The sequence below is a fragment of the Marinobacter xestospongiae genome, assembly GCF_023156385.1.
GTDB lineage: Bacteria > Pseudomonadota > Gammaproteobacteria > Pseudomonadales > Oleiphilaceae > Marinobacter > Marinobacter xestospongiae.
On sequence record NZ_JAKZAK010000032.1, the window covers coordinates 1 to 54584 of the forward strand.

Annotated in this window: 66 protein-coding genes and 1 pseudogene (1 of these 67 running past the window's edge); 45 read left to right on the forward strand and 22 right to left on the reverse strand. The window is 60.1% G+C overall.

What is annotated here, in order from left to right; genetic code table 11:
* Positions 1-505 precede the first annotated feature (505 nt).
* Positions 506-634 (forward strand): annotated as a pseudogene (locus MLD24_RS21760) (IS30 family transposase); the annotation flags it as partial.
* Between the two features lie 184 nt (positions 635-818).
* Here MLD24_RS21760 and MLD24_RS19140 read toward each other — a convergent pair.
* Complete coding sequence (locus MLD24_RS19140) at positions 819-1259, reverse strand: hypothetical protein (protein WP_227175500.1); 441 nt, start codon at positions 1257-1259, stop codon at positions 819-821.
* Between the two features lie 164 nt (positions 1260-1423).
* Here MLD24_RS19140 and MLD24_RS19145 point away from each other — a divergent pair, with 164 nt between their 5' ends.
* The gene (locus MLD24_RS19145; RefSeq protein WP_344815420.1) at positions 1424-2581 is read left to right on the forward strand and encodes a methyltransferase; all 1158 of its coding nucleotides are present in this window, start codon (positions 1424-1426) and stop codon (positions 2579-2581) included.
* Here the strand turns inward: MLD24_RS19145 and MLD24_RS19150 are convergent.
* The gene (locus tag MLD24_RS19150) at positions 2560-3174 is read right to left on the reverse strand and encodes a riboflavin synthase subunit alpha (protein ID WP_248168673.1); all 615 of its coding nucleotides are present in this window, start codon (positions 3172-3174) and stop codon (positions 2560-2562) included. The genes MLD24_RS19145 and MLD24_RS19150 overlap by 22 nt on opposite strands.
* A 168-nt stretch (positions 3175-3342) precedes the next feature.
* Here MLD24_RS19150 and MLD24_RS19155 point away from each other — a divergent pair, with 168 nt between their 5' ends.
* From MLD24_RS19155 to MLD24_RS19175, 5 genes are all read left to right on the forward strand, one after another.
* Entirely contained in the window at positions 3343-4278 is a 936-nt protein-coding gene (locus MLD24_RS19155) for a hypothetical protein (RefSeq protein ID WP_248168674.1), read from the forward strand.
* Between the two features lie 87 nt (positions 4279-4365).
* On the forward strand, positions 4366-5037 hold the full coding sequence (locus MLD24_RS19160) for a TetR/AcrR family transcriptional regulator (RefSeq protein WP_227175503.1): 672 nt from the start codon (positions 4366-4368) through the stop codon (positions 5035-5037).
* Positions 5038-5135: 98 nt separating this feature from the next.
* The gene (locus MLD24_RS19165) at positions 5136-5627 is read left to right on the forward strand and encodes a L,D-transpeptidase (RefSeq protein WP_248168675.1); all 492 of its coding nucleotides are present in this window, start codon (positions 5136-5138) and stop codon (positions 5625-5627) included.
* A gap of 54 nt (positions 5628-5681) precedes the next feature.
* Complete coding sequence (locus tag MLD24_RS19170; RefSeq protein WP_248168676.1) at positions 5682-6866, forward strand: mechanosensitive ion channel family protein; 1185 nt, start codon at positions 5682-5684, stop codon at positions 6864-6866.
* Complete coding sequence (locus tag MLD24_RS19175) at positions 6863-7651, forward strand: S-methyl-5'-thioinosine phosphorylase (protein ID WP_416381902.1); 789 nt, start codon at positions 6863-6865, stop codon at positions 7649-7651. The genes MLD24_RS19170 and MLD24_RS19175 overlap by 4 nt, the downstream gene beginning before the upstream one ends.
* On the opposite strand, the gene MLD24_RS19180 is transcribed toward MLD24_RS19175, so the two are convergent.
* Positions 7632-8387, reverse strand: coding sequence for a CsiV family protein (locus MLD24_RS19180; protein WP_227175506.1), 756 nt, complete (start codon positions 8385-8387; stop codon positions 7632-7634). The two genes, MLD24_RS19175 and MLD24_RS19180, sit on opposite strands and share 20 nt — an antisense overlap.
* 90 nt (positions 8388-8477) lie before the next feature.
* Positions 8478-11996 carry a transcription-repair coupling factor gene (mfd, locus tag MLD24_RS19185; RefSeq protein ID WP_248168677.1) on the reverse strand — a complete coding sequence of 1173 codons (3519 nt, stop codon included), beginning with the start codon at positions 11994-11996 and terminating at the stop codon, positions 8478-8480.
* Between the two features lie 161 nt (positions 11997-12157).
* On the opposite strand from mfd, the gene MLD24_RS19190 reads away from it, so the two are divergent.
* The 10 genes from MLD24_RS19190 (at position 12158) to sthA (ending at position 22651) form a co-directional block, all read left to right on the forward strand.
* Positions 12158-13627 carry a glyceraldehyde-3-phosphate dehydrogenase gene (locus MLD24_RS19190; RefSeq protein WP_227175508.1) on the forward strand — a complete coding sequence of 490 codons (1470 nt, stop codon included), beginning with the start codon at positions 12158-12160 and terminating at the stop codon, positions 13625-13627.
* Between the two features lie 362 nt (positions 13628-13989).
* A complete protein-coding gene (locus MLD24_RS19195) occupies positions 13990-15336 on the forward strand; it encodes a Na(+)-translocating NADH-quinone reductase subunit A (protein WP_248168678.1) in 1347 nt (448 codons plus the stop codon).
* A gap of 6 nt (positions 15337-15342) precedes the next feature.
* Positions 15343-16548, forward strand: coding sequence for an NADH:ubiquinone reductase (Na(+)-transporting) subunit B (locus MLD24_RS19200; protein WP_248168679.1), 1206 nt, complete (start codon positions 15343-15345; stop codon positions 16546-16548).
* On the forward strand, positions 16541-17344 hold the full coding sequence (locus tag MLD24_RS19205; protein WP_248168680.1) for a Na(+)-translocating NADH-quinone reductase subunit C: 804 nt from the start codon (positions 16541-16543) through the stop codon (positions 17342-17344). The genes MLD24_RS19200 and MLD24_RS19205 overlap by 8 nt, the downstream gene beginning before the upstream one ends.
* 2 nt (positions 17345-17346) lie before the next feature.
* Positions 17347-18012, forward strand: a complete 666-nt coding sequence (locus MLD24_RS19210; protein WP_227175512.1) for an NADH:ubiquinone reductase (Na(+)-transporting) subunit D — start codon at positions 17347-17349, stop codon at positions 18010-18012.
* The gene (nqrE, locus tag MLD24_RS19215; protein ID WP_227175513.1) at positions 18012-18620 is read left to right on the forward strand and encodes an NADH:ubiquinone reductase (Na(+)-transporting) subunit E; all 609 of its coding nucleotides are present in this window, start codon (positions 18012-18014) and stop codon (positions 18618-18620) included. Before MLD24_RS19210 ends, nqrE begins: the two co-directional genes overlap by 1 nt.
* A gap of 33 nt (positions 18621-18653) precedes the next feature.
* Complete coding sequence (gene nqrF / locus MLD24_RS19220) at positions 18654-19880, forward strand: NADH:ubiquinone reductase (Na(+)-transporting) subunit F (RefSeq protein ID WP_227175514.1); 1227 nt, start codon at positions 18654-18656, stop codon at positions 19878-19880.
* A gap of 9 nt (positions 19881-19889) precedes the next feature.
* Complete coding sequence (locus MLD24_RS19225; RefSeq protein ID WP_248168681.1) at positions 19890-20939, forward strand: FAD:protein FMN transferase; 1050 nt, start codon at positions 19890-19892, stop codon at positions 20937-20939.
* Between the two features lie 34 nt (positions 20940-20973).
* Complete coding sequence (gene nqrM, locus MLD24_RS19230; protein WP_227175516.1) at positions 20974-21222, forward strand: (Na+)-NQR maturation NqrM; 249 nt, start codon at positions 20974-20976, stop codon at positions 21220-21222.
* A gap of 37 nt (positions 21223-21259) precedes the next feature.
* Complete coding sequence (sthA, locus tag MLD24_RS19235; RefSeq protein WP_227175517.1) at positions 21260-22651, forward strand: Si-specific NAD(P)(+) transhydrogenase; 1392 nt, start codon at positions 21260-21262, stop codon at positions 22649-22651.
* A 97-nt stretch (positions 22652-22748) separates the two neighbouring features.
* Here the strand turns inward: sthA and MLD24_RS19240 are convergent, their stop codons facing one another.
* The 5 genes from MLD24_RS19240 to dusA form a co-directional block, all read right to left on the reverse strand.
* Positions 22749-23549 (reverse strand): glycerophosphodiester phosphodiesterase, encoded by an 801-nt coding sequence (locus MLD24_RS19240; RefSeq protein WP_248168682.1) that lies wholly within the window; start codon positions 23547-23549, stop codon positions 22749-22751.
* A gap of 15 nt (positions 23550-23564) precedes the next feature.
* On the reverse strand, positions 23565-24686 hold the full coding sequence (locus tag MLD24_RS19245) for a 3-deoxy-7-phosphoheptulonate synthase (RefSeq protein ID WP_248168683.1): 1122 nt from the start codon (positions 24684-24686) through the stop codon (positions 23565-23567).
* A gap of 66 nt (positions 24687-24752) precedes the next feature.
* Entirely contained in the window at positions 24753-25217 is a 465-nt protein-coding gene (locus tag MLD24_RS19250) for a tellurite resistance TerB family protein (protein WP_248168684.1), read from the reverse strand.
* Positions 25218-25253: 36 nt separating this feature from the next.
* Complete coding sequence (tal, locus tag MLD24_RS19255) at positions 25254-26219, reverse strand: transaldolase (RefSeq protein WP_248168685.1); 966 nt, start codon at positions 26217-26219, stop codon at positions 25254-25256.
* A gap of 153 nt (positions 26220-26372) precedes the next feature.
* Positions 26373-27335 (reverse strand): tRNA dihydrouridine(20/20a) synthase DusA, encoded by a 963-nt coding sequence (dusA, locus tag MLD24_RS19260; RefSeq protein WP_248168686.1) that lies wholly within the window; start codon positions 27333-27335, stop codon positions 26373-26375.
* 288 nt (positions 27336-27623) lie between these two features.
* On the opposite strand from dusA, the gene MLD24_RS19265 reads away from it, so the two are divergent.
* The gene (locus MLD24_RS19265; protein WP_248168687.1) at positions 27624-28568 is read left to right on the forward strand and encodes a site-specific integrase; all 945 of its coding nucleotides are present in this window, start codon (positions 27624-27626) and stop codon (positions 28566-28568) included.
* 54 nt (positions 28569-28622) lie between these two features.
* Positions 28623-29735: a three-Cys-motif partner protein TcmP gene (tcmP, locus tag MLD24_RS19270; RefSeq protein ID WP_248168688.1), complete on the forward strand. Its 1113-nt coding sequence runs from the start codon at positions 28623-28625 to the stop codon at positions 29733-29735.
* Here the strand turns inward: tcmP and MLD24_RS19275 are convergent.
* Positions 29716-30459, reverse strand: coding sequence for a DUF5131 family protein (locus MLD24_RS19275; protein WP_248168689.1), 744 nt, complete (start codon positions 30457-30459; stop codon positions 29716-29718). The genes tcmP and MLD24_RS19275 overlap by 20 nt on opposite strands.
* A 215-nt stretch (positions 30460-30674) precedes the next feature.
* Between MLD24_RS19275 and MLD24_RS19280 the strand changes: the two genes are divergently transcribed.
* On the forward strand, positions 30675-30881 hold the full coding sequence (locus tag MLD24_RS19280; protein ID WP_248168690.1) for a hypothetical protein: 207 nt from the start codon (positions 30675-30677) through the stop codon (positions 30879-30881).
* Positions 30882-31315: 434 nt separating this feature from the next.
* Here the strand turns inward: MLD24_RS19280 and MLD24_RS19285 are convergent, their stop codons facing one another.
* From MLD24_RS19285 to MLD24_RS19335, 11 genes are all read right to left on the reverse strand, one after another.
* The gene (locus MLD24_RS19285; protein WP_248168691.1) at positions 31316-31591 is read right to left on the reverse strand and encodes a hypothetical protein; all 276 of its coding nucleotides are present in this window, start codon (positions 31589-31591) and stop codon (positions 31316-31318) included.
* Positions 31592-31595: 4 nt separating this feature from the next.
* Positions 31596-31811, reverse strand: coding sequence for a hypothetical protein (locus MLD24_RS19290; protein ID WP_248168692.1), 216 nt, complete (start codon positions 31809-31811; stop codon positions 31596-31598).
* Complete coding sequence (locus MLD24_RS19295) at positions 31808-32182, reverse strand: hypothetical protein (RefSeq protein WP_248168693.1); 375 nt, start codon at positions 32180-32182, stop codon at positions 31808-31810. Before MLD24_RS19295 ends, MLD24_RS19290 begins: the two co-directional genes overlap by 4 nt.
* A 78-nt stretch (positions 32183-32260) precedes the next feature.
* A complete protein-coding gene (locus MLD24_RS19300; protein ID WP_248168694.1) occupies positions 32261-33106 on the reverse strand; it encodes a DUF2303 family protein in 846 nt (281 codons plus the stop codon).
* A 6-nt stretch (positions 33107-33112) separates the two neighbouring features.
* Positions 33113-33493, reverse strand: coding sequence for a hypothetical protein (locus MLD24_RS19305; RefSeq protein ID WP_248168695.1), 381 nt, complete (start codon positions 33491-33493; stop codon positions 33113-33115).
* Positions 33494-33525: 32 nt separating this feature from the next.
* Positions 33526-33918, reverse strand: a complete 393-nt coding sequence (locus MLD24_RS19310; protein WP_248168696.1) for a DUF7673 family protein — start codon at positions 33916-33918, stop codon at positions 33526-33528.
* Between the two features lie 10 nt (positions 33919-33928).
* The gene (locus tag MLD24_RS19315; RefSeq protein WP_248168697.1) at positions 33929-34123 is read right to left on the reverse strand and encodes a hypothetical protein; all 195 of its coding nucleotides are present in this window, start codon (positions 34121-34123) and stop codon (positions 33929-33931) included.
* A gap of 17 nt (positions 34124-34140) precedes the next feature.
* Positions 34141-34404, reverse strand: a complete 264-nt coding sequence (locus MLD24_RS19320; RefSeq protein ID WP_248168698.1) for a pyocin activator PrtN family protein — start codon at positions 34402-34404, stop codon at positions 34141-34143.
* Positions 34401-34679, reverse strand: coding sequence for a phage antirepressor KilAC domain-containing protein (locus MLD24_RS19325; RefSeq protein ID WP_248168699.1), 279 nt, complete (start codon positions 34677-34679; stop codon positions 34401-34403). Before MLD24_RS19325 ends, MLD24_RS19320 begins: the two co-directional genes overlap by 4 nt.
* Positions 34676-35104, reverse strand: coding sequence for a helix-turn-helix domain-containing protein (locus tag MLD24_RS19330; protein WP_248168700.1), 429 nt, complete (start codon positions 35102-35104; stop codon positions 34676-34678). Before MLD24_RS19330 ends, MLD24_RS19325 begins: the two co-directional genes overlap by 4 nt.
* Positions 35105-35282: 178 nt before the next feature.
* Complete coding sequence (locus tag MLD24_RS19335) at positions 35283-35696, reverse strand: helix-turn-helix domain-containing protein (RefSeq protein ID WP_248168701.1); 414 nt, start codon at positions 35694-35696, stop codon at positions 35283-35285.
* A gap of 96 nt (positions 35697-35792) precedes the next feature.
* On the opposite strand from MLD24_RS19335, the gene MLD24_RS21765 reads away from it, so the two are divergent.
* From MLD24_RS21765 to MLD24_RS19440, 22 genes are all read left to right on the forward strand, one after another.
* Positions 35793-36029 carry a transcriptional regulator gene (locus MLD24_RS21765; RefSeq protein WP_425562292.1) on the forward strand — a complete coding sequence of 79 codons (237 nt, stop codon included), beginning with the start codon at positions 35793-35795 and terminating at the stop codon, positions 36027-36029.
* A 25-nt stretch (positions 36030-36054) separates the two neighbouring features.
* Entirely contained in the window at positions 36055-37008 is a 954-nt protein-coding gene (locus tag MLD24_RS19340; protein ID WP_248168702.1) for a hypothetical protein, read from the forward strand.
* Complete coding sequence (locus tag MLD24_RS19345) at positions 36956-37402, forward strand: hypothetical protein (protein WP_248168703.1); 447 nt, start codon at positions 36956-36958, stop codon at positions 37400-37402. The genes MLD24_RS19340 and MLD24_RS19345 overlap by 53 nt, the downstream gene beginning before the upstream one ends.
* Positions 37392-37745: an antiterminator Q family protein gene (locus tag MLD24_RS19350; RefSeq protein ID WP_248168704.1), complete on the forward strand. Its 354-nt coding sequence runs from the start codon at positions 37392-37394 to the stop codon at positions 37743-37745. The genes MLD24_RS19345 and MLD24_RS19350 overlap by 11 nt, the downstream gene beginning before the upstream one ends.
* Before the next feature lie 137 nt (positions 37746-37882).
* The gene (locus tag MLD24_RS19355) at positions 37883-38305 is read left to right on the forward strand and encodes a glycoside hydrolase family protein (protein ID WP_248168705.1); all 423 of its coding nucleotides are present in this window, start codon (positions 37883-37885) and stop codon (positions 38303-38305) included.
* An 11-nt stretch (positions 38306-38316) separates the two neighbouring features.
* Positions 38317-38574 (forward strand): hypothetical protein, encoded by a 258-nt coding sequence (locus MLD24_RS19360; protein WP_248168706.1) that lies wholly within the window; start codon positions 38317-38319, stop codon positions 38572-38574.
* 2 nt (positions 38575-38576) lie between these two features.
* The gene (locus MLD24_RS19365) at positions 38577-38795 is read left to right on the forward strand and encodes a hypothetical protein (protein ID WP_248168707.1); all 219 of its coding nucleotides are present in this window, start codon (positions 38577-38579) and stop codon (positions 38793-38795) included.
* Entirely contained in the window at positions 38792-39184 is a 393-nt protein-coding gene (locus MLD24_RS19370) for a hypothetical protein (protein WP_248168708.1), read from the forward strand. The genes MLD24_RS19365 and MLD24_RS19370 overlap by 4 nt, the downstream gene beginning before the upstream one ends.
* A 93-nt stretch (positions 39185-39277) precedes the next feature.
* Positions 39278-39673, forward strand: coding sequence for an HNH endonuclease (locus tag MLD24_RS19375; protein WP_248168709.1), 396 nt, complete (start codon positions 39278-39280; stop codon positions 39671-39673).
* Positions 39674-39797: 124 nt separating this feature from the next.
* Complete coding sequence (locus MLD24_RS19380) at positions 39798-40220, forward strand: P27 family phage terminase small subunit (protein WP_248168710.1); 423 nt, start codon at positions 39798-39800, stop codon at positions 40218-40220.
* Positions 40221-40222: 2 nt separating this feature from the next.
* Positions 40223-41911, forward strand: a complete 1689-nt coding sequence (locus MLD24_RS19385; RefSeq protein WP_248168711.1) for a terminase large subunit — start codon at positions 40223-40225, stop codon at positions 41909-41911.
* Complete coding sequence (locus MLD24_RS19390; protein WP_248168712.1) at positions 41905-42099, forward strand: hypothetical protein; 195 nt, start codon at positions 41905-41907, stop codon at positions 42097-42099. Before MLD24_RS19385 ends, MLD24_RS19390 begins: the two co-directional genes overlap by 7 nt.
* On the forward strand, positions 42099-43364 hold the full coding sequence (locus MLD24_RS19395) for a phage portal protein (protein ID WP_248168713.1): 1266 nt from the start codon (positions 42099-42101) through the stop codon (positions 43362-43364). The genes MLD24_RS19390 and MLD24_RS19395 overlap by 1 nt, the downstream gene beginning before the upstream one ends.
* Positions 43361-44281 (forward strand): S49 family peptidase, encoded by a 921-nt coding sequence (locus MLD24_RS19400; RefSeq protein WP_248168714.1) that lies wholly within the window; start codon positions 43361-43363, stop codon positions 44279-44281. Before MLD24_RS19395 ends, MLD24_RS19400 begins: the two co-directional genes overlap by 4 nt.
* Before the next feature lie 50 nt (positions 44282-44331).
* Positions 44332-45648 (forward strand): phage major capsid protein, encoded by a 1317-nt coding sequence (locus MLD24_RS19405; RefSeq protein WP_248168715.1) that lies wholly within the window; start codon positions 44332-44334, stop codon positions 45646-45648.
* A 67-nt stretch (positions 45649-45715) separates the two neighbouring features.
* Positions 45716-45934, forward strand: coding sequence for a hypothetical protein (locus MLD24_RS19410; protein ID WP_248168716.1), 219 nt, complete (start codon positions 45716-45718; stop codon positions 45932-45934).
* Positions 45935-45961: 27 nt separating this feature from the next.
* Positions 45962-46501, forward strand: a complete 540-nt coding sequence (locus MLD24_RS19415; protein WP_248168717.1) for a head-tail connector protein — start codon at positions 45962-45964, stop codon at positions 46499-46501.
* A gap of 1 nt (position 46502) precedes the next feature.
* On the forward strand, positions 46503-47054 hold the full coding sequence (locus MLD24_RS19420; protein WP_248168718.1) for a phage head completion protein: 552 nt from the start codon (positions 46503-46505) through the stop codon (positions 47052-47054).
* Positions 47054-47608: a hypothetical protein gene (locus tag MLD24_RS19425; RefSeq protein WP_248168719.1), complete on the forward strand. Its 555-nt coding sequence runs from the start codon at positions 47054-47056 to the stop codon at positions 47606-47608. The genes MLD24_RS19420 and MLD24_RS19425 overlap by 1 nt, the downstream gene beginning before the upstream one ends.
* Positions 47605-48060, forward strand: a complete 456-nt coding sequence (locus tag MLD24_RS19430) for a hypothetical protein (protein WP_248168720.1) — start codon at positions 47605-47607, stop codon at positions 48058-48060. Before MLD24_RS19425 ends, MLD24_RS19430 begins: the two co-directional genes overlap by 4 nt.
* Positions 48060-48815 carry a phage tail tube protein gene (locus tag MLD24_RS19435; protein ID WP_248168721.1) on the forward strand — a complete coding sequence of 252 codons (756 nt, stop codon included), beginning with the start codon at positions 48060-48062 and terminating at the stop codon, positions 48813-48815. The genes MLD24_RS19430 and MLD24_RS19435 overlap by 1 nt, the downstream gene beginning before the upstream one ends.
* Positions 48816-48879: 64 nt before the next feature.
* Positions 48880-49032 (forward strand): DUF7210 family protein, encoded by a 153-nt coding sequence (locus MLD24_RS19440; RefSeq protein ID WP_248168722.1) that lies wholly within the window; start codon positions 48880-48882, stop codon positions 49030-49032.
* Between the two features lie 44 nt (positions 49033-49076).
* Here MLD24_RS19440 and MLD24_RS19445 read toward each other — a convergent pair whose 3' ends face one another.
* Entirely contained in the window at positions 49077-49295 is a 219-nt protein-coding gene (locus tag MLD24_RS19445; RefSeq protein ID WP_248168723.1) for a hypothetical protein, read from the reverse strand.
* A 137-nt stretch (positions 49296-49432) separates the two neighbouring features.
* Here MLD24_RS19445 and MLD24_RS19450 point away from each other — a divergent pair, with 137 nt between their 5' ends.
* The 3 genes in view from MLD24_RS19450 to MLD24_RS19460 are tightly spaced (at most 3 nt apart) and all read left to right on the forward strand, a layout consistent with a single transcriptional unit that may run on beyond the window.
* Entirely contained in the window at positions 49433-52966 is a 3534-nt protein-coding gene (locus tag MLD24_RS19450; RefSeq protein WP_248168724.1) for a hypothetical protein, read from the forward strand.
* On the forward strand, positions 52963-53361 hold the full coding sequence (locus MLD24_RS19455) for a hypothetical protein (RefSeq protein ID WP_248168725.1): 399 nt from the start codon (positions 52963-52965) through the stop codon (positions 53359-53361). Before MLD24_RS19450 ends, MLD24_RS19455 begins: the two co-directional genes overlap by 4 nt.
* 3 nt (positions 53362-53364) lie before the next feature.
* Positions 53365-54584, forward strand: partial view of a hypothetical protein gene (locus MLD24_RS19460; protein ID WP_248168726.1) — the start only. The gene runs 2110 nt beyond the window's last position; 1220 of the gene's 3330 nt are visible here — the first part of the coding sequence; it begins with the start codon at positions 53365-53367; the stop codon falls past the right edge of the window.

The window sequence follows — 54584 nt, forward strand, 5'->3', positions numbered from 1 at the left end:
CAGTTGTCGGTATCCCATCACTGCTTCACTTTGGTCGGTAAAGCGAATGAGGGTACCGGCAGCGACCCTCCTTCCTCCACCTCGTTATCTCAAAGTGCTGCGGTTATTGTCTGACATCAGGTCTCAAAGTGCTGCGGTTATTGTCTGACATCAGGTTGACCCGAAAACGCTGGAGTCCGGAGCAGATCGCCGGCCTGATGGCACGCTTGGAGCAGCTCCGGGGCAGTCGCCAGTGGATCTACGACTTGATCCGTCGGGGCCGCGACAAAGGCGGCGAGCTCTGGACTTACGGGTGCCACTCCAGAATGTGTCGCGTCTGACGAGATCTGGCAAACGCCCGGGCTTGGGCAAGATTTCGAGCCGAAAAGGTATAGAATGTCGACTTGCCGATATTGAGCAACGACTGAGCGTCGGCCACTGGGAAGGAGGCACCGTGCTGCATGGTCACAAGCAGTCCGGCATCGTAACGCTGGTGGAGAGTCGCAGCGGATACCTGCTGGTTGACCTGCTGCGACACTATTACCCGAAAGGAACCAACTTCGCCAAAGTCAGCCAGCAGGCTCTGAACCGGGTGGTCGATGAGCTCAATAATCGTCCCAGAAAACGACTGGGATACCGCACACCGGCGGAGGTGTTCTGGGGTGAGTATTCCGGGGCGCTAGGAACGAGCGGTACTGCACTTGCTGTTTGCCTTCAGGGTTTGCGTTTTCCGCCCGAGGTGCTGTGCTGCGGTTTTTCGGTGGATGTCGAGGGCAAAAAAAAGCCCCTGGGGTGAGGGGCAAGGAGAGGTATGCGTCCTTTCGGATCACAACCTGAAATCATTCGGTGTCGCTGGCGTCGTCCTGACGGGTCAGTTGACGGGACAGCTGTCTGATCTGTTCCATGGCGGTGCGGGCGCGGGCTTCGGTCTCACTGCGAACGGCCTGCAGCTTGGGGCGGATGTCCGTATCGTAAGCGGCCTCGGCCTTGCTGGTCGCGAATGCGGTCATCATGTTGGCGTCCCACCAGAGCTTCTTGCGCAGGTCGTAGGTGGCGACATCGAGCCGGCGAGTGAAGACCCGAAGTGACGGATTGCGCTCGCGAATCTGTTGCAGGGTCTCCTGCAGCGATGCGGGTTCTGCACTGTCGGCGCCGAGCTCAACCAGAACCTTCTTCAATTCTCCAGATGCCCAGTCCAGCTGCGGTCGCAGTTGCTGTTCCAGTCGTTCACGGGTGGCCTGAACGCTTTCCAGGCTCTGTTTGATGGATTCCTGAATCATGTCGCTGTCTCTGTTGATGAATGGGGGGATTGGGGCAGCCCTGTTGCTGTAGGCCGGTCTGCGCCGTGCTACTGACGTCCCGCCAGGATCATGATTAGCACTCTAGGGTTAATTTCTAGAATAATCAGCCTAGAATGGCGCCCTGACCGAATACCTGAGAGCAGATGCCCAATATGACAACCGACGTGCTGATGACGCCGCAACGATCACTGACCCTCTGTCGCCCCGGTGGTGGCCCTGGTTTACGGGCCTGGGATGCCGCGGATGAGCTGCTGTTGCAAGTGGCGGATGAACGGCTCCGGACTGGCCAGCGTGTGGCCATTGTCGATGACGGTTTTGGCGCGCTGACCCTGGGGCTGGCGGACGCTGCGCCGGAGGTTGTCGCCGACAGCGCGGTGCTTCCCCACGCTCTGGCCCGCAACGCTGCCGCCAATGGGCTGGCGTCACCGGCGGTCGCCAACTGGCAGGCACCGCCCCCGGGGCCGTTTGATGTGGTGATCCTGCGGATTCCCCGGCAACTCGACTATCTGGAGTACCTGTTGCGCTGGTGCAATGAGGTGCTGGATGAAGACGGCCTTTTGCTTGCAGGGGGCATGATCAAGCATCTGCCAGACCGCAGTGTGGATGTGTTCAACCGGCTGGTGACCACTGAGGCGGTTTTGCCAGCGCGCAAAAAGGCCCGAGTGGTGGTTTGCCGGCGGGGCACTTCAGTGTTGGCTGGGTGGGACGGCTTGCTTCGCGGATTTGAGCTGCCGGATGCGGGACTGCCGGTGAAGGGGCTGCCTGCGGTGTTTTCGCGGGAGCGGCTGGACATCGGTGCGCGCCAGTTGCTGCCCTGGGCCGCGCAGGCGGCGAATTCGCTGGCGCCGGGCGCCCGGGTGCTGGATCTGGCTTGCGGCAATGGGGTCCAGGGGCTGACTGTGTTGAGCCATAGGGACGATGTGTCGGTGCTGTTTGCGGATGTTTCCAGTCAGGCGGTTGCCAGTGCCGAGATCAACGTACAGCAGGCCTTGCCGGCGGCGCAGGCGTCATTCGTGTGCCAGGACGGCACAGACGCAAGCGGTGAATTCGATCTGGTGCTGCTCAATCCGCCTTTCCATGACGGTGGCGCCGTGGGGGATCACATTGCGCTGAAGCTGTTTGCTCAGGCCAGTCGCGCTTTGCGACCGGGCGGTCAGTTGCTGATGGTGGGCAACCGGCATCTGGGGTACCACCGCTCCTTACGGAAGTCTTTCCGTCAGGTCCGCCAGTTGGCGGCGGACCCGAAGTTTGTGGTTCTGGCGGCGGCAGAGCCAGTGTCTCAGCGGGGCGGGCGATCGTAGCCCAGACGTGCCAGGGTATCGACAATGGTCTGGGTCTGACTGTCGATCTCGATGTTGACCCGGTCGCCTTCCTGCAGATCCTTGAACGTGGTGGCCCGCAGGGTTTCAGGGATCAGGTGGACGTTGAAGTGGTCCTCACCAACCTCGCCGACGGTCAGGCTGGCGCCATTGATGGCGATGAAGCCCTTGGCAAAGATGTAACGCATCCACTCGGGCCGGACCCGGAAGGTCAGGGACTGGTTGTTGTCGCTGCGGATGATGGCGATGCAGTCGGCGGTGGTGTGGATGTGGCCGGAAACCAGGTGGCCGCCAATCTCATCGCCAATGCGGGCGGCACGCTCAAAGTTCACGGCGTCGCCGCCAGTGCGGTCGTCCAGCGTGGTCCGCTCCAGGGTCTCCTGCATGGCGTCGAAGGTCAGGCAGTCGTCTGCCTGCCGGGTTACGGTGAGGCAGGTGCCATCAATCGCTACCGATGCGCCGATCTCAACCTTCTGGACCTGCGCTTGCGGAAAGCGAATGGTGAAGGTTTTCAGGCCTGGCTGGCAGTCAATGCGCTCAATGCTGGCGATACCCTGGACAATTCCTGTAAACATGGAGATCTCGCTCTGAGGTTGGAGGGGGAGAAGGATAGCGGCGCAGTCCGATCGTGCCAAGGCCCGGGGCTGACCTCAAGTTGCATCGCCGGGGGTCGTTACGTAGTAAAGGGTCTTTCATTAGAGGCTCCTGCAGAGGCTGCGTCAACATACAACAACGGATAGGGCATGGCGGAGACAGACGAACGAACACAGCAGGGTACGGGCGCGGAGGCGGCACCGGTGTTGCGGCCCGGGCGACCGGCAGACCCGGAGGGCCGGCCCCCGGCCCGGCCGGCCTCAGGAGGCACCGAGCCTGCGGACGATGGTGCGTCGGATGGTTCCGCCAAAGAGGGAGGCAGTCCCGGCGCTGGTGGAAACCGAGCGGAGGCAAACCAGGCTGAGGGAAACAAGGACGCTCTGCCGCCACCGGAGGCAGCACCGGCAAGCTCTCAGCCGGCACTCGGCAGCCCGGAGGCCACCGCGAGCCAGCAGCGCAAGCGCCGATTGCTGCTGCGCCAGTGCGACCGGGTGTTGTTGCTGGATTTCAACCTGCTGGCCATGCCGGACTGGCCGGACAACTACACCGTGGCGGCCGCCCGCCGCCGTCGGGATCTGTGGTTGTTCTGCACCACGGTCGCAGCGCTGGTGTTCCTGAGCGGGATGACCGGGTTTGTGCCGGCCTGGCTGGCGGGGGGCGGTTTTGGTGCCTTCGTGATTATCCTGCTGTCTGGCATTCCGGCGATTCGTCGGCTTTACTCCGGCCAGGACTCCCACCTCGAACTGGTGATGCGCCGCCACCGGTTGCTCAAGGATGCCCGCAAGCACATCGAGCATCTGGAAGGGGAGACCGGCCTGGCCTGGCAGTGTGCGCAAATGGTCGAATTCAATCCTGCGCTCAATTCCGTAAGATTCCGCCGCCTGGTGGAGTTGTCAGAGCATCGTCACCTCAGTCGTCACGTTACCCGGCGGGAGCATATCCGGCTCTACCTGATCTTCATGCTGGAGTCCGAGAAGGCCTACAGCAGTCTCCAGCAGGCGTTTCTTGATGACAACCAGCAAGCCATCGATGAGGGCTGGGCGTCGGTGGCCGCAACCCCGGAGCCGCGGGAGGAACCGGAGTAAGCGCAAGCCGCAATGGCGAAAACTTGACAACCTCAGGTCTCAAACGTATGTTTCAAACAGATGTTTGCTTGAGAAACTGAGAGTCCCATGGCGCAGTCCGACACCGTTGACCGAATCCTTGACGCGGCCGAAGAGCTTTTTGCCGATCGCGGCTTTTCCGAAACTTCCCTGCGGATGATAACCAGCAAGGCCAAGGTCAATCTGGCGGCCGTGAACTATCATTTCGGTTCCAAGAATGCACTGATCCAGTCTGTGTTCGCCCGTTTTCTGACGCCGTTCTCGCAAACCCTGGAGTCGGCGTTTGATGACCTCGAGGCCCGCTGTGGTGACACCCCGCCCACACTCGAGCAAACCCTCTGGGCACTAACAGAAAGTGCCGTGCGGATGCCTCAGCGCAACGAGAAAGGCATTTCCATCTTCATGCGGTTGCTGGGCCTGGCGTATACCCAATCCCAGGGTCACCTGCGCAAGTTCCTCGAAGCGGAGTACAGCCAGCCGTTTGGTCGCTTCATGACCCTGCTGAAAAACGCGACGCCACAGCTGACGGCCGTCGAGCGCTACTGGCGAATCCAGTTCATGCTGGGAGCAACCGCATTCACCATGTCCAGCAGCGATGCCCTGCGGGATATCCTGCAGAACAAGCTTGGGGTGGAAACCACGGTGCAGGAGATTGCCGGTCACCTGGTGCCGTTCCTCGCCGCCGGGATGCAGGCCGGTGGTTCGACACCGTCAGCAATTACCAAACCCTCAGTTGCCTGACCCTGCCGGGCTCGGTTAGTCTCGGGATTTCAATCACCTGAATCCCTGTCACCGGTCGCCACAGACACCGTGTCGATCGTTGCGCGAGCGCCGAGTCCATGCCTGCCCAAAGTCAGTCCCGCATTATCATCGATCTTCAGCAGCAGCAACTGACGCTGCTGGCTGCGCCTGGCGGTGACCGCCGGTTCCCGGTATCCACCGCCCTCAACGGTGCGGGGGAGCGGGACGGCTCTGGCTGTACTCCGCGAGGTGAGCACTACATCCGCGCCCGTATTGGTCAGGGTATGCCGGAGAACAGCGTGTTTATCGCCCGTCGCCCGACCGGTGAAATCTACAGCGCCGACCTTGCCGACCGTCATCCCCGCCGGGACTGGATTCTCACCCGTATTCTCTGGCTCTGCGGCCGGGAGTGGGGGCGCAATCGTGGTCCGGGGGTCGATACTTTCCGGCGCTTCATATACATTCACGGCACCCCCGACAGTGAGCCCATGGGGGTGCCGTTGTCCCACGGCTGCGTGCGCATGCGCAACGCAGATCTGATGGAACTGTTTGATCTTGTGGCGGCGGGCACGGCCGTTACCATTCGCTAGCGCGTCACCGACCGTTCTGACGCGTAGCCGGCCAGACATTCAAGCGAGGAGAGCATGGAAGAAGACGTACCTGGAATGCTGATTGGCACCCTGGACAGCATCAAGCTGTTGCCGGAATCCTGGCGGGTCATCCTGGCAGTGTTCGCCATGGTGATGGTGACCGCGGTCGTGGCCTACATTGCCAGCAAGGTTATCCTGTTCATGGAGCGGCGGGTCCAGGCGTCCCGCAACCTCTGGGACGATGCCTTCCTGCACGCTGTACGCAAGCCGATGGTGGCGTTCATTTGGTTGTTGGGGGTGTACTGGGCGGCTGAGGCGGCGTACCGCTACTCCAAGGCGGAGATCTTTACCGCCAACGACAGCATGTTGCGCCTTGGTTTTATCTGGCTGCTGGTGTGGACGCTGCTCGGGGTGATCAAGCAGGGCGAGGTGATGCTGTCGTCGCCGGGCAAGGTCAAGCGCCCGATGGATTACACCACGGTCACCGCGATCAGTAAGCTGATGCGGGCGGTGATCATCATCACGGCGGTGCTGATTGTGATGCAGTCCCTGGGCTACAGCATTTCCGGGGTACTGGCCTTCGGTGGTGTGGGTGGTATTGCCATCGGTTTTGCCGCCAAGGATCTGCTGGCCAACTTCTTTGGTGGCTTCATCATTCAGCTCGACCGGCCGTTCAAGGTGGGGGACTGGATTCGTTCTCCGGACCGCGACATTGAGGGAACGGTTGAGAAGATCGGCTGGCGCCTCACCACCATCCGCACCTTTGATCAGCGCCCGCTCTATGTTCCCAATGCGGCCTTCACCACCATTGCGGTGGAGAATCCGTCGCGGATGCTGAACCGACGCATCTCGGAGACCCTGGGTATCCGTTATGTGGACGTCAAACAGATGGTGCCGATTGTGGCGGACATCCGGGCCATGCTCGAGTCCCATGACGAGATTGACGACAACCGCACCCTGATTGTCAATTTCCTGACCTTCAACGCGTCGTCATTGGATATCATGATCTACACCTTCACCAAAACCACCGAGTGGGTGAAATACCATCAGGTAAAACAGGACGTGCTGCTGAAGATCAGTGATATTGTTGAGGCTCACGGTGCCGAGATCGCCTTCCCGACCCGAACCCTGCATCTGCCGGACGGTATCGAGCTGTCCTCCGGCACCTCCGGCGGCGGTGAGGGCGACAACGAGGCGGTCGCGGCCGTTAGCAGCCAGTCTGCCAGGGGAGAAGCATGATGACAGAAGCAGGCAGCGGACAGATTCCCGTCGGCATCATAGGCGGGACTGGCCTGACCGAGTTGGATGGGCTGGAGATTGTTGGCGAGCAGCGAATGGATACACCCTGGGGAGCGCCCTCAGACGTACTGGTGCATGGCCGTTACGGTCATCAGCCGGTGGTGTTCCTGGCCCGCCATGGCAACCCGCACCGGATTCCGCCACATCAGGTGAACTACCGCGCCAATCTCTGGGCGCTGCGGGAAGCCGGGGTCGAAACCGTGGTGGCGGTGAATGCCGTTGGCGGTATCCACGCCGACATGGGGCCGGCGCAGGTGGTGATTCCGGACCAGTTGATCGACTACACCTGGGGGCGCCCCAGCACCTATTTTGAGGGTGAGCTGGAGCAGACCACCCACATCGATTTCACCTACCCCTACACGGCGGAAGTGCGACAAAGCCTGGTTCGGGCGGCCCGTGATCGAGGGGTGGCCTGCAGCGATTTTGGAACCTACGCCGCGACTCAGGGGCCACGTCTGGAGACCGCGGCGGAGATCGTCAGGCTGGAGCGGGATGGTTGCCACCTGGTTGGCATGACCGGCATGCCGGAAGCGGTGCTGGCGGCTGAGTTGAAAATGAATTACGGCTGTCTGGCGCTGGTGGTGAACTGGGCGGCCGGCAAGGCCGACCACATCATCACCATGGAAGAGATCGAGGCGGCCATCGAAGAGGGGATGGCCGACATCAAACAGATTCTGGCGGGCTCGATGGAGGCGCTCGGCGCCCTTAGCTCCCAATCCTCCTGAACAGCACCAGCACGCCGATGGTGGGGGAATCCAGAAAGTGGATTTCCTCACTGCGCATGCGGCGGGTTTCCCGAATCCAAGTCAGCAGCTCCGCCTGCGGCTCCCGGGCTACCGGTGCCAGGGGCGTTTGGCTGTCTGCCGCCGGGTCAGCCGAGGCGTCGGATGAGCCCGCTGCTGATTCCGTTGCCCCCGGTTCCGCCACTGCCGTCTGGTTCTTTAGCTCAATGGCGGTCTGCTCGCCGGCCGCTGTCGGTTGCCAGTGATTCAGTGCCACTTCCACATGCAGGTAGCGTTGCCGTTCAATGGTGATGGTGCCTTCCACTTCCCGGTGCCCGGCGCCTGGTAACCAGTCTCCGATGGCCACCTGCATCGGCTCGCTGCGGTAATTGGGCGGAAACGACTGGTACCACGCCGCTTTCGCCAGGATACGGAAGCGGCCGCTGTTCTCCAGCCGCTGAGCGGAGCGGGCCAACGTAATCTGGTTCTCTCCGACCAGGCGCAGGTCTGACAGCCGTTGGCCGTTGGCGTCTTCCACCCACAATGCCTTCGGTGCGGCTTCGCCGGGTTCGGTCAGCCGGCCGGCCATCTGTTCGACCACCGATTCCGGGTCGACCAGTCGCTCTACCAGCACCAGTTCGGCGCGGTAGGTGTAGGACGCCTGGGCCGCCGGAGCGACGGCAAGCGCTGCCGCTAACAGGGGCAGGGCGCGAAGGTGCTTCTGAAAAAGGGTTCGCAACGGGAGTCTCCCTTACTGTGTAATGTCCCTATTTTGGGTAATCCTGGCTGTTCCGGTTTAAGGCCAGCAGGGCCGATGGCAGAGGCCGGGTCAGGGGCTCAGCTGACCCAGCATGTCGGAAATGCCGGTGAGTTTACCATCGGTTGACGCGTCCTTCAGCCGGAACGCAAAGCTGCTCGCGCCTTCAAGTCGGTACTGGTCCGGCGCCTGCTGCACTTTCTTCACCAGTACCAGCGGATCGACCGGCGTGCTGGCACCGAACTCAAGTCGCACCCATTCCTTGCCAGCGTCTACCTTGACGATCCCCAGGGCTTCCGCCTGGATGCGCAGTTCCGACTGTCGCATCAGATTTTTGGCAGGTTCCGGCAGCAGGCCAAAGCGATCAATCATTTCCACCTGCAGGTCCTTCAGTGCGTCCCGGTTGCTGACGCTGGCGATGCGCTTGTATAGCATCAGGCGGTTGTGCACGTCCGGCAGGTAGTCGTCGGGAATCAGTGCCGGGATGCGCAGGTTCATCTCGGTGCCGTGGCTCAGGGGCAGGTCCGCGTTCGGGGTCCGACCTTCCTTGATGGCGTCTACCGCCTCGTCCAGAAGCTGCATGTAGAGCGTAAAGCCGATGCTCTCGATCTGGCCGCTCTGTTCTTCCCCGAGCAGTTCGCCGGCGCCGCGGATCTCCAGGTCGTGGGTTGCGAGCATGAAACCGGCCCCCAGATCCTGGGCTTCGGAGATGGCCTCCAGCCGCTTGCGGGCGTCACTGGTGATGCTCTTCGGCGGCGGCGTCAGCAGGTACGCGTAGGCCTGGTGGTGGGAGCGTCCGACCCGGCCCCGGAGCTGGTGAAGCTGGGCCAGGCCAAACTTGTCGGCACGCTCAATGATGATGGTGTTGGCACTGGGGATGTCGATGCCGGTTTCAATGATGGTGGTGCACACCAGGACGTTGAAACGCTTGTGGTAGAAATCCGACATGATCTGTTCCAGCTCACGTTCCCGCATCTGGCCGTGAGCAATGCCCACCCGGGCCTCGGGAATCAGCCGGCGCAGGTCTTCGGCCACCTTCTCAATGGTGTTGACCTCGTTGTGGAGGACGTACACCTGGCCGCCCCGCAGGATCTCCCGCAGGATCGCCTCTTTGACCATGGCATCGTCCCGCTGGCGGACGAAGGTCTTCACCGACAGGCGACGGGCCGGCGGGGTGGCAATGATGGACAGGTCCCGAAGGTGGCCCATTGCCATGTTGAGGGTGCGGGGTATGGGGGTGGCGGTGAGGTTTAGCATGTCCACCTCGGCGCGCAGGGATTTCAGTCGCTCTTTCTGTTGCACGCCAAAGCGGTGTTCTTCATCAATGATCACCAGCCCCAGATTCTTGAACTGGATGTCGCCCTGCAGCAGCTTGTGGGTGCCGATGACGATATCTGCGGTGCCGCTCTCGATGCGTTCCACCGCCTTGCTGGTCTGGCTGGAGCTGCGGAAGCGACTGAGCAGTTCCACATTCACCGGCGTGTCGGAGAAGCGATCGCGGAACGATTCGTAGTGTTGCTGGGCGAGCAGCGTGGTGGGCACCAGTACCGCCACCTGCTTACCGGAATGGGTGGCCACAAAGGCGGCCCGCATGGCCACTTCGGTCTTGCCGAAGCCGACGTCACCGCACACCAGGCGGTCCATGGGCTGGGGGCCGGTCATATCGGCCAGCACCGCTTCGATGGCGGCCTGCTGGTCCGGGGTCTCCTCGAACGGGAAGCCAGCGGCGAAGGCTCGGTAGGCGTCACCCGGGTGGTCGAACTTGAAGCCTTCACGGGCCTCACGGCGGGCGTAAACGTCGAGCAGCTCGGCAGCGGTGTCGCGGATTTTCTCCAGCGCCTTCTGCTTGGACTGGCTCCAGCGTTCATTGCCCAGTTTGTGCAGTGGCGCGGTGTCGGTATCAGCACCGCTGTAACGGGAAATCAGGTGCAGGCTGGCAACCGGGACGTAGAGCTTGGAGCCGCCGGCGTATTCCAGAGTAAGAAACTCGGTGGCGTCGCCGTCGACACTGATGGTCTCCAAGCCCTGATAGCGACCCACGCCGTGGTCAATGTGCACCACCGGTGCCCCAATCCTCAGTTCCGAGAGATCGCGGTAGCCGGCGTCGTTGACTTCGGTCGGCTTCTCCCGCCGGCGCCGCTGCAGCACCTGCTGGCCGAACAGGGCGGATTCGGTGACCAGAGCCAGTTGGGCGTGATCCAGGACCAGGCCGTCTTCCATCGGGGCGATGGTGATTGCCAGCGTTGCCTGATCTTCCTGCAGGAAACTGGGCCAGTTGTCGATGGTGCTGGGTTTCAGGCCATGCTCCGCGAGATTTTCCAGCAGCGCCTCGCGGCGCCCCGAGGATTCCGCGCAGATCAGAATGCGACCGTTAAAATCGGCGACAAACTGCTTCAGGCGTGCGGCCGGGGCGCTGCTGCGGCCATCCATGGAGACGTCAGGCAGTGATTCGGCGGCGCAGAAGTCGGTGCGCTGGGCGTCCCGGGCGGTGTTGTGGATGGGCGTCACCCGTGGGTACTGCTTGAGCTGGGCGAACAGTTCCTCGGTACGAAGGAACAGGGTCGCCGGCGGTAGAATAGGCCGTAACCGATCGTGTCGGCGTTCCTCGTAACGGGCCAGAGTGTCGCTCTGGAACTGCTCAACAGCGTCATTGAGGCTGTCGGCGGTAAACACCCGGGTGTCGCCCGGCAGGTAGTCGAACAGCGTTGCCGTGGTGTCGAAGAACAGTGGCAGGTAGTACTCGATGCCTGGCGGCGTAATGCCCTGCGTGATGTCCTGATAGATCGGCGCATCCTTGTCGGCATTGGCGAATTGCTCAAACCAGCGGTTACGGAAGCCGGAACGGGCTTCCTTGTGCCAGGGGAACTCGTTCGCCGGCAACAGCTCGATCCGCTCAATGCGATCAATAGAACGCTGGGTTTCGGGATCGAAGGTTCTGAGGGTCTCGATCTCGTTGTCGAACAGGTCGATCCGGTAGGGCAGCGCCGACCCCATCGGGTAGATGTCCAGGATGGCGCCGCGCACTGCGTACTCGCCGTGCTCGTAGACGTTTTCGGCGTGCCGGTAGCCGGCGGCCTCCAGTGCCAGGCGCCAGCTGTCGATGTCCAACTGCTGGCCAACCTCCAGCAACAGGGTGTTGCCCTGCAGGTAGTTCACCGGCGGCAGTCGATGCATTAGCGTTCGCGCCGGCACGACCAGCACGCCACGGCGAATGGCGGGTAACCGGTGCAGGGTACGGATGCGGCGGGAGGTAATGTCCTGATGGGGCGAGAACAGGTCGTAGGGCAGCGTTTCCCAGTCCGGCAGCGACAGCAGCTCGAGGCCGTCACTGGTGACGGCGGGCTGGTCCTCGTCGAATCCCAGGTCGAGGAAGAACCGCATTGCCTGTTCCAGCTGCAGCGCTTCGTCGGTGGTGCGGGTGATCACCAGCGTAAGGCCGTCGTGGTCGCGGGCGGTTTCGGCAATGGCCAGCGCGGACCGGGTGCCGGTGAGCCCGGCCCAGTAGCGGTGGTCGGCGGCGCGCTCGGGAAAGTCCGGGGCCAGCAAGCGGGTCGTGGGGGAGACAGTGGATACGCCTTCAATCTTGGGCAACGCTAAGCTCCTGCCTGGGCTGAATTCGGGGTTCCGGAAGGCCGCACATTCTACCGCCAGGCACTGACGCTGTCATGGCAGTGGTGTGATTTGCGCTGGGGGCTTTTACGTTGGATAATATGCGCCCAATTTTCCGAGTGCTAACTTGCAGAGGTTGAAGCGTGAGCCACGAACAGATTAACCAACACCTGTCTAACTGGACGGAAAGGGAGTCCACCGCTGAGGCGATGATTCCGCTGATCGGTCGCCTGTACCGGAAGAATAATGTGGTCACTTCCGTTTACGGCCGCTCCATCATCAATCAGTCGGTGATTGGAATTATTCGTGCCCACCGTTTCGTGCGTCAGGTTGAGGAAAGCGAGCTGTCTGTGCACGACACCCTGCCGATCCTTGAGGCCATGGATCGTCTGGAACTGGGCAGTGCTCACGTTGATATCGGAAAGCTGGCGGTCAAGTTCAAAGCGGAAGGCAATGGCTCCATCGAGGATTTCCTGAAGCAGGAGATCGGTCCGGTGGTTGGTCAGTTCAGCGCCGAATCCCAGGAAAATGCCGAGAACGGTACCAAGGACGTGGTCCTTTACGGCTTTGGCCGTATTGGTCGCCTGCTCGCCCGTATCCTGATTGAAAAGGCTGGTGGCGGTAACAACCTGCGCCTGCGTGCCATTGTGGTTCGCCAGGGCGGCGCCGAGAACGATCTGGAGAAGCGCGCCAGCCTGCTGCGTCGCGATTCCGTTCACGGTCCGTTCAACGGCACCATCACCGTGGATGAAGAGAACTCTGCCATCGTGGCCAACGGCAACTTCATCAAGGTGATCTACTCCGACGGTCCCGACAAGGTTGACTACAACAGCTACGGCATCGACAACGCCATTGTTATCGATAACACCGGTAAGTGGCGTGACGAAGAAGGGCTGGGTCTGCACCTGAAATCCAAGGGCGTCAGCCGCGTCATCCTGACCGCGCCGGGCAAGGGCGACATCAAGAACATCGTGTACGGCATCAACAACGATTGGATCACCGAAGAAGATCGCATCCTGTCCGCGGCCTCCTGTACCACCAACGCCATCACGCCGGTCCTGAAGGCGATTCACGATGAGTACGGTATTGAAGACGGTCACGTTGAGACCGTGCACTCCTACACCAACGACCAGAACCTGATCGATAACTACCACAAGGGTAGTCGTCGTGGCCGTTCTGCGCCGCTGAACATGGTGATCACCGAAACCGGCGCCGCCAAGGCCGTTGCCAAGGCTCTGCCGGAGCTGAAGGGCAAGCTGAGCGGTAACGCCATCCGGGTGCCGACCCCCAACGTTTCCATGGCGATCCTGAATCTGAACCTGGAAAAAGAGGTGACGGTCGACAGCGCCAATGACTACCTGCGGGAAATGGCGCTGCACTCTGAGCTGCAGAAGCAGATCGACTTCGTCAACTCGCCGGAAGTGGTGTCCACCGATTTCGTTGGTTCCCGTCACGCTGGTGTGGTTGATGCCCAGGCGACCATTGCCAATGGCAAGCGTCTGATTCTGTACGTATGGTACGACAACGAGTTCGGTTACAGCGCCCAGGTGATCCGTGTGGTCAACCAGATGGCTGGCGTGACTTACCCGATCTTCCCCAAGCGCGCCCGTTAAGCGGCGACTGGTAGGCCTGGATTGACAGGCTCTGCTGCGTAGCTTCAAACCCCTGTCGGCTCCTGGCTGGCGGGGGTTTTTGCGTTATGGTGTAAGTAGTTCTGATGATTACGTTTAGGTACAAAGTCCAAGCGGTTCTGGTGGAAAACCCGGCCCCGAGTCTCTATAATTGGCGCGATTTTGGGTACGTCTGACATCGATTTCTGATCATTCCTGCTGGCGACGGAGCCGGGCATCATCATGCCATTGCTGCGTCCGCTGCTTCGGTTTTACCAATCTGGCGCAAGCCGTAGGGAGAGCCTGAGCCGCAGGGTCAGGCGTGGCAAATCCATCGAAAAGTTTCTGATGATTGGACGAGGCTAATGATCAAGATCAAAAAAGGCCTGGATCTTCCCATCAGCGGCGCTCCCGAACAGACCATTACCGATGGCAAGCCCGTTCGTCACGTGGCTTTGATCGGCTTTGACTACAACGGCATGAAGCCGACCATGGCTGTGAAAGAGGGAGACCGTGTCAAGCGCGGTGAGCTGCTGTTTACGGACAAGAAGACCGAAGGCGTGCGTTATACATCACCCGCAGCAGGGGTGGTGAAAGAAGTAAACCGGGGTGAACGCCGCGTATTCCAGTCGATCGTCATCGAAATTGATGGTGATGAGGCTGAGACTTTCGCCCGTTACTCCGAAGCCGACCTGGCAGGCCTTGAGCGTCAGCAGGTGGTCGACAATCTGGTTGAGTCCGGTCTCTGGACCGCCTTCCGTACCCGCCCCTACAGCAAAGTGCCCGAGATTGATGCGACCCCGCATTCTATCTTTGTCTCCGTAATGGACACCAATCCGCTGGCTGCGGACCCGACGGTGATCATTCGTGAGAACGCCGCCCAGTTCGAGAAAGGTCTGGCGCTGGTGGCCAAGCTGACCAACGGCAAAGTGTTTGTCACCGGCAAGCCCGGCTCCGACGTACCCGTGCCCAAGTCTGGCGATGTCGAAGTGCACCAGTTTGACGGTGTTCACCCGGCCGGTAACGTCGGCACGCACATCCACCACCTTGATCCTGTCGGTGCCAGCAAATCGGTCTGGACCCTGGGCTATCAGGATGTGATCGATATTGCCAAGCTGTTTGAAACCGGCGAGTTGCCTGTTGAGCGGGTCGTGGCCCTGGCCGGACCGAAGGCGCTCAAGCCGCGTCTGGTCCGCACCCGCATTGGTGCCAGCCTCACCGAACTGACCGAAGGCGAAGTGGCAACCGACAGCGAGCTGCGACTGATTTCCGGCTCCGTGTTCGGCGGTCGCCGTGGTACCGGTCCCTGTGCCTATCTGGGACGCTTTGCCAACCAGATTTCGGTGCTGGAAGAAGGCACCAAGCGCGAATTCATGGGCTGGCTGTCGCCGGGTACCAACCGTTTCTCAGTGCTCAACATTTACCTGTCCAAGCTGGTTGGTGGCAAGAAATTTGATTTCACCACCACCACCAACGGCAGTGAAAGGGCCATGGTGCCGGTTGGTGCGTATGAGCAGGTAATGCCGCTGGATATCCTGCCAACGCAGCTGCTGCGGTCGCTGATCGTTGGTGATACCGAGACGGCCCAGAAGCTCGGCGCGCTGGAGCTCGACGAGGAAGATCTGGCTCTGTGTACCTTCGTGTGCCCGGGTAAATATGAATACGGTCCGATTCTCCGCGAGAACCTGACCCGAATCGAGATCGAGGGCTAATACGATATGAGTATCCGTACGTTTCTCGATGGCATCGAGCATCACTTTGAAAAAGGCGGCAAGTACGAGCGTTGGTACTCGCTCTACGAGGCCGTAGACACCATCTTCTATACCCCTGGCAAGGTCACCTCCACGACCGCTCACGTCCGCGACGGTGTTGATCTGAAACGGATCATGATCACCGTGTGGCTGTGTACCTTCCCGGCTATGTTCTTTGGCATGTGGAACATCGGTTTCCAGGCCAACAGCTACCTCGCAGCCAACCCGGATGCCCTGATGGGTGACGGCGGCCTGCGTACGGCCTTTATCCAGGCCCTGGCAGGCAACGATGCTGCCAGCATCTGGGATAACTTTGTCTATGGCATGGCCTACTTCCTGCCAATCTACGCTGTCACGTTCGCGGTCGGTGCGTTCTGGGAAGTACTGTTTGCCACCGTTCGTCGCCACGAAGTCAACGAAGGGTTCTTCGTGACCTCCGTGCTGTTCGCGCTGATCTGCCCGCCCACCATTCCGCTGTGGCAGGTGGCTCTGGGCATCACCTTCGGTGTGGTGATCGGTAAGGAAGTGTTCGGTGGAACCGGCAAGAACTTCCTGAACCCGGCGCTGACCGGTCGTGCGTTCCTGTACTTTGCCTACCCGGCGCAGATTTCCGGCGATACCGTGTGGACTGCCGTTGATGGCTTCAGTGGTGCAACCGCACTGAGCTGGGCTGCCAGTGGTGGTGTTGAGGCGCTGGAACAGAACATTGGCTGGATGAACGCGTTCGTGGGCACCATCCAGGGTTCCATGGGCGAGACGTCCACCATTGCCGTGCTGATCGGCGGCCTGATCCTGCTGACCATGAAGATCGCCTCCTACCGCATCGTCGGTGGTGTACTGATCGGCATGATTGGCATGTCGTTGCTGCTGAACCTGGTTGGCTCCGAGACCAATCCAATGTTCGCGGTGCCGGCTCACTGGCATCTGGTCATGGGCGGTTTCGCCTTCGGCATGATGTTTATGGCGACGGACCCGGTGTCGGCGGCAATGACCAACACCGGTCGCTGGTGCTTCGGTATCCTGGTGGGCGTCATGACCGTGCTGATCCGTGTGGTCAACCCGGCGTTCCCGGAAGGCATCATGCTCGCCATCCTGTTCGCTAACCTGTTCGCACCGCTGATGGACCATTACGTGGTTCAGGCCAACATCAAACGGAGGCTTGCTCGTGTCTAAAGCCAAGGAAACTGTCTCCAGAACCCTGATTGTTGCGCTGGCGCTGTGTATCGTCTGCTCGGTGGTGGTCTCCACCGCCGCGGTTATGCTGAAGCCGGCTCAGGTCAACAACCAGACCCTGGATATCAAATCCAACATCCTGGCTGCGGCCGGCATGCTTGAAGCCAACGCCAGTGCCGATGATATCGAAGCGGCATTCCAGCGTTTTGACGTGCGTCTACTGGACCTCGATTCCGGTGAGTTTGTTGAGCCGTCTGCTGTGGGTGTCGAAGACCCCATGAAGTACGACATGTACAAGGCGGCTTCTGATCCGGAAATGTCCGAAAAACTGGCGTCCTCTGAGGACCCGGCGGGCATCAAGCGTCGTCCCAACATTGCCAAGATCTTCACCCTGAGCGATGGTGGTCAGGTGACCCGGGTGGTTCTGCCGATTCACGGCTATGGCCTCTGGTCTACGCTGTACGGCTTCATTTCCATTGAGGGTGATGCCAACACCATCGAAGGTCTGGGTTTCTACGATCACGGCGAAACCCCGGGACTGGGTGGTGAAGTGGATAACCCCCGCTGGAAAAACCAGTGGCCCGGCAAGAAGGTCTATGATGACGGCTCTACCGAGCCCCAGGTCCGTCTCGTTAAAGGTGGGGTAGACCCCAACGACCAGAACAAGGAGCACAAAGTCGACGCTCTGTCCGGTGCAACACTGACCAGCCGTGGTGTTGAGCAGTTGGTGAATTACTGGATGGGCGAGGAAGGCTACGGTGCGTTCCTGCAAAAACTCCGGAAAGGGGAGGTCTGATCATGGCAGACGCTTCAGCCAAGCAGGTTCTCTTCGAACCAATTTTCAGTAACAACCCGATCGCGCTGCAGATTCTCGGAATCTGTTCCGCGCTGGCGGTGACCACCAGCATGAACGTCACCATCGTGATGTGCCTGTCGGTCATTGCGGTAACTGCGTTCTCAAACCTGGCGGTATCCCTGGTCCGTACGCAGATCCCGAACAGTATTCGGATCATCGTACAGATGACCATCATCGCCTCCCTGGTTATCGTTGTTGACCAGGTTCTCAAGGCATACGCCTACGAAATCAGCAAGCAGCTGTCGGTGTTCGTCGGTCTGATCATCACCAACTGTATCGTGATGGGTCGCGCCGAAGGCTTCGCGATGAAGAACGGCCCCTGGCTGAGCTTCCTCGACGGCATCGGTAACGGTCTCGGCTATTCGGTGATGCTGCTGTTCGTGGCGTTCTTTCGTGAACTGCTCGGGGCCGGTTCGCTGTTCGGCGTTGCTCTGATGCCGACCGTGAATGCCGGTGGCTGGTACGTGCCGAACGGCCTGTTGCTGCTGCCTCCGAGTGCGTTCTTCATCATCGGTCTGGCAATCTGGGGCCTGCGTGCCTGGAAGCCGGAGCAGGTGGAAGAGCCTGACTACAAAATGTCCCGTCATACCGCGAAGGAGGCCTTCTGATGGAGCATTATATCAGTCTGGCCGTTAAGGCTATCTTCGTTGAAAACATGGCGCTGGCCTTCTTCCTGGGGATGTGTACCTTCCTGGCGATCTCCAAGAAGATTGAGGCTGCGGTAGGCTTGGGTATCGCCGTTGTAGTGGTATTGACCCTGACCGTTCCGGTGAACAACCTGATCTACAACAACATCCTCCGTGAGGGTGCGCTGGGCTGGGCCGGGTTGCCGAACATCGACCTGAGCTTCTTGGGTCTGCTGACATACATCGGTGTTATCGCCGCGATCGTACAGATCATGGAGATGGTGCTGGACAAGTACATTCCCGCGCTCTATTCGGCGCTGGGTGTGTTCCTGCCCCTGATCACCGTTAACTGCGCCATCATGGGGGCCTCCCTGTTCATGGTGCAGCGTGACTATACGTTCGGAGAGAGTGTGGTGTACGGCTTCGGTGCCGGTGTGGGCTGGGCCCTCGCCATCGTGGCGCTGGCGGGTATCCGCGAGAAGCTCAAGTACAGCGACGTACCCGAAGGCCTGCGCGGTCTGGGCATCACCTTCATTACCGTTGGTCTGATGTCTCTCGGCTTCATGTCGTTCTCAGGTATTTCACTCTAATCCGGTGATTCGGTTCAACGAAAAGGCGAGACCATGAATACAGAAATAATTCTTGGCGTGGTCATGTTCACCGTTATCGTGCTGTCGCTTGTGGCGATCATCCTGGCGGCACGCTCGAAGCTGGTCAGCACCGGTGATGTGACCATTGAAATCAATGACGATCCCGAGCATACCCTGACCACCGAAGCCGGTGGCAAGTTGCTGGGAACGCTCGCGGGCAGCGGTATCTTCCTGTCCTCCGCCTGTGGTGGCGGTGGTACCTGCGCCCAGTGTAAATGTAAGGTTCTGGAAGGTGGCGGTGCCATGCTGCCCACCGAAAAGACCCACTTCACCAACCGGGAAGAGAAGGAAGGCTGGCGCCTGTCCTGCCAGGTTCCGGTGAAGCAGGACATGAAGATCGAGGTGCCTGAAGAGTTCTTCGGCGTGAAGAAGTGGGAGTGTGAAGTCATCTCCAACGAGAACGTCGCGACCTTCATCAAGGAACTGGTTCTGAAACTGCCTGAAGGTGAAGAGGTGGCTTTCCGTGCCGGTGGTTATGTCCAGTTGGAGTGTCCTCCGTACGAAATCAACTTCAAGGATTTCGAGATTCAGGAAGAGTTCCATGAAGACTGGGACAAGCACGACATCTGGCGCTACAAGGCGATCAACAAGGAAGACACCATCCGCGCCTACTCCATGGCGAACTATCCGGAAGAGAAAGGGCTTCTCAAGTTCAACATCCGGATCGCCACACCGCCTCCGGGTTCGGACCATCCGCCGGGAATCATGTCCAGCTACGTCTTCAACCTGAAGCCGGGCGACAAGGTGACTGTGATGGGGCCGTTTGGTGAGTTCTTTGCCAAAGAAACCGAAGCCGAAATGGTCTTCATCGGTGGTGGTGCCGGTATGGCACCGATGCGTTCCCACATTTTTGACCAGCTCAAGCGTCTGAACTCCAACCGGAAGATTTCGTTCTGGTACGGCGCCCGGAGTGTCCGCGAGATGTTCTACGTGGAAGACTTCGACATGCTGGCGAACGAGAATGAAAACTTTCAGTGGCACGTTGCCCTGTCCGATGCTCTGCCAGAGGACAACTGGAGCGGCTACACCGGGTTCATTCACAACGTTCTGTACGACAACTACCTCAAGGACCATCCGGCTCCCGAGGACTGTGAGTACTACATGTGTGGGCCCCCCATCATGAACGCCTCGGTCATCAAGATGCTGAAGGATCTTGGTGTCGAGGATGAAAACATCATGCTGGACGACTTTGGGGGTTAAGCAGACCTCATGACATCCCGCATGACCAGACCCGTCAGGGCTGTAATCACCAGCGTCTTCATGACGTTGGTGGCTGCGGCCCTGGCGGGTTGCCTGTTTAAGGACGAAGAAAAAGTCTGGGAAATATCCGGGCCGATCTTCGGAACCAGCTACCATATCAATGTCGTATTGCCGGACGACCCGGAACGGCTGGAGACTCTCGGTGAGGGCATTCAGCAGGTACTGGAAGAGGTGGATGCCTCCATGTCGACCTGGCGGGACGATTCAGAGCTTTCCCGCTTCAACAGCCTGGCAGACCAGAGTGAGTGGTTTGGTATCTCACCGGAGTTGCACGAAGTGCTGGCGGCCTCGATGGAGGTATCCCGCTTCAGCGGCGGCGCTTTTGACATTACTGTTGGTCCGGTCGTCAATCTGTGGGGGTTTGGACCGGAGGCGCGTCCGGAAACCGTTCCCGAGCCGGCATTGCTGGCGGAGCGGATGGCCCAGACCGGTTACCGGAACATTGAACTGCAGGCCGAGCCGCCGGCGGTCCGTACCCAAAAGCACCAGTATCTGGACCTGTCGGCAATTGCCAAGGGTTACGGTGTGGATGCGGTTGCCCGCTACCTCGATGCCCAGGGTGTGAAGGCGTTTCTGGTGGAAGTGGGCGGTGAGATCCGGGTCAAGGGTCGCAAGCCCGATGATGAGGCGTGGCGCCTGGCAATCGAAGAGCCGGTATCCGAACGCCGCCAGGTCAACCGGGTGGTTGTGCTGGATGACCACGGCCTGGCCACATCCGGCGATTATCGTAACTATTACGAATCGGAAGGTCAGCGCTATTCCCATACCATAGACCCGTTGACCGGTAAGCCGATCGGCCACAACCTGGCGTCTGTGACGGTAATTGCTGAAAACTGTATGCTGGCAGATGGGATTGCCACGGCGTTCAATGTGATGGGCTTTGAAAAGGCCCGGGCGCTGGCAACCCGCGACAATATTCCGGCGTATTTTATTGTTCGTGGCGACAACGGCTTCGAAACACATTACACACCTGCCTTTTCATCCTACCTTGTAGAGTAGGTTCGAAAGACGGCAGGGATGAGAGGACAGAACGATGGGTACGTTTCTCCTGGTATTCCTGATTGTTGGTTTTCTTCTGCTGGCCATGTCGATTGGTGTCATTATGGGCCGCAAGCCCATCAGTGGCACCTGCGGCGGTATCGGTGCCCTGGGCCTGGATGGGGCGTGTGATATTTGCGGTGGCAACACCAAGAAGTGCAAGGAAGAGAACGAGCGTCTGGCCAAAGAGGGCAAGACCGCAGACACCCTGGCTTACGATGCCAGCCAGGCCTCATCAAAATAACATCCTGAAGACACGCAGATAAGGAGTTGCTGCACGCATGGCAGAACATCACTACGACGTTGTCGTTATCGGTGCGGGGCCTTCCGGGGAAGGGGCGGCGATGAACGCCGCCAAGAATGGCAAGCGCGTTGCGATCATCGAAGACAAGCCCACCGTTGGTGGCAACTGCACCCACTGGGGAACCATTCCTTCCAAGGCGTTGCGACATTCCGTCAAGCAGATCATCACCTTCAACACCAACCAGATGTTCCGGGACATCGGTGAACCGCGCTGGTTCTCCTTCCCGCGGGTACTGCAGAACGCCCAGAAGGTGATTGGCAAACAGGTGAAGCTGCGAACCCAGTTTTACGCCCGCAACCGCATTGACCTGATCAACGGCCGTGCCTATTTCCTCGATGCCAACCGCATCGAGATTCGCGATGGTCAGGCCAATGAGGTCCTGCGTGCGGACACCGTGGTGATTGCCACCGGCTCGAGGCCCTACCTGCCGCCCGATGTGAATTTCCGTCATCGCCGCATCTACAACAGCGACTCGATTCTCAATCTCTCCCACACACCGCGCACGCTGATTATCTATGGCGCCGGGGTGATCGGTTCTGAGTACGCGTCTATCTTTGCAGGTCTTGGCGTCAAGGTGGATCTCATCAACCCGGGCAGCCGGCTGTTGTCTTTCCTTGACGATGAGATCTCTGACGCGCTCAGCTACCACCTGCGCAACAATGGCGTGCTGGTGCGTCACAACGAGTGCTATGAATCGGTGGAAGGAGACGACCACGGCGTGGTGCTGTCTCTGAAGTCCGGCAAAAAGATACGTGCGGACGCCTTCCTGTGGTGTAACGGCCGCAGCGGCAACACCGACAAGCTGGGTCTGGAGAACGTGGGTCTTGAGACCAACAGCCGGGGCCAGCTTGCGGTGGACGAGCACTACCGCACGTCTGTGCCGCACATCTATGCGGCCGGTGACGTTATCGGCTGGCCCAGTCTGGCCAGTGCGGCGTACGATCAGGGCCGTTCAGCGGCGTCTGACATCGTGCACGATGAGTATTTCCGCTTCGTGTCTGACGTGCCCACGGGCATCTACACCATTCCTGAGATCAGTTCGGTGGGCAAAACCGAACGTGAGCTGACGGAAGCCAAGGTGCCGTACGAAGTCGGCCAGGCCTTCTTCAAGGATCTGGCCCGTGCCCAGATCACCGGCGAAGCGGTGGGCATGCTGAAGATCCTGTTCCATCGTGAGACCCGGGAGATCCTGGGCATCCACTGCTTCGGGGACCAGGCGGCGGAGATCGTTCATATCGGACAGGCGATCATGAATCAGGAAGGGGAGGCCAACTCCCTCAACTACTTCATCAACACCACCTTCAATTACCCCACCATGGCGGAAGCCTACCGGGTGGCGGCACTGAATGGCCTGAACCGTATCTTCTGACGGTTCCGCTATCCCGAACTGCTCCTTCAGCGGGCAGTTCGGGAGCTTCTCAGCGTTTCACGGTAGACCGAACAGGCCTAGTTTCTGAGCGATCGCATCACTGATTGCTCAGAGACGGTTGGCCCGCGTCGTTGCCGTCAGCGTCGGTGGTTCGGGCCAGATGTGGCAGTGCCTGGCGCCGGTTGTCGAAGTAGATCTTGGTGCTGGTCGGGTAGTCGGTGATGATGCTGTCGACGCCGTGCTGCTCCAGCGTCAGCATGTCGTGTATACGGTTGACGGTCCACACCGACACCTGCAGCTCCCGCCGGTGAGCCTCTTCCACCAGTTTGGCGGAGCAGAGTTTCCAGTTCAGGATCAGGTAATCGCAGTTCAGTCGTGAGGCCACCTGCACCGGGTTGGGGAAGCGCCGCTCCACTACCGCGCCAATCGCGATGCGTCGGTTACGACGGCGAATCTCCTGCAGAAACCAAGTATCGGCTGACGTTACCACCACCCGCTCAAACAGGTCGTGGCGCTGGATCAGCTCCGTTAGCCGGTTGCACAGAACGTTGAGGCGATGACGTTTGTCGCTTTTGACTTCCAGTTGCAGGTGCTCAAAGTCCGGAATCGCCGCCAACACCTGATCCAGGGTGGGGATTGGCGTGGGGCTGGCCCACGCCGCCGTGCCATGGCGTGCATCCATCCGCCCCAGTTCCGCGGCGGTGTAGTCAGCAACCTTGCCGGTATCGCTTGTGGTGCAGTCGACTGTCAGGTCGTGGATGACCACGGGCTGGCCGTCACTCGACAACAGCAGGTCAAACTCAAAGCGGCGAATACCGTGCCGGTAGGCGTGCTCAAAGCCGGCCAGGGTGTTTTCTGGGGCCTCTCCGCGAGCGCCCCGATGCCCATAGATGATCATAATGCCGCTTCTTTCCTAGAAGCCGATCCGGATGCGATTGTACAGCGCCTGACGCTTCTGCCAGGTCTCGTGGCACAGCTGCACATCGTCCAGATACGCCGACAGCTCTTCCATTAGCAGGGCCTGGGGGCCGTCCACCAGGGCTTTTTCCGGTTTCGGGTGGAAGTCCACCAGCACCATGTTGGCACCGGCTATGACGCCCTGAGCGGTGGCATGCATCACGTCCAGGATGCCATCAGGAGCGTGTTCCCGGCTGCCGACAGAATGGGACGGGTCAATGCACACTGGCATGCGGGTCAGGCGTTTGACCACCGGTACGTGGGCAAAGTCCACCATGTTGCGATGAGGGTTGCCGGCTTCGGTCTTCATGCCGCGCAGACAGAACACCACATTGGCGTTGCCCTCACTGGCCAGGTATTCGGCAGCGTTGAGGGATTCATTGAGGGTGATACCAAAGCCCCGCTTCAGCAGCACCGGGTAGGTGCTCTGGCGGCCAATGGCTTTGAGCAGCTCAAAGTTCTGGGTGTTGCGGGTACCGACCTGCAGCATCACACCGGTCGGCCGGCCCAGCTTTTCCAGGCAGGTGTCGATTTCTTCAATGTGGCTTTCATGGGTGATCTCCATGGCGATCACCTTGATGCCATGCTTGCCGGCTTTCTCGAACACCCATGGCAGGCAACCCTTACCATGGCCCTGGAACGAATAGGGATTGGTTCGGGGCTTGTAGGCGCCCATGCGGGTGCAGACCTGACCATGCTGCTCGAGGGCCTGCATCATCATCTCCACATGCTCGGGAACGTCCACGGCGCAGAGACCGGCAAACACGTGGAGGTTGTCCTGGCCGAACTGCACACCGTTGTATTGGAAGCCGGACTGACGCTGGTCGTCACGATGACGCCCGAGAATGCGGTAGTCCTCGGAGATCCGGATCACCCGCTCCACGGCGGGCAGGGCAGCGATTTCGTCCTTGTCCAGGGTCTTGGTATCGCCCAGCAGGTAGATCTCGGTCAGGCGCTGCTTCTCACCCTGAATCTCATGAACCCGCAGGGAGACGTTCGGCAGGTTCTCGAGAAAATGCATGGTGTGACGGTACTCCTCGCTGTCGAGCGGGGTATCCGGGTGGAGGATGGCTAGCATGGGACAACTCCTTGTGACATTCGGTGGTGTGCGGCGCGCGAACAGGGTCAGGCCGACGCGATTGGGTCAGCCTGAGGTGGGGCCCGAGTTGGCCTCAGCGCGGTGGCGCGCCTGCATATACTCTCGGTGGTTAAGGTGCAGAAGCTCAGCCATGCGGCGGATCAGGTGCTCCTCAAAACGGTCAATCCGACCATCGGCAAAGGCCACCAGCCAGATGCTCTCCAACAGCGCCTGCTTGGCCTGTTGATCCAGGTGATCGTTGATCTGGCCGGTGAACTCGTACAGCGACGTGGCGTCCTCGGCCTCGTTCAGCGCATCCTGGAGGATGCTCTCGGCTTCTTCCCGGGTGACCTCCAGTCGTTGCACGGCGCAGTCGACAATGGTTTTCAGCTCCCGCTCATCCTGCTCCTGGTCGATGCGGGCCAGCTGGACCATCAGCGCGGTGGCAGCAATGGCCAGCTGGTGGCGGTCCGGCTGCGCCGGCCCCTGATCTGCTGGTGCCAGAAAAAGCTGTTTCAGCTTCTCAATCATCGGGTTGGGTATCTCGCTGTCTTCAGTACGTTAGCTTCAAGCGGCGTTCGCCAGCAGGCGGACCCGGCTTTCCAGTTCCACCTGGTCGACGGCAAAGCGACGGATGCCATCGGCCAGCTTTTCGGTGGCCATGGCGTCTTCATTGGATTCCCAGCGGAATCGGGCCTCGGTCATCGGCGTCGGGGTGTCGGTGCTGTTCGCCTGCTCTGGAGAAAGCTGCCTGGTGAGGCTGCCCTGGTCGTCCTGCAGCGATTGCAGCAGTGCCGGACTGATGGTGAGCCGGTCGCACCCGGCGAGCATCTCGATCTCGCCCGTGTTGCGGAAACTGGCGCCCATCACCACGGTATTGTAATCGTGGGTCTTGAAGTAGTTGTAGATCCGGGTGACCGAGCGCACCCCGGGGTCGTCCTCCGGGGCGAAGGCATCCTGGTCGCTGTTGGCCAGGTGCCAGTCGAGAATGCGGCCGACGAACGGTGAGATCAGGTGCGCGCCAGCGTCAGCACAGGCTGCGGCCTGGGCGAAGGAGAACAGCAGCGTGAGGTTACAGCGAATACCTTCCTTCTCAAGTTGCTCGGCGGCGCGAATACCTTCCCAGGTGGAGGCGATCTTGATCAGCACGCGGCTGGTGTCGATGCCCCGTTGATCGTACAGCTCGACCAGCCGGCGGGCGCGGGCCAGAGTGGCGTCGGTATCGAACGACAGCCGGGCATCCACTTCGGTGGACACCACGCCAGGAATCAGCTGCAGGATCTTCTCGCCCGCGATTACCGCCAGCAGGTCGGTGGCATAGCTCAGCTGTTCGGCGTCGCTCCCTGCCAGCCCGCGGGCGCCATTGATGGCAGCATCGAGCATCGGACGATAGGCGTCGGAGGAGGCCGCTTTAAGCAGCAGGGAGGGGTTGGTGGTGGCGTCCTGGGGGCGCCACTGGGCGATGGCCTCGAGGTCACCGGTATCGGCCACCACCGTAGTCATGGTCTTGAGCTGGTCAAGCTTGCTGGTCATTCGTTCTGTCATCCTGATCCGTTGCGTTCGCAGATGGGTTGTTACGGAAGGCACCCCGGAACAGCGGAAATCCGCGGCACACGCCTGAGCCTTACAATAACCGGGCAGTTTGACAGGAACAAGAACTATGCCATGGCGCGACCGGACGGGACACTAGGCTGGGGCCGCTTCCTCGGTCACCTGTTCCGGTACCATCGCCAGGGCCTGTTCGACCACTTCAAGACCGGCTCCGGGGCGATGGGCATTCTCACTGATGTGGCGACGGAAGCGTCGACCGCCGGGTTGGCCGTGGAATAGCCCAAGCAGGTGACGGGTCATGTGGCCCAGATAGACCCCGCGGGCCAGCTCCGATTCGATGAACGGAAACATTGCCCGCAGGGCGTCATGACGTGAGGTGACCGCCGGTGTGTCACCAAAGAAAGCCTGATCGACACCCGCCAGCAGCCAAGGGTTGTGGTAGGCCTCGCGCCCCAGCATCACGCCATCCGTGTGAGCGAGGTGCTGGTGGCATTCGTCAAAGGTCTTGATGCCGCCGTTGATGATGATTTCCAGATCCGGGTACTTCTCCTTGAGACCATACACCCAGTCGTATTTCAGCGGTGGGACTTCCCGATTTTCCTTGGGGCTCAGGCCATCGAGGATGGCGATGCGGGCGTGGGCAATAAAGGTACGGCAGCCGGCATCCGCGACCTTCTCAACAAATTCACACAGCTCCTCCCAGGACTCACGGCCATCTATACCGATCCGGTGCTTGACGGTCACCGGCAGGTCCGTGGCTTCAATCATCGCTCGCACGCCGTCTGCAACCTTGTCGGGATGCCCCATCAAACAGGCGCCGATCATGTTGTTCTGCACCCGGTCACTGGGGCAGCCAACGTTCAGGTTCACTTCATCAAACCCGAACCGCTCCGCCAGCGCCGCGCAGTGGGCCAGCTCCCGGGCATCGCTGCCACCGAGCTGCAGGGCCAGAGGGTATTCCGCTTCGTTGTGCCTCAGAAAGCGTTCAGTGTCGCCATGAATCAACGCCCCGGTGGTCACCATCTCAGTGTAAAGCAGCGTATGCCGACTGAGCATCCGCGCCAGGTACCGATAGTGCGAGGTCGTCCAGTCCATCATTGGAGCGACGCAAAACCGCCGAGAGGGCTCGGCGCCTGCTGTGGCGCGGCTTGTGGCTGAATTTGCTGCTGTTTTCTGAGGCTGATTTTCGATCATTTATTGCCCATTTTTGCCCGTTTTTATAACATTAGTCCTCCAGAAATCCTCCAAAGGAGGTCGGGGAGGACTGTGGCAACCATCACCAGTAGAACCAGGAAGAACGGTACCAAATCCTATCGCGCTGAGATCAAGCTCAGGCGAAAAGGGATAGTAGTTTATCAGGAAAGCCGCACCTTCGACCGTAAGGCATTGGCGAAAGATTGGGCGGCACGAAGGGAGCTGGAACTGCAGGAGCCCGGCGTAATCGACAAGGTGCGCCACCGGGGTGTGACGGTCGGCAGCCTGATCGAGCGGTACCAGAAGGAGTTTGGCGACAACTTCGGTCGCAGCAAGCAGGCTCACCTGGAATATATGCGAACCTTCGACCTGGCCGAGCTGGATGCCCTGGAGCTGCAGCCCAGCGAAATCGTCAGCCACATCATGGGCCGCCTGAAAACGGTGAAGCCCCAAACCGCGAACAACGACATCATCTGGCTGCGGTCCGTGTTCAAGGTGGCCAGAACGGCCTGGGGCGTGCCGGTGGACCTGAACGTCATCAACGATGCCGCGGAGACCTGCAGGCGGGAGAGGCTGATCGGCAAGCCAGACTCCCGGGACCGGCGCCCGACCCTCGAGGAACTGAACACCCTCATGGAGTACGCCAGCCGCCCGAGCGGCAAGCGCTCCATCCCCATGGACGACATCATCCTGTTTGCGCTGTTCTCCGGCCGCCGCCAGGAGGAGATCACCCGTATCCGCTGGGACGGCCTGGACGAGCGCAACCGCACCGTGCTCGTCTCAGACATGAAGCACCCCACCGCCAAACGCGGCAACCACAAGCGGGTCTACCTGACGGACGAGGCCTGGGCGATCATCCAGCGCCAGCCCCGGCGGGACGATCGCATCTTCCCGGACAACAGCAAAAGCATCGGTACCCGCTTCCGGGAGTGGTGCAAGTTCCTCGGCATCGAAGACCTGCGCTTCCACGACTTGCGGCACGAGTGCATCAGCTGGCTGTTTGAGCAGGGGTGGGATATTCCCCGGGTGGCGTCAGTAAGTGGGCATACAACCTGGTCAACGCTGCAGCGGTATACCCACCTGAGTCAGCGTGAGCACCATGACAAGTATTCCGATTGGTCTTGGCGCCCTCGTTGAAGCAATATTAGTATGCTATAGATAAAGCAGGACATTCATCAGGGAAGGTAATCTGTGTCTAACAATAACTTTTTCGACCGTGGATTTGACGATAAAACAAGCATTAAACTCGGCCTTTACGAGAGCTACCTTACCGAATACTTGGGCGTATGGGTTGCATCTTCATTTGGCGAAAGGCTCCCAAAAGAGATAGACATTTATGACTTCTTTGCTGGTCCTGGAGTGGATGGTGCAGGGGTGCCTGGTAGCCCGATGGTCGCATTTGAAGTCATTTCGAAATACGCTGATCGGCTTGCAGAGTTTGGTCAGAGAATTCGCTTATGGCTCAGTGATATCAGCGAGGAGCGGGTGTCTTCTCTGAAGTCGCTGTTTGCCAATAGGGCGGAGTGGCCAAGAAATACGTCTATTGAGATCCACCAGATGGAGTTCGTCGACGCTCTCAATGCAAACCGGGGGCGGCTTGGCAAGATCCCGGCGTTAATTTTTGCCGATCAGTTTGGGGTGAAGTACATCACTCCGGAGATCTTCGCGAAACTGGCCTCCTTGAAGGCTACAGATTTAATATTTTTTATTAGCTCTTGGACACTAAATCGTTTCTCTGACCACGACAACATAAAGAAATACCACCAAGGGATCGGTGAGTACCTGAAGGACGCTAAGCCGGGGCACATTCATAGAAAGGTAAAGGACTACTACCAGTCGCTGGTCCCAAAAGGGCGAAATTATCACTTAGCGCCTTTCTCGATGAAGAAAGGCGGGAACGTGCATGGGATTATTTTTGGGACCAGCCATATTGCCGGAATGAGGAAGTTTCTGAATGTCGCTTGGAAGATAGATGTTGATCGCGGAGAGGCGGACTTCGACATAGATGAAGATCGGTTGATCGATGATGAGGTTCAGATGGATATGCTGGGTGATGATCGGGCGCCTAAGAAAGTAGAGCTATTCGAAGATGAGGTCAGGCAGGCAATCCTCTCAGGGAAATTGGCGAGTGACCAGGCCGTGCACGAGTTTTCGATCTATAGCGGCTTCTTGCCCGTGAAGCATGCCAAGCCGGTTGTCGATCAGCTCCGTAAAGATGGCGTGCTTCAAGTTGATGGGGGGCGGCTCCGTTTGGGCGATAAATGCTGCGAAGAGCCGCGTAGATTCACCGTAGTTGAACGGTAGGAATCATATCCCAGTTACGGCCGGACAACTCCCGGCCATTTTTCTTTTTCGACCGGCGAACGCCATCTGCTCCCCAGTTGCCCCATTGTTTGAAGAAGAACGGTACTCCCGCTGCAAGGCACTGGTCTTTAACGTTGAGCGCCCATTCTGCTTTCATGGGTCGGGCTTTGGCACCTGATTCACCGCCGACAATGACCCAATGAATGCCGTCCAGGTCGAACGTACCCAGATCTTCCAGGAGAGGCTCGACTGATAGAAACCTTGTCGCTGCTGGCACAGTGCGCAGAACGTCGATGCGGGGAAGACCATACTTCTTATCCTCTACGGAAACGCCCATCCAGGCATTCTTGGGGATGTCCCGCGTGGCTCCGTACTCCGCCATCCGCTCCGCTCTTTTCGTCAGGATCTGGAAAATATGCTGAGGGCAGCGCTCTATCACTGACATTACCGAATCGATGAATGAAAACGGAACCTCCTCATGGAACAGGTCACTCATCGAGTTGACGAAGTACGTTGTTGGTTTGCTCCGTTGCAGAGGCTGGCCCAGTCGCTCAGGGTGAAGGGACACTGCGAATCCGTTCTCATATCCGTTGGCGCCCATGGCTTGTAGTCTTTTGGCCATGGTTTCGGCATAGCAGTGCTTGCAGCCTGGAGACACCTTGGTGCAGCCGGTAATGGGATTCCAGGTCTGCTCGGTCCATTCGATTCCAGTTTGTGTCGCCATGGGTGATGTCCTTCCTGTATGGATATACAGTAATTTTGGTATCAGACTGTTCAAAGTTCAACTTGGCCTGAATTCTAGGTTGCTTGAACGCGTTTTTAAACTGTAACAAATTGTAAATTAAGCCTGTTTTTGCTCTTGCATCTTTGACGACTCGTTATAGCGTCGAAAGCGTGGCCACACTTTTTCTTGATTCTCAACGGAGTATAGAGATGCAAATGGATGAGAAGTTGAGTAAACAGGTTTCCTGCGAAGATGCCCTGGTGGCCATTGGTGACATTGCAACGAGCGGTAGTCTTCTACAGAAAGTCTTGGCCTCCGGCGTTGTTTCCGGACGGATCGCAGAGGCCTGCGAGGAGTTGTTCAGCGAGATTGCTGATCTCGCCGGCGCTGCCGATCGAGCCAACGCGAGTAATGATGCTTGATCTGCCGATAAACCTCGGCTGCCTGGTGGTTGTGATCCAGCTCTGCGCGTGAGCGGATACCACAAGCCGCCAGTATGAAATCCCGGGCGTCATCCATCGTGTGGGTGCCGTCCGGTGTGTCCAGGCCAAACTTCGCCGCTCGGCGCCTGTCCAGATACAGTCGGAACTGGGCGTCTTGGCAGAGCATGGCTGCATTTCGCGCAATAACACCTCCTTTGGGTGCTTGTTCCCCGGCATTCAAGGGCATGTTCCACTCCATGTGTTAATCTGACCGCATACCTTTTCTTACCTGCAAAGGAGCTGCGGAGTGATGAAATATCGGCTTCACTATCTGGCTGACTGTGATGATGCCTGTCCAAAGACCTATGAAACCCCTGACCCTATTCGAATTGGGAGCGTTATTGAACCAGGTGATGGTTTCTACTACTGCATTGTTAAGGTGACAGAACAGAAGACAGGCGTGCGTCTCGATCTTTCAAAATCTGCTCAATCTCCTGAGGAGGCAGAGCTTTTAGCAAGGCAGTATGGACACTTATGATTAGCTCTGCGGCTTCTTTGGTGGCGTCGATCTCCCGGAAATCCTCATAGGGGTCGAGCACTTTCTGCTGGGTTCGTTTGCCTACGTTTTGCGCGCCGCCGTAGGCGGCAACGAACAGTGAAGCGGAGAGAGCAGATCTCAGTTTGTCAGCCTGGTGAGTGGTATTCGACATGGTACTAGCTCCTTGCTGGATTAGTCGGGTTTGATGAGGGTTGGTTCTTGCGCCCCAAAAGCGCATTGATGCGCTCAATCTCCTCCCAGACAGCCTCCCTCAAACGCCGGCAGAACCGAAAAGCCGCACCCAGAATGGCTTTGCCCTGGTTGGCTTCGCTGACCATGCGTCGGGCCTGGCGGTAGGCCGCTACCAGTCGATTCAGTTTGGCGGTGATCATGCTGCGCTATCCTTATCGCTGACAACAATGGGCTTACCGGCATCAATGATCCGGTCCAGCGTCTGGACGTAACCGTCGAACTGGCTCATCCGTTCCCTGAATTCCCTATCGGCGGTTTCCAGGCTCATCCAGTCGCAGAAATCCATTTTTACATCGAGGGTTGCGATCGCAGGGGTTGTGTTGTCTGGCCCGCCATAGGTGCTATCGACGGGTAGAATCTCTGCCGCCGTGCTTTGCGTGTGAGCCGTGAGAGAGAAAAACGCGTGGGCCAGATTCCTGCGAGTGATAATGCTGCTCAGAATGAACGCTTCCTCCGCCCGTTCATGCAGTCGCTCGGTCATTTCTTCGATCGTCAGTTGTTGCTGGGTCATAAGTCCCTTCCTCCTTAGCATTCGCCAGGGCTCTCAACATGAAAACCCTCGCGGATGCGCCCCCGCAGGGGCGATCAGTTATTGCTTGAAGGGCTTGAAGCGGCCCACGAAAGTGTCGATGAGTTGGCCGTCCAGCTCGTTCTCCAGGCGTTCGTGGAACTCTTCGGCCATCTCTTCCTGGTGCTGCTCCAGTCGGATGATGCGCAGCGACAGACGAGGCTTTTCACCGGTGAGCAGGCTGACCCGCAGGCGGAAGGTGCGGGACTCCAGGCCGTGGTAGGGGATACAGGTGAAGTCGATGAACGCGGGCAGGGTGTCCTTGTTCTTGGCTTCCACTTCACTCATGGCGCCGCGGCGGCTGCCGAAGGTGCTTTCTTCATTGGTGGCTTCGGTGTGGGCGGCAACCGTGATCCGGCGTACCGCAGCAACGGCGCTGGAGAGATTGAGCGCTTCGCCGTTCTCGCCGATCACCTGCAGCTGCGGGCCCCAGTCTTCCAGCCACTCGGCCATGGCCTTCTGGTCCTTGGGCTCACCGTTCAGACGGTACAGCTCGTTGAGGTCTGGCGTGCGCGGCAGGTCCAGCCTGGCGGAATGGTCGGCGTGACCCGGCTGGTCGATGGAGCCGAGATCAAAGAACACCTGGGCGGTCATCGAGTCCGGGTCGACAAAGCAGTGGGCAGTGGTCGCTTCCACTTCGTCGTGCTTGCCCGCCATCTGGTTGGCGTACTCGGCAAACTGATCAATCAGCGTGGTGTGCAGGGTGCCCTGGTACCGGCGGCGGTTGGGCATGAACCGTTCCAGGTCGGTGATGCTGACGTTGTCTGGCAGCGGGATTGCCGTTTGCTGCGACGTGCTCAGAATGTGCGGCGTTGCGAGGCTGGCGCCAATGGTGCCGGCGAGGTATTCAAGGGCTTGCTTTTCCATCGGGTATTACTCCTGTTCGTTGTTGCTGGGGTTGGTTTCCGGTTCGCCAGAGCGGGTGAACATCTGGTGCTGGTTCTCCGGGAAGATGCTGACCCTGCCGCCGGTGTTGACGTGCATGGGCGTCTGGGTGCTGTCTTCTTCGGAGAGCTTTCCGCGCAGCGTGGGCACGGTGAACTTCAGGGTGTGGCCGATGTTCACCTGGTAGCTCTGGCCGATTCGCTCCAGGGTCAGCCGGATATCGATCTGGCCCTTGGCGTTGTGGTCGACAACACCGCCGGCCACTTCGCTGATGGCCCGGGCGAGCTTCTGGATGAACACGCCGCCGTCCAGGTCTTCAAAGAACTGGTTAACGTCGGTGTCTCGTTGTTGGGGTGCAGGTGTACTCATGGGAATGTGACTCCTGTCGATCGCAGGTCGGGTTAAGGCAGCGTCCGGCACTCCGGAGCCGGGGTTGCTGCGGGGCGGGCGTGGTGAGCGCCGTTGGGGTGGCGCTTCAGGGTGTTGTTGAAGGTCTCACCGGTGGCCGCGCTGACGTTCTCAGCCACCTGGGCGATTGCTTCCTCGCTCATGAAGTTGTGCAGGCTGGTGCCGGTGGTCATCAGGAAGGCGAACAGCTGCACCGCCTGGCGCATGGGCTTGGGCTCCAGGTACTTGAACTCGGTGACGTTCAGCGGGTGCTGGTCGCCGTTCCAGAGCGCCAGCAGAAAGCTGCCGGCGTGGCGGGCGTTGCTGTCGGTGCCCGTGGTCGCAAGCCGGTACAGCTCGGCGAGGGCACGTTCAATGTCGTTGGCGCTGGCGTTGATCGTAATCATCGGGTTGTCCTCACAGTTTTTTGCAATCCACCACACGCAGGCGAGGGCGGAGGCGAGTAACAGGGCGGTGCGGAACACGGCTGGCATCCTCCATGTGTGGCCGGTACCGCAGGCCGTCCCGGCGCCAGACCAGGCGCTTGCCCTGGGCCTGCGCGAAGCGGATCAGGTCGATAACGCGGGTGTTCTCTGGAAGGTTCACGTTCATGGCGGTGTCTCCTTGGCTCAGGCCACGTTGACCTGGTCCCATTCCTTGCGGGCTTTCTCCCGCTGCTTGTCGATGTAGTCGGCCAGATCCTGGGCACTGATCAGCCAGCCACTCTTCTGGGTGCCGCCGCGGTAGGCCGGAATCGGCAGGCGCTGGGATGCCGCGCGTTTCTTGGCCATGTCGGGCTTGAGCCCGAAAAACTTCTCGCACATGGCCTCCAGCGGAATCTCGGCGGAGCCGAACTCGGCCATCAGTGAAAAAAACGTCGAAACCTGTTTCACGAGGCCTTCTCCATCTCGATCTGTTCAGCGAACTCCCGGCGCAGGAACTCCAGGCCGGCTGGCGTCACCAGCGTCTTGGCACTGTGCTGCAGGCCCCGCGTGGGGTGGTTGAATGACTTGGTGCTCACCCGGAAGTAGCCGCGCTGGGTATAGCGCCAGTTGGGCAGGCGGTTGCGGTCCAGAATCTTTCGGGCCTTGAGGGCCTGAATCATCTTGCGGGGGCCAAGGTTCAGGAGCTTGGCGGCGTCTGAAAGCGCGATGTTTTCAGCGATCATGCTGCCTCCCTGTCTCCGTGGTGGAGATCTGCAAGGTTGTTGAGCTGGATGATGGGGTGGTGGTCGGCATCCCGACGGTTAGCGGTCCGCACCCGGGCGACCCGGGGCGTGCGGACGGTGGCTGGCTGGTCACCGGTGCCGGGCAGGGCACTGCCGGCGATCAGCAGGCAAACGGCCAGGTGCCGGGCGCGAACCAGCCCCTGCTTGAAGGCGCGGCTGATCAGCAACTGACGATTCGGCGCGTCGAACCGGCGCAGCAGGCGCACCATGTGGAACTTCACCGTACCGAGCGTGATGCCCAGCAGCAGGCTGATGGCCTCGTTCTCCTTGCCTTCGACTACCCAGGCCAGGACCTCACGCTGACGCGGGGTCAGGGTGTTGTCTGGGTCGTGGATTTCGAATTCTGTGCCGCTTGAATTAGTCATAGCCATCTAGGTTGTTAGGTTACGTGTAACCGAGATTAGCTAATGACGAATCGGTGTGTCAACAAGGCTAACTGTATTTTTACTATTCAGGCGCATTTCCGCGGGGGACGGGATCGCTGAGAAAACAAAAAAGCCCCGGAGGCGAGGCCTGCGGGGCTTTTGGGTGGAGCTTTGAAGATTATTGCTTCTTGGAATCTGCCACTGCGTTGAGCAGGTGGGTCATGGCTTCTGCAATTGAAGGGGTTAGCACCCTAGCTGATGTTAGGTGTGAAATACATTCAATTAGCCTGGCGTGTTCTGGCGAGACTTTCGCAACGTCCGTGAGTTGTGAGTGTTGGGGAGCTTCTTCCGCATCGGCATAGGTTTTGGGGCCCTCGCCGAACGCGAGCCACCAAAACCGATAGCCAGTCAACTCAGCTAGACCTTTCAGATTGTCAAGGTTGATCGAGCCTTTGCGCTTCCAGTTGAGCACCGACGTACGTGCTATCCCCAGCGTGTCAGCGATCTCGCTCATGGCAAGCGGGCCGCTCTCAATAGCTTCCCTGACTCGCACTGCTCTGGCGTTCGAGTGTTCTTCTGTCATGGCCTGCATGTTAGCCGTTCTCTAATTCATTGGTAAGTATCTTAAGTTGACAATACGTTAGGTGTTGGATAATTTGTTTTTGGCTAACAGTCTAATAGGTGATGAATGATTGACGATCAGCTTGGAAAACTAGCGGCTTGCCTCGGCAGCAAAGTTGAAGTGGCTCGCGTTTGTGGTGTTAAACCTCCAACGCTCCACAACTGGACGAGAATTCCTGCTCATCATGTGCTGGCGTTGGAGGCGGCTGTTAAAGCGAAGGGGGGCGATATTGATCGTTACTCCCTGCGCCCAGATATCTATGGCCAGCGTCCGCAGTCTACTGGGGGCAGGTCCGTCGCATAACTGGCCAGGTGAATAGGAGGCGGTCATGCGATCGCAATGGAATGATGCTGAGGACGAGGCCCTACAGGGGCTGACGCCGGAAGCCCAGGTGATTTACCTGCGGGGCTTCCGGCGGTATATGGATTACCGCACCGGTGTGGCCGGCGGGCCTGCTCGCAAGCTGTCCTACCGGGCCCTGGCGGAGTTGATCCATGTAGACCCGGATTGGGGCAGCCAGCGCAAGCGGGAGGATGCACCCACGCTGGGCCGTGTGCGTGCCCGGGTGGCAGAGCTGGAGCGGGCCGGGCTGGTGGTGAACCATGACTCCAGCCGCAGCCGGGGCCTTGTTTTTAAACTGCCGCTGGCCGACCGGGGATTAGTCCGCCCGGAAAAGGAACAACACAGGGAACCGCACAAGGAACAACACCGCGAGCAACACAGCGGAAACGTGGTTAACCTCCAGAAATTGCAGGAATTTTGTGAGCCTGAGCAGGGCGGGAACCACGCAGGGAGCAACACAGGGAACGGCACTGGGAACAACACACATCTGTATAACTCTACTTTACTTAACTCTACTGACGCGGGCGCGCGCGATAATGATGCGTGGCCCGACACCCTTCAGCCCCAGAGCCCGCAGGACTGGGGCACCTTCCTGGGCCGTGAGCGGGGATGGGCCTACCACCGGATCGCCCGGCCCAAACTGATCATTTCTTACCAGCGCTGGATTCAGCAGCAGCTCACCATCGGTGACATGCGCCACATCATCACCAGTGCAGAAGCCAACCTTGGCCGGGTACCAGATGGCCCGGAGTATTACGTGTCCTTCGCGGAGAGCTACGTGCGGGAGCGTGATCGAATGAACCAGGAAATCCAGAGCCAACAACAGCGAGGTGTTCATGGGACAGGTGCATCGGGTCAGCGGTATCGTTCACGACGTGCAGAGCAGGATGAGATCTGTCGGCAGCTTACCGACCCGGAGTACGCCATCCAAAACTGGTGACGACGTCAGCGAGGAGCAGAAGCAGAGAACCATCCTGTTTTTCACCCGGTTGAAGCTGATCTATGGCAAGCGGTTCCTGATGCAGTGGCCAGACGCGGAGACGCTGCGGAAGGCCCGGAGGGAGTGGGCCGGCCAGGTGAGCCGGTATTCCTGGGCAGAGCTGGAGCGGGCCCTGGAGATCACCAAGCAGGCGCTGGTTGATGGCGATCCGGATTTCTACTGGCCGGATATCGGCCGCATCCTTGGGGTTGCCAGAGCCCGAACGCGGGCGGCCCATCGGGTGTTCCAGCGGGCGTTGCCGGAAGGCGAGGGCGTGAAGCGGGCCAGACTGGAGGCCGGGCGGCAGGGCATGGCGCAGATCAGGCAGCTCATGGGAGGTGGCCATGCTGGGTGACACGCAACAGCGGCTGACCGCCTGGGCCCACTGGGTCCGCTCCAGCGACAGTGGCCTGCGGCTGGGGTTCAGCAAGGTGGGTCTGGTGGCTGCGGGCTCCGTGGCCATGCCGGAGTGTTCAGACGAGGAAGCCCTGGCGGTGGATCGTGCGGTAGCGCGGTTGCTGCAGCGTGATCCGGTAATGGGTGAGGTGCTGGTGATGGCGTATCAGTACGGCTTCAGCCTGACCCGTATTGCCCGGGATGCAGGGATTGGGAGCAGAGAAAAGGCTCGGTACTTGCTGGGTGCCGGCGAGGCATGGGTTGATGCTCGCCTGGATAGTCATGACCTAATTGGCGGGTAGTTATGTTGACATGCTGCATGCAGATAACTAACCTCTGTCGCGTAAGGTGCAGGAAGTGCATCTGGGAATAGTCGATCGCAAGACAACCAAACTCCTTTAACCCGGCCTCTGAGCCGGGTTTTTTTATGGCTGGAACCATGAACCGACCACTTCTCCTGGAACAACTGCAGCGTCATGAAGGCCTGCGCCTGAAGCCCTACCTGGATACCGCCGAGCCGCCGCGCCAGACCATTGGGTATGGCCGCAACCTGGATGACCGTGGCATCACGGAGGAAGAGGCTGGGTTCATGCTGGATAACGACATCGATGAGGTGATCGCGGATCTGGAGCGCATGCCCCTGTACCTGAGCCTGGACGACACCCGGCAGGTGGTGCTGGCCAACATGTGCTTCAACCTGGGGCTGACCCGGTTCCTTGAGTTCCGCCGGATGCTGGCAGCACTCGCTGACCGGGACTGGGATCGCGCGGCGGACGAAATGCTCGACAGCAAGTGGGCCCGCCAGGTCGGCGACCGGGCGGACGAACTCGCGGACCTGATGCGCCGGGGCGAAGCCCGGTAATGGGTGAGAGTATGAGCGATCGCCGGGGCCTGCATATCTCCAAACAGATTTCATACGGGCACATCCTGACCACGCTGGGCATGATTCTTTCGGCCATGTGGTTCTTCAGCAATCAGGACACGCGCCTGAGCAATGCGGAGCTGGAGATCAAGCACATCCAGCAGGGCATGATCGACGAGCGGGAGCGCAACACCAAACAGTTCGATGAGGTGAAGGCGGGCCTGCGGGTGATTGATGGCAAGCTCGACCGGCTGATTCTGGAGCGGTAGCCGTGGCGGATCACCCGAACCCTGGGCAGTGGTGGTTTCACCGCCGCCTGATGGCGTATGCCAGCCTGCTGGGCCTGTACGCCATCCTGGCCCAGATTCTGTTGGGCACCATCACGCCGGAGCTGGTGCCGCTGGCCCAGACCCTGAGCTGGGTGTTCAGCGCCAATCTTCTGTACTACTACGGCGGCAACGCTGTGGAATACCTGAAGGCCAAGGCATGACGTTAAAGCTGAAGCTGCTGGCCATGGTCGTTGTGCTGGGCGGTACCGCCTTGGCGGGCTGGGTGTCCCGGGGTTGGTTTGAGGATGCCAGGCGGCTGGCAATTGTTGAGGACCGGCAGGCGCTGGCGCAGCTCATCCGGGGTGATGTTTCAGGCATTGCCCAGTCTGTCGAGACCCGGCTGGGTGAGCTGCGAGCCAATGAGCGTGTCATTGATCGGGGAATCGTTCGTGAGATCCACAAGCCAATCTATCAGCGTGTGTGTGCTGAGCCTGATGTTGTGCGCATGCTCAACGCAGCCCTCCGGGGCGAACCTGTCGCCGGATCAGCAGAACCTGCTGGTGAAGTGTCCGAAGGTGCCGGCGCAGCTTCGGAACGGGAAGGGCGGTGAGATGGTGCTGGTGATCAAGGAAGTGGCAGCGGTGTATCAGGACTGTGCCACCAGGCACAACGGTCTGGTGGACGCGTTGGGGTTGCAGCGCTGATGCCGGTAGCAATCCCGAGGCAATGCCGCTGCCATACCTGTGCGGCTAGCACGACAGCCCGCAATGGCTACTGCGAGGCGCATCAGGCAATGGCCACCGGCTGGAACGCAGAGGGTCGCGGCTCCAGTACCGAGCGTGGCTATGGCGGCAGGTGGCGCAAGCTGCGTGACCGCATCATGCGCCGGGATAAAGGCTTGTGCCAGCCATGCCTGGCAGTCGGTCGTGTCATGCCGGCAGTCGCCGTCGACCACATTGTTCCCAAGGCGGAAGGCGGTACCGATGCGGATGAGAACCTGCAGGCCATTTGTAAGGCCTGCCACAAGCGGAAGACCGAAAACGAATCCAGGCGCGCACGCACGAACCTGCGGGCCGGGGGGCGGGGTCAAAAGTTCTGAGGTGGGGCGGGCTCGACCGCTGCCTATCCGTGATTTTTTCTGATGGCAAAATTCAGGAGGGGGGGAGTCAAAGGGCTTCCCTGGTGTTATGGCTAAACGAGGCAGACCAGCAATTGCAGGGCAGATGAAAGTGCTGCAGGGCAACTTCCGTAAGGACCGTGATTCTCACGGCCCGGAGGTTGAAATCTCGGTACCGGAGTGCCCGAAGGATGCACCCGATGCGGTGCGCATTGCCTGGAAGAAGATCGGCCCGATTCTGGCGAATCAGGGCCTGCTCTCCAGCTGCGACCAGATCCCGCTGTTTGCGTACCTGGACAGCTACACCAAGTTCAAGATGGTGACCAAGGCGATCGAAACGCTGGAGGATATGGTCGAGGCCACGCCGAATGGTTACCGGCAGATGAGCCAGGCCTTCCACATTCGCAACAAGCTTTGGAAAGAAGTGATGGATGCGGGCAGGGAGTTTGGCCATACCCCGGCCAGTCGTTCCAGTTTGAAGGCGCCCAATCAGGGTCAGCTTGATTTCGGCGGGTTCGAGGACATCTGACTATGGCCCGGGACTACGTTGCCATTGCTAACGAGTACATCCGCCAGGTGATTGAGGGCGAGATCCCGGCCTGCAAGTGGGTGCGTCTCGCCTGCCGGCGCCAGCTCAACGACCTGGAGCGAGAGGGCACCGATGAGTTTCCGTACTGGTATGAGCCGGTGCTGGCGAACCGGGTCTGCCAGTTCATTGAACTGCTGCCTCACGTTAAAGGTGAGTGGGCGCGGGAGCGCAAGCGCCTGGAGCTGTCACCCTGGCAGATCTTCCGACTGACAACGGTGTTCGGCTGGATCAATCAGGAAGGCTATCGCCGATTCAAAACGGCCTACAACGAGATGCCCCGGAAACAGGGCAAGTCGTCTGAAACCTCCGGCGTCGGTCTCTACCTGCTGACGGCAGACGGTGAGCCAGGCGCTGAGGTATACAGCGCCGCCACTACTCGTGACCAGGCGCAGATCACCTGGAAGGACGCCAAGCAGATGGTGGATCGCACGCCGGGGCTGCAAGCCCGTTTCGGTGTGGCGACCAGTTCACACACTGTCTACGTCGAAAACACGAACAGCGTTTTCAGATCGTTGAGCCGTGACCAGGGCGGCAACCATGATGGCCTGAACGTTCACGGCGGACTGATCGATGAGCTGCATGCACACAAAACCCGGGAGATCTTCGACGTTATCGAGACCGGTACCGGCGCCCGTAAACAGCCTTTGCTCTGGTTGATTACCACAGCCGGCTTTAACCGCGCGGGTATCTGCTACGAGCAGCGGGCCTATGTGACGAAGATCCTGGAAGGCGTGGTTCAGGATGAGAGCTATTTCGGGATCATCTACACGATTGACGATGACGACGAGTGGGCAGATCCGGCCAGCTGGGCGAAGGCCAACCCGAACTGGGGTATATCGGTTAACCCGGAGGACATCGAACGCAAAGCCCGCAAGGCTATGACCATGGCGGCGGCCACCAACAACTTCCTGACCAAGCACCTGAATGTATGGGTGAACGCGGACACGGCCTGGATGGACCTGCAGGCCTGGGAGAGCTGCAGCGATTCGGCGCTGACGCTGGAAGGCTGCGTCGGCCGCAAGGCATTCATCGGCCTGGACCTGGCCAGCAAGATCGACATTGCCGCCCTGATGGTTGTGGTGGAAGACGAAGACGGTGGTTTCACAACCTTTGGCAAGTACTACATCCCTGAGGATGCGGCGGAGGACGGCCGCAACCAGCACTATGCGGGCTGGGCACGGCAGGGATTGGTAACGCTGACGCCCGGCGCAACAACAGACTTCGCATTCATTGAAGAAGATCTGCGAGAGCTGGCCAGCCTGCTCGATATCCAGAGCGTAGGGTTTGACCCCTGGCAAGCCACGTACCTGGCAACGCGCATGCTGGAGGAAGGTCTGCCGATGATCGAATACCGGCAGACCGTACAGAACATGAGTGAGCCGATGAAAACGCTGGAGGCGCTCACGCTGGAAGGGCGAATTCGCCACAACGGTGACCCAGTGCTTACCTGGATGATGTCGAACGTGGTGGCGCACCTTGATGCCAAGGACAACATCTACCCCCGCAAGGAATTCCCGGAAAACAAGATCGACGGGGTTGTGGCTCTGATCATGGCCCTGGGGCGCGCCATTCGCTCTGAGGGTGATCAGGCGCAGCCGTCCATTTACGACACTTCGGACGTGACATGCTGATATCGGTTCTGTCTTTTGTGATTGGTCTGGCCGGTGCGCTGCTGGTGGCCTTCGGCTCCTGGCTAGTGTTCGAGCCCGCGGGGTACATCGTTGGCGGTGTTCTGTGTCTGCTGTGGTCGTTCATGAGTGCCCGAGCGATTGCGGCCAGGCGGTTTGAGGCGCGCAGAGCACAGCGAGGTGAAGGCTGATGTTCCTCTCCAGCTTCTTTCAGGGCGCCTCGCCATCGGCCCGATCTTCAAGCTCGGACTTCACTGGCTGGGTGAGTGGTGTGGGCGGGCAGCAGTCTTCTGCGGGTACCCTCGTGAACACCGAAACGGCGCTGGCACTCACGGCCTTGCGGGGCTGTGTCACGTTGCTTGCTGAATCTGTGGCGCAGCTGCCTTGCGAGCTGTACCGGCGGACCGAGGGTGGGAACCGCGAGCGGGCGACGGATCATCCTTTGTATGACGTCCTCCACAACCAGCCCAACCGCAAGGACACAGCCTTCGAGTACTACGAGCAGTCCCAGGGATTGCTGGGGCTGGAAGGCAACCACATTGCGCTGATTGAGCGTGACGGGGCGGGGTATGTCCGGGAGCTGATCCCGGTGAACCCGAAGAAAGTCCAGGTGCTGAAGGGTAGTGACGGCATGCCGTATTACCACCTGACGGAGCAGAACGAGACGCTGCCTTCGCGAATGGTGCACCACATCAAGGGTTTCTCCTTGGATGGCTTTGTGGGCCTGTCGCCCATAGAGACCAACGCCGACGCGCTTGGCCTGGCCATGGCCACCGAGCAACACGCCTCGGCTGTTTTCTCCCGTGGGACGACGATGTCAGGGGTGATTGAGCGCCCGCGGGAAGCGGCGCCGATTACGGACCAGGCAAAGCTGGATCGTCTATTGAACAAGTTCGCCGAGCGGCACTCCGGCATCCGCAAGATGTTCAGCGTTGCCATGCTGCAGGAGGGCATGACCTACAAGCAGCTGGCAATGGATAACGAGAAGGCGCAGCTGCTGGAATCCCGCCGGCATTCCTCCGTGACGGTATGCCAGCTCTACAAAGTGCCGCCCCACATGATCCAGATGATGGATCGGGCCACCTTCAACAACATTGAGCACATGGGGCTGCAGTTCGTGATCTACACGCTGTTGCCGTGGATCAAGCGGCATGAGGCCGCAATGATGCGCGACCTGCTGTTGCCCTCTGAGCGGGGTGGTCTCTACATCGAGTTCAATGTCAGCGGGTTGTTGCGTGGCGATCAGAAGTCCCGGTATGAGGCCTACGCCATTGGCCGCAACTGGGGCTGGCTGTCGGCCAATGATGTCCGGCGCCTGGAGAACATGCCGCCGATTGCTGGCGGTGACCGCTACCTGTCGCCGCTGAACATGGTTGACCAGGGCAATACCGCGAACGCGTTGAATGCAACGCCACAGCAAATGTCTGAAATCGAGGGAATCCTATGCCGCGCATGATCAACTATCCGCACGTCGCATCGATGGTGTTTGGCGTTCCGCTGTTTGCGACGCCAGCGCTGGTGACGGCGGTGAAGTCAGTACTGGAGCCACACCTGCTGGGGCGTGCGCGCTCTGAAGAGCTGGAGCCCATGCAGCTGGTTGATGATCAGGAGCGGGCGGCGAAGAGCCTCACCGTCTCGGGCAAGGTGGCTGTCATTCCTGTTCACGGTGTGCTGGTACCGCGGCGGGGTGTGATCACCAATACCTGCGAAGAACTGGTCTCTTACGAGAAGCTGCGGTCGCAGTTGGATGCCGCCCGCCGCCACGAACTGGTTGAAGAGATCGTCCTGGATTTCCACACCGGCGGCGGCTCGGCGATGGGCTGCAAGGAGATGGCGGATTTCATTCGCCTGGTTGCCCAGGAAAAGCCAGTCACTGCGCTGATCAACTACGCCGCCTGTTCCGCCGGTTACTTCCTGGCCGCGGCCTGCTCGCGCATCGTGGCCAGCCCAACGTCCATGACCGGTTCGATCGGTGTGATCATTGAGACCTTCGACATGAGCAAGGCGGAGGAGGTGGCTGGCATCACCTTCAATACTTTCTTCCGCGGTGGCCACAAGAACGACGCCTCCCCCCATGAGCCGATCACCGACCAGGCGGTTATTGAAATCGAGAAACGGCTGGATTCGGCTTACAAGACCTTTACGGAATCCGTCGCCGAATATCGTGGGCTCGATGTGGCGCAGGTAGTGGCCACCGAAGCCCGTCTGTTCTCAGCGGAGGAGGCGTTGCAGCTCAAGCTGATCGATGAAATCGCGCCGGCCCAGGATGCGGTGAATGCCATAGCGCTCCGGCACGCTGCCAGCACACGTCAGGGAGGTGGGCGGCGGATCTCCGCCCAAGCCCAATCGCTTCAGATTCAAAGTCAGCTCTAGCCTCGCGGCGGAGTTGAACCCCCACAAGCCACCAATCGGTGGCTTTTTTTATGCCCGAAAGCAGAGAGGAAACCACCATGCTGATTGAAGAACTCCGCCGCAAGCGGGCCGAGATCAATGCCCAGGTACAAGGCCTGGCCGAGATCGAAGCAACCGAAGGCGAGCTCAGCGAAGAGCAGTTGCAGTCCTTCGGCGAACTCACTCAGGAGTTCGACCAACTCACCCAGCAGATCAAGCGCCTGGAAGATGCCGAGCGCATGGCCGCTGCGTCTGCCGAGCCGGTGAAGGCCCTGGGCAATCAGGAGTCTGGCGCTCCGGCTGTACACGTCAAACCTGAAGCTCGGCAGTACACCGGCGCCAAAGCGGCACGCATGGTCATGTCCATTGCCGCCGGCAAGGGTGATCTGGGCCTGGCCTCCAACTTCGCCAGAAACGAACTGAACGACGGCGACGTGGCCATGGCCATCGAAACCAGCGCCGGCAGCGGCGGTGCGCTGATTCCCACCAACATGGCCGAGGAGGTCATCGAACTTCTGCGGGCCCGCACTGTGGTGCGTCGCCTTGGTGCCCAGGTCATGCCGCTTCCCAACGGCAACATGTCCCTGCCTCGTATGAGCGGCGGCGCGACTTCCGGTTATGTGGGGGAAGGGGCCGACGTGCTGGCGACTGAGTCAGAATTCGACGACGTTCAACTCAGCGCCAAAACCCAGATCACCATGGTGCCGATCTCCAACCAGTTGGTGGGCCGCGCCGGGTTTGCCGTGGAACAGATCGTGTTGAACGACATGCTCAATGCCAAGGCGGTACGCGAAGACAAAGCCTTCCTGCGTGACGATGGCACCAGCAATACCCCGATGGGTTTCAAACCAACGGCTACCAGTGCAAGCCGCACCGTGGCCTGGTCTGGCACTGCGGATCTGGCCACCATCGATGCCTACCTCGACAGTCTGATGCTCAAGCTCATGGACTCCGATTCCATGCTGATCACCCCGGGTTGGGCGATGTCTCCGCGTAGCTACATGACGCTGTTCGGCCTGCGTGACGGCAATGGCAACAAGGTATACCCGGAGATGGCCCAGAGCATGCTCAAGGGCTACCCGATCTACCACACCACCACGGTGCCCACCAACCTGGGTGCCGGCACCAACGAGTCTGAAATCTACTTCGCCGACTGGAACGACGTTGTCATCGGTGAAAGCGACAACCTGTCCATCGATTTCAGCCGGGAGGCGACCTACAAGGACGCCAGCGGCAACCTGGTCTCTGCGTTCGCGCGCAATCAGTCGCTGATCCGCCTGGTGGCTGAACACGACATCGGCTTCCGCCATCCGGAAGGCCTGGTGCTGGGCACCGGCGTTACCTGGTAAAGGCTGGCGCCAACGGCCTGTCGGGGCCGGCGCCATTCAAACGTTGCACTGAATTTAGGAGAGCATCATGGCTACCCGCAATAACCAAGACCCGGAAAACCAGAAAGGCCAGCCTGCCAAGCGCAAGGTGGTCACCTTCCTGCGCCCCTTCAGTCGCTACACCCGTGGCGACGTCGCGGGCTTTGAACCCGATGAAGTCGATCGCCTGGTGAAAAAGAAAGTCGCGGTGGAGGGCGACAAGCTGCCCGCTCCAAGCGACAACCCGGACGATGAGCCGAAGGCCTAAGGCTCCTGCTGTGAAAGGAACGCCCGAATGATCCCGCTTGAAGATGTAAAGGCGCACTGCCGCATCGAGCATGCTGACGAAGATGGCCTGCTTCAGTCCCTGGTCTCTGCCGCCTTCCAGCACATCGAGAACCGGACCGGCCAGGCGTTCGACAAGGTCGATGGCGCGACCATGGTGCTGGATGCGCTGCCGGCCGGTGGCGCAGGTATTGAGCTGCGGTGGACGCCGGTGCGGGCAGTGCAGGGCGTTGCTTACCTGGATGCCCTGGGCGCCGAGCAGTCGCTGGCATCGGCGAATCTGTACCTTGATCCGCGCGGGGTGTACCCCGTGCTGTATCCAGCCAAAGGTGCCAAGTGGCCGGGGTGTAAGCGGGAACGCGGTTCGGTGACCGTGACTGCAGACGTTGGGCATGAGGTGTTGCCGGCGGACGTGCGGTCTGCGGCGCTGCTCATCATCGGGCATCTCTACGAACACCGGGAAGCGGTGGTGATTGGCACGATCGCCACTGAGCTGCCCATGGGTGTCGAGCTGCTGCTCGCGCCCTACGTGATCCATCGGGTGGGCTGATATGCAGGCGGGAAAGCTGAAGGACCGGGTGACGTTGTACGGCGCTCGCACCGGGGCGGGTGAGCCCAGCTGGCCGGCGATCGGCTCAGCCTGGGCTGGCTTTCAGGAGCCGCGAAGCGTTGGTCGCTCTGAGCAGACCGGCATCCGGGCCGTTGACAGCACGTTTGTGCGAATGCGGTACCGGGCCGGTATGGAGCACGGTCAGCTGATCCAGCGAGGTGCTGACTGGTACATCGTGGAGTCGGTGGAACCAGGCCAAAGCCGCAGCGAACTGGCCATCTCCGCCCGACGGATCATCGGCCAGTCGGCGCTGTATCGACAGAGAGGTGGCGCTTCCGACGTGTCGGTGCTGGCGTTCCTGACGCGGGAGAACATCTACACGGGCCCGATGAACGAGCCGCGGCACCAGATCGAGCTGTTCCAGCCCCAGTTGCCCTACCCATGGGGCAGGCGGGGTGACCAGATCACGATCCGGGGCGCGACCTACAAAGTGGATGGCGTTGTCGAAGGCAGCGACGACGGCATCACCCTGCGCGTCATGGGGACGCTGTGATGGCGGGTCGCAAACCGGGCATTCAACTGGACGGCCTGCTGTCTGCCGTCGAGAGCCTGGAAGGGCAGCCCCAGGCCATCCGCCGGGCGTCCCGGGCGGCGATCAACGATCAGGGGCGGGACAGTAAGCGGGAGCTGGCCCAGCGAATTGCCGGGGATGGTATCTCCCGGGCCAAGGCCGGCGGGCAAATCGATCTCAAACGGGCGTCGAACAAAGACCCCGTCGCGGTGCTGGCGCCGACCAGTCGCCGGATTCCCTTCCGTTATTGGAAGACAACCACCAGGACAACCGACAGCACCGGAACCCGCGCCAGCGTGTGGATTCGCAAGGGCGGCCAGCTCATGCGTGTCTGGGGTTTTGTGAACCCCAGGAGCAAGCGCCGAAAAGTTCTTGCCCGATATCGAAAGGCTGGCCAGGACCGGGTCCGGGAGGCGGCGGGCCACAGCATCAAGTTGCACTTTCAGGCGGCCGCCGATGACCGGTACCGGGCAGCGGTTGGTGAAAGCCTGAGTGACAAATTCATCAAACGGTACAACGAGCAGCTGAAAAAATGAGCGCAAAGTCAACGCAAGTCATCAACGAGGTGATCCGGCGGCTTGGTGATATCCGTGTCGCCAATGGGTACTTCACCGAAGTTGCCGGCGAAGTGATGGGCGAGGACCCGGCGCTGTATCTCGATGAGCACCAGGCATTGCCGTGTATTGGCGTGCGGAACATCTCAGACCGATTGACCACGCAGGGCTGGCGGGCGACCAACCAGACCCGAACGATTGAAGTGGTGGCCTTTCTTGACCGCGAACCCGATGGCCGCGCCCGTCAGGACGAGCTGCTGCAGGACATCTACCGAACCCTTTTCCGGCCGGAAAGCCTGAAGCTCAACGGCCTGGCTGTCGAGATCGAAGCCGGCGAGGCTCAGCTCGACGATATTGAAATCGGCACGTCGGTCCTCCCGATCTACCTGCCGATCACCTTGACCTACAGCACCCTGAATTGGGAGGAAAGATAATGTCTTACAAAGACACAGGACTGATCTTCGCCGGCAACATCTACCTGGCGGTGATTGAAAATGATGTGGCCACCGACTTCGTTGGCCCGGTCAACGTTTCGCGACTGGAGCTGACGCCGCCGCAGCCGGAGTCAGTCGATCGCACCAGCTTCCAGCGTGACACCTATGGTCAGGTACTGGACTCGGTCAACCTGCCGGGTGAAGCGCCGCGACTGGCAATGGACTTTGACTCCCTGCCGGCCGGGCTGCTGGCCGACGCGCTGGCGGGCACCAGTGAAGACTACAGCGCAGCGGTCCAGACCGTGACCGGCGAGGCCGTCACGCTGGCGGAGGGCTCCTGGCGCAAGCTGCCGCACGATCATATTGATCCGGCCTCCATGGTGGTGACCCTAGAGTCAGACGGCACCACCGTGCTGGTTCGTGATACTGACTATGAGGTTGAGGCCGCCAGTGGCCTGGTACGGGCGCTGAGCCCCGCCGGTGCCGCGGCGGTAACCATGGATTACGACACCCTGGAAACCACCGGCCAGCGCATCCTGGGGGCAACGCAGATCTCGAAGCGTCGCCAGATCATCATGGACGGCAAGAACCTGGTCACCGGCAAGAATGCCAAGGTCACCATCCACAGCGTCTCGTTCAGCGCCAGCCAGGCGCTCGACCTGATGGCCCGCGAGTTCATCACCGGCACACTGGAAGGCACCATGACCACGCCGGAGGGCCAGGGCGCGCCATTCGACATCGTGATCCAGGAGTAATCCGGACTACCCAACCGGGCGGCCAGGCCGCCCGATCAACCGTCTGATCGAGTAGGAGCACAGCATGACGAAGACAGCAGAAACCAAGCCGGACCTGGTGTCCGTGACGTTGAAGAAACCGCATCGCCATAACGGCAAAGATTACCGCGAGGGTGAGCGGGTGGAGGGGCTGACCAAGGCGCAACTGGAGCGGTTGCGCGTTCGTGGTGTTGTTTGAATGAGCCAGGCCCGGGCGGTGCCTGGGCCTGGCAGGAGTGGCTGTCACTCGTTGGGTTTAAGTAACTTGGCGTTGATGGCGCGCCAAGTTATTGCTGTAACAGGTTCAAAGCTGGCGGGATCTCTCGGGGTTACTGCTTGAACTGGAGGTTTGCATGATTCGTTGACGATGGCCATCGCCTCCTCCTCAGACGAGGCGTCAACAACTATCGGTGTTTCGAGTGGCTTGTCGCAGACTAGCACTTCAACAGCATACTTACTCATAGGCTTTCTCCTTACTGACTTATTGATAGATTGCAAGCTTATGCCTTGCAGTTTGTTAGACAACAAAGTGGTTTTTCTCTCAAAACTAGATCAACTCCGAACCTGCCTCGGCAGGTTTTTTTGTGCCTGGAGCAATCATGGCAACCAACCAGAAACAAGAAGTTGAACTGCTGATCAAGGCTGGCACGGAGGGGTTGCGCTCCATTGCCCAGTTGGTCAAGGAGCTGGACGCGCTGGGGGAAGACACCGGCGAGGCGAGTGAGCAGCTACAAGGGTTGGCCGGCAGCCTGGCGGAGCTGAAGAACCAGCAGGCCCTGGTCAAACAGTTCACCGATCTGAAAAGCCAGACCCGGCAGCTGGCAGATGAGCAGGCTGAGGCTAAGGAGCGGGCCACCGCCCTGGGCAAAGCCCTGGCTGCGACAGAGCAGCCAACAAAGGCGCAGCGCCGGGAGTTTGAGCAGGCGAAGAAAGCTTCGAAGGCGGCTGGTGAGGCCTGGCTGGCCAATCAGCAACAGCTGAACCGTTTGCGCGGAACGTTGGATGAGGCGGGAATAAGCACCAAAGATCTTGGTGGCGAACAGGTCCGGATTCGAAAGGAAATCGCTGGGGTTAATGGCGAAGCTGAGGCCCTGGCCGGCAAGCTCAAGGAGGTGAAAACGGCCTCTGAGTCTGCTGCAAGCGGGATGTCTCAGTCTGCGGACAGCGCCAAAGATCTTGCCAAAGAGGCGTCTGGCACGGCCACACGCCTGGCTGCATTTGATGGCGCCCTTCAGGATATTGAAGCCAGTGCAGGTGACCTGAAATCCCTGAGCGGCCTGGTTCAGGAAGTCGACGGCCTGGGCGTGGATAGCGGCGACGCTGCACGAAAGATCGAAGGCATGGCTACCACCCTTGAGAGCCTCAAGGGGCAGCAGCAGTTGGTGACTCAGTTTTCGGCATTGAAAGCTGAAACGCGCCAGCTTGCTGAGCAGCAAGCGCAAGCCAAGTCGCAGGCCACGGCACTTGGCAAGGCGCTGGCGGCCACGGAGCTGCCAACCAAAGCACAACGTGAAGAATTTGAGCGCGCCCGAGACGCAGCAAAATCCGCTGATGAGGCGTGGCTCTCCAACCAGAAGCGCCTGAATGACCTACGGGGCGCACTGAAGAATGCGGGCGTCAGCACCAAGGACCTGTCTTCCGAGCAAACTCGAATCCGCCAGGAGCTGGCTCAGGTCAATACCCGCGCATCCCAGTTGGCAACAGGCCTGTCCAAGGTGCGGGATCAGGCAGAGGCGGCGGCGGACCGATCAGAGCGCTTGGCCGTGGCATCGGAGAAGGCCCGGAAAACCCTGGGCAAGATCGGCGGCGTTGTAAAAACAGTGGCGACGGGTCTTGCTGGTCTGACGGCAGCCGCCGGCGCCTCTATCGCCGGTCTAACGCTTTTCAGTCGCCGTCAGGCAGATATCGCAGAGGAGCTGACAAATACCTCCAAGGCGATTGGGGTGAACCGAGAACAGCTACAGCTGTGGCGTATCGCCGGAGAACGGGTTGGCATTTCTGGCGAGCAGATGTCCAACATGCTGCGAGATGTTAGCGAGCGCCTGGGTGAACTCTCGCGCACTGGTGGCGGCGAGGCCGCTGATGTATTCGAGACCCTGAACCTCAACATCCGAGATTTTCGCGATCTCCGTCCTGACGAACAGATGCGGCGGCTGGCGCAGGCCATTGGCGAAGTTGGTTCCCAGTCCGAACAAATTGCACTCCTAGAAATGCTGGCCAGTGATGCCAGCCAGCTGCAGCCGCTCCTTGAGAACAATGCGGCCGGACTTCGTGCGATTTTCGAAGAAGCCCAGCGTGAGGGGGCGATCTACTCAGAAGCAGAGCTGGACAAACTGAACCAGGCCAGCGACATCTACAACAAGATCGACCTGAAGCTGAAGGGGTTGCTCAACCGAATCGGCGCCGAATTGGCCCCCGCTGTAGCTGAGGCGACCGATAAGGTTTTGGAGCTGTTCGGAACGAGAGGGGAAGGCGACAAGCTGATTGAGGTGTTCAAGCGCCTTGTTCAGCAATCAGGTGACTTCGTTAAGAACCTGGCTGAGAACGGTCCGGAGATTGTCGATCGCTTCCGCACTATTACCACGGGCATCCAGCTCATGGGCAGCGTCGCAGCGACCGTCTTCAACGGCCTGATGACAGCCCTGTCCACCTTCATGACGATGCTGTCAGGCTCGCTCTCGATTATTCCAACCCTCGCTCAGGGGGTGGCCTCGGCGATCGAATCGGTCGGCCTGATCAGCGAGGAGAGCTACGGCAAGGTTGCGGAATTGGCCGAACGGGCCCGTCAAAAGACCAAGGAGCTGGCAGCGCAGACGGCAAACTATGCCCGCGCCACTGTAAGTTCTGGAAAGGGCGTCACCGGGGCGTTTGCCGAGATCGAGACATCGGTCGAATCAGCTGGGCAGCAACTTCGTGAGACTGAAGAGCAAGCCGAAAAAACTGGCGACGCCATAGGAACGATTAAGCCGCTCCCCTACGACCTCGAGGAATCTGCCGACGGTGCCTCCGAGGCCACGAAAGAGCTGCGGGGTGAGCTGCAAGGGCTGCAGCAAGATCAGCAAGAGCTGCAGGAGGAACAGAGCGGTGTCGGATCAGAGCTGAAAGACGGCTTCAACGAGGCCGGCGACTCCATCAAAACCGCTGGCGACGAGACGGAGAAGGTCAAGGAAAAAACCGAAGATGCCGCCAAAGCCGCCGAGGAAGCGCGGAAGAAGTTCCTTGCCGCCTGGGGCGCAGCGTTTGGCAAAGCGCTCACCGATGCGAGGGAGAAGGTCACCGCGCTGTCGTCCGCGGCTCGCAATCTCTTTGAAATGAAGATTGGCGGGAACGCCTTTGTCTCGGAATCCGAGTCTGCCGCGGAGGCATTGGAGCGCGCAAGCAAGCGCACTGATGAGCTCGCTGCCGCCCGGCGGCGCCTGATGTCCAACAGCTTTTCCGCCTGGTTTGCTGACACTGCGCTGGCCGCTGCCGAAGTGGAAGAGAAGTTCTGGGCTCAGGCGGTGGCCATGGAGAACCTGCAGGAGAAGATCGAGGCTGGCAGTTATAGCCTTGAGGATCTCAATTACGCGAGCGAGACAGCGGCAAGCAAGTTCGACCTGCTGGACGATCAGCGCCTCAACGGACTGCAGGGCGCCATCGACGCCGCCAAGCGCAAGCTGGAAAGCCTCAGCGATTCAGCAGACAGCACCCTCAACAGCCTTCGCCAACGGCTTGCGGACATTCGCGGCGATACCGAAGAGGCTCAGCGTTTGCAGTTTGAGGCCGAACGCGAGCGACTGCAGGAACAACTGGAAGAAGCACGCCAGGCCGGCGCCAATGCCGCCGCAGCCGACTACCAGGAAGCGCTGGACACCCTGGAGAAGATCAACGCCATCGAGCAGAAGAACCGGCGCGAGGAAGACAACGCCCGGGAGCGGGCGGCGGCTGATCGGCAGCGTGAGCAGGAGCGAGCAGCCCGGGAGCGCCGGGAGGAGCAGCGGCAGATCAATCAGCCCGTCACTTCCGCAACGCGCCAAGTCGAGACCGTCCGCACAATCAACGTGAACCTGAACGGTGAGACCTTTCGTCTTCTTGAAGACGATGAGGACGCTTTTGTGCGGGCATTGGAGCGAGCGCGAGGGACCTTTCAATGATCACGCTATCTGATGGCTTGGCCACAGTGGAGCTGCCCTATGACCTGGTGTGGACGGATCGCAACTGGTCGCCCGTTGCTCAGTCATTCACTCGCAGTGTGACCGGCGCCGTCATCATCATGGAGGCGTCTGGCCGGGAGGGGCGGCCGATCACTCTTGAGCCGCCACGGCGAGGGGGCGGGTGGTGGCCAATGCGCGAAGAGGCCCAGATCCAGGTGTGGCTGGGCACTCCAGGCCAGACGCTTACCTTAACGATCCGGGGCAGCACCCACGCGGTGCGGTTCCGGCACCATGACGGCGGCGCGTACACCAGCCAACCGCTGTGCGATTACACCGATCCACTGCCCGAAGACTTTGTCATCCCCACTTTCCGATTCATCACCGTGGAGCCGTAGTCGATGCCCATTCAGCAAGCCAACATCAAGATCCTCGCCAGCCAGCAGATGGACGATGTGCCAGAGGGTGGCGGTGCCGCCACGGGCCTGGAGATCGTCGACGGCGCGATGAACAACGTGTTCCCGGACGTCAGCGACCAGGACCGGGCCATGGGACGGTTCCAGCTGCGCAAGCTGTTCCTGGCGGTCCGTACCCTGAGCACCGACCGGTTTGGCAGTGCCCGTATGGTGGTGACCGCTCTGCCCGACGACCCGGCGGTGGGCTACACCCTGTTCTCCACTAACGACCCGTTTGATGTCCGCGACCAGGCGGCGAGCCGGGTAGAGGCCTATCTGTTCAAGGCCGGCATGTGGCCCGGAGCGCTGTATGAGAAGCACATCACCGGCATGCGCCAGATCCGGGTGATCCAGCGGGTGGGCAGTGAGCTGCCGCCGATTGGTAAAACCCTGTGCCTGGTCCAGCACGAAGACCAGCAAGGGGAGGTGGAGCAGTACATTCGGGTGACCGATGTCTCGGTGTCGGAGCAGACCTTCACCCACAGCTACGGCCAGGAGTACGTTCGGTGGATCGTGACCCTGTCCCTGTCAGACGCGCTGCGCCATGACTTCGAGGGCCACGAGGTGAATCTGAAGGACGATTACAATTACAACGTCGGAGCCCGCCTGCGGGACACCACGGTCGCCGATGCGACCCGCTACCACAGCGCCCAACGCACAGCGGAACCGGTAGGGATCGGTGACCGGACCATCCGGGTGGAGTCGATCTTCTCCCAGCTGGTGCCCTCCGCCCAGGCCGAGACCCCCCTGGTTAACCAGCACCTCAACCCGGAGCTGAGCGTGACGGTCAACGCCGGTACCCGGTCGGTTGAGATTCCCCAGCAGGCGCAGACCCTGGCACGGCAGGTCACCGCGGCCAATCGCCGGCTGAACTGGATCGAGACCCTGCCCGTAGCGCCGGCCCCGGGTTCCCTGTCGCTGAGCTACATGGCCCAGGGCAACTGGTACACCCTCACCGACGATGGCGCGGGCATCCTCGCGGGCAGCGATCCGGCGTTCGGCACCGGTACCCTGGACTATGTGACCAAGGCCCTGTCAGTCACGCTGGGGGCGCTGCCCGATGCGGGCTCGATGATCCTGATGGTGTGGGGGACGACGGTGCATTACCTGCGCCTGTCGGGTCCGGATGCCATCAACGCACCCCGTCCGGAGATCCGTGGCACCCT

Bases quoted from the DNA above. Each gene is read 5' to 3' on its own strand.
- MLD24_RS19420 (WP_248168718.1), top strand. From the start codon at position 46,503: ATGCAGGCGGGAAAGCTGAAGGACCGGGTGACGTTGTACGGCGCTCGC.
- MLD24_RS19435 (WP_248168721.1), top strand. From the start codon at position 48,060: ATGTCTTACAAAGACACAGGACTGATCTTCGCCGGCAACATCTACCTG.
- MLD24_RS19165 (WP_248168675.1), top strand. From the start codon at position 5,136: ATGCCTGCCCAAAGTCAGTCCCGCATTATCATCGATCTTCAGCAGCAG.
- nqrF (WP_227175514.1), top strand. From the start codon at position 18,654: ATGAATACAGAAATAATTCTTGGCGTGGTCATGTTCACCGTTATCGTG.
- MLD24_RS19300 (WP_248168694.1), bottom strand. From the start codon at position 33,106: ATGGAAAAGCAAGCCCTTGAATACCTCGCCGGCACCATTGGCGCCAGC.
- nqrE (WP_227175513.1), top strand. From the start codon at position 18,012: ATGGAGCATTATATCAGTCTGGCCGTTAAGGCTATCTTCGTTGAAAAC.
- MLD24_RS19430 (WP_248168720.1), top strand. From the start codon at position 47,605: ATGAGCGCAAAGTCAACGCAAGTCATCAACGAGGTGATCCGGCGGCTT.
- MLD24_RS19150 (WP_248168673.1), bottom strand. From the start codon at position 3,174: ATGTTTACAGGAATTGTCCAGGGTATCGCCAGCATTGAGCGCATTGAC.
- nqrM (WP_227175516.1), top strand. From the start codon at position 20,974: ATGGGTACGTTTCTCCTGGTATTCCTGATTGTTGGTTTTCTTCTGCTG.
- MLD24_RS19175 (WP_416381902.1), top strand. From the start codon at position 6,863: ATGATGACAGAAGCAGGCAGCGGACAGATTCCCGTCGGCATCATAGGC.
- dusA (WP_248168686.1), bottom strand. From the start codon at position 27,335: ATGATGGACTGGACGACCTCGCACTATCGGTACCTGGCGCGGATGCTC.
- MLD24_RS19315 (WP_248168697.1), bottom strand. From the start codon at position 34,123: ATGAACGTGAACCTTCCAGAGAACACCCGCGTTATCGACCTGATCCGC.
- MLD24_RS19360 (WP_248168706.1), top strand. From the start codon at position 38,317: ATGAGCGATCGCCGGGGCCTGCATATCTCCAAACAGATTTCATACGGG.
- MLD24_RS19375 (WP_248168709.1), top strand. From the start codon at position 39,278: ATGCCGGTAGCAATCCCGAGGCAATGCCGCTGCCATACCTGTGCGGCT.
- MLD24_RS19305 (WP_248168695.1), bottom strand. From the start codon at position 33,493: ATGAGTACACCTGCACCCCAACAACGAGACACCGACGTTAACCAGTTC.
- MLD24_RS19415 (WP_248168717.1), top strand. From the start codon at position 45,962: ATGATCCCGCTTGAAGATGTAAAGGCGCACTGCCGCATCGAGCATGCT.
- MLD24_RS19330 (WP_248168700.1), bottom strand. From the start codon at position 35,104: ATGACTAATTCAAGCGGCACAGAATTCGAAATCCACGACCCAGACAAC.
- MLD24_RS19170 (WP_248168676.1), top strand. From the start codon at position 5,682: ATGGAAGAAGACGTACCTGGAATGCTGATTGGCACCCTGGACAGCATC.
- MLD24_RS19405 (WP_248168715.1), top strand. From the start codon at position 44,332: ATGCCCGAAAGCAGAGAGGAAACCACCATGCTGATTGAAGAACTCCGC.
- tal (WP_248168685.1), bottom strand. From the start codon at position 26,219: ATGACCAGCAAGCTTGACCAGCTCAAGACCATGACTACGGTGGTGGCC.
- MLD24_RS19400 (WP_248168714.1), top strand. From the start codon at position 43,361: ATGATCAACTATCCGCACGTCGCATCGATGGTGTTTGGCGTTCCGCTG.
- MLD24_RS19225 (WP_248168681.1), top strand. From the start codon at position 19,890: ATGACATCCCGCATGACCAGACCCGTCAGGGCTGTAATCACCAGCGTC.
- MLD24_RS19310 (WP_248168696.1), bottom strand. From the start codon at position 33,918: ATGATTACGATCAACGCCAGCGCCAACGACATTGAACGTGCCCTCGCC.
- MLD24_RS19425 (WP_248168719.1), top strand. From the start codon at position 47,054: ATGGCGGGTCGCAAACCGGGCATTCAACTGGACGGCCTGCTGTCTGCC.
- MLD24_RS19210 (WP_227175512.1), top strand. From the start codon at position 17,347: ATGGCAGACGCTTCAGCCAAGCAGGTTCTCTTCGAACCAATTTTCAGT.
- MLD24_RS19245 (WP_248168683.1), bottom strand. From the start codon at position 24,686: ATGCTAGCCATCCTCCACCCGGATACCCCGCTCGACAGCGAGGAGTAC.
- sthA (WP_227175517.1), top strand. From the start codon at position 21,260: ATGGCAGAACATCACTACGACGTTGTCGTTATCGGTGCGGGGCCTTCC.
- MLD24_RS19390 (WP_248168712.1), top strand. From the start codon at position 41,905: ATGCTGATATCGGTTCTGTCTTTTGTGATTGGTCTGGCCGGTGCGCTG.
- MLD24_RS19290 (WP_248168692.1), bottom strand. From the start codon at position 31,811: ATGATCACCGCCAAACTGAATCGACTGGTAGCGGCCTACCGCCAGGCC.
- MLD24_RS19440 (WP_248168722.1), top strand. From the start codon at position 48,880: ATGACGAAGACAGCAGAAACCAAGCCGGACCTGGTGTCCGTGACGTTG.
- MLD24_RS19160 (WP_227175503.1), top strand. From the start codon at position 4,366: ATGGCGCAGTCCGACACCGTTGACCGAATCCTTGACGCGGCCGAAGAG.
- MLD24_RS19145 (WP_344815420.1), top strand. From the start codon at position 1,424: ATGCCCAATATGACAACCGACGTGCTGATGACGCCGCAACGATCACTG.
- MLD24_RS19350 (WP_248168704.1), top strand. From the start codon at position 37,392: ATGCTGGGTGACACGCAACAGCGGCTGACCGCCTGGGCCCACTGGGTC.
- MLD24_RS19195 (WP_248168678.1), top strand. From the start codon at position 13,990: ATGATCAAGATCAAAAAAGGCCTGGATCTTCCCATCAGCGGCGCTCCC.
- MLD24_RS19325 (WP_248168699.1), bottom strand. From the start codon at position 34,679: ATGATCGCTGAAAACATCGCGCTTTCAGACGCCGCCAAGCTCCTGAAC.
- MLD24_RS19285 (WP_248168691.1), bottom strand. From the start codon at position 31,591: ATGTCGAATACCACTCACCAGGCTGACAAACTGAGATCTGCTCTCTCC.
- MLD24_RS19275 (WP_248168689.1), bottom strand. From the start codon at position 30,459: ATGGCGACACAAACTGGAATCGAATGGACCGAGCAGACCTGGAATCCC.
- MLD24_RS19355 (WP_248168705.1), top strand. From the start codon at position 37,883: ATGAACCGACCACTTCTCCTGGAACAACTGCAGCGTCATGAAGGCCTG.
- MLD24_RS19140 (WP_227175500.1), bottom strand. From the start codon at position 1,259: ATGATTCAGGAATCCATCAAACAGAGCCTGGAAAGCGTTCAGGCCACC.
- MLD24_RS19370 (WP_248168708.1), top strand. From the start codon at position 38,792: ATGACGTTAAAGCTGAAGCTGCTGGCCATGGTCGTTGTGCTGGGCGGT.
- MLD24_RS19335 (WP_248168701.1), bottom strand. From the start codon at position 35,696: ATGCAGGCCATGACAGAAGAACACTCGAACGCCAGAGCAGTGCGAGTC.
- MLD24_RS21765 (WP_425562292.1), top strand. From the start codon at position 35,793: ATGATTGACGATCAGCTTGGAAAACTAGCGGCTTGCCTCGGCAGCAAA.
- MLD24_RS19410 (WP_248168716.1), top strand. From the start codon at position 45,716: ATGGCTACCCGCAATAACCAAGACCCGGAAAACCAGAAAGGCCAGCCT.
- MLD24_RS19450 (WP_248168724.1), top strand. From the start codon at position 49,433: ATGGCAACCAACCAGAAACAAGAAGTTGAACTGCTGATCAAGGCTGGC.
- MLD24_RS19445 (WP_248168723.1), bottom strand. From the start codon at position 49,295: ATGAGTAAGTATGCTGTTGAAGTGCTAGTCTGCGACAAGCCACTCGAA.
- MLD24_RS19455 (WP_248168725.1), top strand. From the start codon at position 52,963: ATGATCACGCTATCTGATGGCTTGGCCACAGTGGAGCTGCCCTATGAC.
- MLD24_RS19200 (WP_248168679.1), top strand. From the start codon at position 15,343: ATGAGTATCCGTACGTTTCTCGATGGCATCGAGCATCACTTTGAAAAA.
- MLD24_RS19345 (WP_248168703.1), top strand. From the start codon at position 36,956: ATGAGATCTGTCGGCAGCTTACCGACCCGGAGTACGCCATCCAAAACT.
- MLD24_RS19155 (WP_248168674.1), top strand. From the start codon at position 3,343: ATGGCGGAGACAGACGAACGAACACAGCAGGGTACGGGCGCGGAGGCG.
- MLD24_RS19340 (WP_248168702.1), top strand. From the start codon at position 36,055: ATGCGATCGCAATGGAATGATGCTGAGGACGAGGCCCTACAGGGGCTG.
- MLD24_RS19380 (WP_248168710.1), top strand. From the start codon at position 39,798: ATGAAAGTGCTGCAGGGCAACTTCCGTAAGGACCGTGATTCTCACGGC.
- MLD24_RS19280 (WP_248168690.1), top strand. From the start codon at position 30,675: ATGGATGAGAAGTTGAGTAAACAGGTTTCCTGCGAAGATGCCCTGGTG.
- MLD24_RS19240 (WP_248168682.1), bottom strand. From the start codon at position 23,549: ATGATCATCTATGGGCATCGGGGCGCTCGCGGAGAGGCCCCAGAAAAC.
- MLD24_RS19250 (WP_248168684.1), bottom strand. From the start codon at position 25,217: ATGATTGAGAAGCTGAAACAGCTTTTTCTGGCACCAGCAGATCAGGGG.
- MLD24_RS19385 (WP_248168711.1), top strand. From the start codon at position 40,223: ATGGCCCGGGACTACGTTGCCATTGCTAACGAGTACATCCGCCAGGTG.
- MLD24_RS19395 (WP_248168713.1), top strand. From the start codon at position 42,099: ATGTTCCTCTCCAGCTTCTTTCAGGGCGCCTCGCCATCGGCCCGATCT.
- MLD24_RS19295 (WP_248168693.1), bottom strand. From the start codon at position 32,182: ATGACCCAGCAACAACTGACGATCGAAGAAATGACCGAGCGACTGCAT.